Below are 55,571 nucleotides of genomic sequence, written 5' to 3'. Positions count from 1 at the left end.
TTTTCTCGACTGCTGAGGGCCGGCCCGCCCGTGCGAAACGCATGTGCTTCGCGGCGAGCCTGAGTAATGGCAGTTTGGAGTTCCTCGGTGAAGACCCAGCTGTTGCGGAACTCAACGAATTGCCAGTAGCCGAAGGCGCCGAGGCGGTTGACGCCCGGCACCCAGTAGTTGCGCATGGTGGCGGCTTTGTCCTTGGCATCCTCGCCGCGGAAGCCCTTGACCTCCACCACCAGATGCAGCGGTTCGCCGCCGTCGTCGCTCACCCGGTCGTCGCTCACCCGCAGGATGAAGTCGGGCACGTAGATTCGGTTCTGGTCGCCCGCGCGGTACGGCACCTCGAAACCCATGCCGGCGTTCTTGACATAGGCCAGCACGTCTGGATTGGCCTCGACCACCTGACAGAACTCGCGCTCCCATTCGCTGTCGCACACCGCCCAGTTGACGTGACAGCGATCGGCACGGGTGCGCCACTTGAGCTGTTTCGAGGTCACGAAATTGACGTCGCGGGTGGTGCCTGTCGGCGAGAACGAGTCGATCAGCGCAGTCACGTTGCCATCGCCGGACCGCTCGGCCTCGACAATGGCGGTGGTGATCCGCTCGCACGCTTGGTCCGCAAGCGTCAGATAGAGCAAGTGCCCACGCGACGTGCCCCCCTCGCACACAAAGTGCTCGTCGAGCCAGCGCTCGGTGATGCGTTTGAGCTGGCCGAACAGGTGCAGCCTGGGCTGGCCGTCGGCGTCGCGCCACTTCGTCTGCAGCAGATAGCGGGTGAGGTGATACACGACCGTGGAGCGGCGCGTGTTGCCGATGTCGGCGAGGTCGATGTCGGCACCTTCGCCGAGGATCCGCTCGTTGCGCGTGCGAGTCGGTCCGACCATCTCAGGCGTCAGCCGTAGCGTCGAATCCTCGGTGAAGTGCGCGTCCAGCCGGTCGTCGGGCAGTTCAGTCCGGTATCCGGCGACCCGAGGGAAGCGAATCTCCAGCGCGTCCCGTTCGGGGCTGACAGCATGCACGCGGACTGTCGGTTTGGGCGGCATGGGCTTCACGATGACGGGCTCGGCCGCGAAGCTGCCAGCGCCGACTTCAATTGGACCGGCAGTGCCGCCTCGGGATCGAGCTTCCAATGGCGCGTGGGTGCCTCGTAGGGCGAGTTGAGGATCGGCTGCTCGTAGAAGTCCGGCATGTCGCATCCACGCTACGCGCCGTGCCTGTGCGAAGGCGCGAACGATTCGGCTGCGAGCTGTGCGGGCCGGGTGTCGGTGGCGCGGCACGAGGATCCGTTGAATCCTCTGAGGAGCGGGGGGCGCCTGAACCCTCTCGCGGATGTGTGGTTCTCGGGCTGGGGCTATGCCGCTCGTCGCGGAGGCCGGTTGTGGGCAGCGAGCGCTCGGGTTGCGGCATTGACGCCGCACAGGCCGTGCGCGCCTGCACCCGGAGGGGTCGATGCCGAGCACAGGTAGGTGCCCGGAATGCCCGTGAAGTAGGGATCTCGAGCGATTCGGGGCCTGAACAGCAGCTGGAGGGGCGACGACGCACCGCTCAGGATGTCGCCGCCGATGTAGTTCGGGTTGTACACCGACATCTCGGTCGTGGACCGGACTGCCATGCCCACTATCTGGTCCTGAAACCCGGGCGCAAACCGCTCGATCTGGGCGATGATCGCCTCGGTGGCGTCGCCGGCGTAGCCGTGGGGAACGTGGGCGTAGGTCCACAGCGGATGAGTGTTCCCGACCGAGCGGCTTGGATCAGCGCGGTACTGCTGGCCGACCAGCACGAAGGGGCGGTCGGGCATGTGGCCGCGGTGCACGGCGAGCTCGTTGGCGAAGACCTCGGCCGAATCCCCACCAAGGTGCACCGTGCCGGCGTCGACCACGTCCGGTGCCCGCCACGGCACATCGCCCTCGATGGCGAAGTCGACCTTGAATGCTCCGGGGCCGTGGCGGTAGCGCCGGTACGCTCGCTCGACTCGATTCGGCAACCGCTCCCCCAAGATGTCGGCGGCTGCCGACGGCGACACGTCGAGCAGAAGCAAGTCAGCCGGTGGCAGCTCGGCCGCCGACCCAACCCGCACACCGGTCTCGATCCGCCCGCCGTGCGACGTCAAGTCTGCGGCCAGTGCATCGGCGATGGCTTGGGACCCGCCTTCGGCGACGACCCAGCCATGGGTGTGGCCGGCAGCAAGGATCATGAGGCCGACCGCACTCGTCATCGGATGGTCCAGACGCCAGAACGCATGTGCAGCAACTCCCGCCCACAGTGCTCGTGCCGCTTCGCCGCGCCACAGTCGGCCCACAACGGCTGCCGGGGTCATCGCCGCCATGCCGAACCGCGCTGTCAGCACCGGAGAGCGCGGCACCCCGAGCAAGGGCTGGCTGATGTCGGCGAATAGGCGGTCGAAGTCGGAGGTCAGCCAAGTGAAGAGCCGGTGCCAGCGAGCCCCGTCGCCGCTGCGTCGCCCCGCCCTCCGAGCGAAACTGGCACCGCTGCATCCTGGCGTGCGATGCGCCGCGTCGCCATCAAGACCAGCGGCCGTGTCGTCGATGGACTGGTACAGGACACCAGCCGAACCGTCGTCGAGGGGATGAGCACAATCGACGACCGGCGCGAGCCAACGCAACCCGAACCGGCCGAGGTCGAGTTCACGCAGAAACGGCGACGCCGCAGCAACCGGGTGGACGGCGGAACACTGGTCGTGCACCAGTCCCGGCACGGTCAACTCCGCACTCCTGGTGCCCCCGCCGATCTCGGTTGCCGCCTCGAGCACGGACACCTCGACGCCGGCCCTGGCCAGGTACACCGCAGCGGCGAGACCGTTGGGTCCGCTGCCGACGACGATGGCTGAGGTCACTGTGTCATCGGGTGCCTACCGCACCAGGCGCGGGCGCACCGCTCAAGCGTCCGCTTCGGATGTCGACCCGATGACACCAGCAAGTCTGCTGCGGCCGCTGCGAACACGGCGCACGCGTCAAGCTTCCGCTCGGGATGCCGACTGCGCAGCGGACTCGGCGGTGCCCCCAGCGCCCTGGCGCGGGATGAGCCAGGTCCCGTCGTGGGCGATGGACGGCACCTTGCGCGCATTGCCGGGATGGGGCACGCCTTGGGGCTCATAGCCCTCCTGGCGCCACGTCACCGTGTGGGGGATCGGACCGTCCGGCAGCCACGGCTGGGTGTTGTAGGCGTCGTCGTGACGGTAGAAGCCCTTCTCCACGGTGCCCAGTGCTGCGTCGATCACGCGGTACTGCACGATGTTGGTAAAGGCCGGCCGCGACTCGGTGAACACGGCGATGACGTCGCCGGGCTCGTACTCACAGCGCTCCTGCCAGGCGGCGATGAGCCGCTCGTCGAGGCAGTGTCCGTCCCCGAAGTTCCAACCCGTCAGCACGTTGCTGAGAAACTCGCCCTCCCGCTGGATCCGCTTGTCGAGATCGTCGACGTGGCACATCAAACCTGAGATGTGCATACGGCCCATGGGATGCATCATCCGGAACGCAACAGCCTTCTGGATGAAGATCTCAGAGATCTCGGGGCCGAACAGGGGCTCGAGCTGGTCGATCTGATTGTCCGCCGACTTCACGATCTTGTCGTTGATCCGGTCTTCGATCTCCTTGTTGCGCAAGGAGAACGTGGCCGCCGACCAGTTGCCCGCGTACTGCTTCATGCCCACAAGGAACGACACGTACTGGGGCCGCAGCGCACCGAGCACGATGGGGAACAGCGCAGCAACCAGCACCGTGACCAGTAACACCGGCTCCATGTCCCACACGGCGTAGCCGTCGCCCGCATGAAAATTCGCGAACAGGAACGCAACGCAGAAGATGAAGAACACGTTCCACTCGAGCGGAACCGCCAAGGGAAACGTCGAGATGATGAACGTGTGCAGCATCCAGATCGAGATGATCGCTATCCACGTCGCCCACCCCCACGGGGCGAACAGCAGCACCAGCGGCATGATCAGCTCGCAGGTGGTGCCGCCGATGTGTGCCAGCAGGTGCGTCGTTCTCGACGGTCTGATGTCGTTCGGGTAGTCCTTCACGGTCGCCTTGCGGAACCTGTCCCACACGACCCAGGGAGTGTTCTGCACCATGATCGACACCGTCGAGGAAAAGCCGTGCTGCATCTTGGAGAACCCGGCGCCCATCCAGATGATGACGATGAAGACCTTCGCCGCGATGACCATGTCGACGAAATTGGAGAAGAGCGAGAAGCACAGCAGTGTGGGCACGTACTGCTCAGCTCGCGACGACAGGAAGATGATCTTGTCGCGCAGGCCCATCAACAAGATCAGGCCGCAGTAGATCAGCACCGCCCACTGCGGCAAGATCCCGGCGCTGCCCTCGGGCAGCCCGTCGACGTGCTGAGGCGACAGCACCAGCAGGAGAATCAGGCTGGCCAGGATCAGCTTGTAGAGGCCGGTGTCCCAGGGTGTGCGCCGATTGCCCTTGGTGAGCGGCACGCGCTTGGGATACGGCGGGACGCGCAGGGTGTCGTTTTGCCACCAATAGAGGATTCCGCCGATGGGCGGATCGAAGTGGAACGCCAGCGGACCGCAGGTGGCCGCCAGTCCGGTGATCTCGAGCAGGATCGTCCAGATCATCAGCTTCTGATACAGGATCGGCTCGTCCCACCAGCCGGCGATGTTGTTGAACTCGAGGCCCGCAGTGAAGGCGCCGGCGACGATGAGCCCGAACAGTGCGTACAGGAAGATCTTCCACGCGTAGAACGTGCCGGTCTGCTTGGGCGTCCCGAAGCCGTGCTCGACCCAGTGGAGCTGGAGCAGCTTCATCCGTTCGAAGAACGGGATCTTCGCAAATTCGTCCAGATCCACGTCGGGCAGCTCTGCTGTTCGATACCCCATGGTGGTTACCTCTTTCGACGGACCATCGCCGCGTGTCGTCGTTGTCGTTCGCGTTCGAAATAGAAGTCGTCTTCGGCGGCGGTACGGGTCGAGGCAAGCTTGCCCGACAGCCGTTTCAGCTCGCGCTCGCGCACCCGCAGGCGTCTCCAAGCTTTCCTCTTGTTCTTGCGCCGCAATCGCTCGATGTGGTCTTCCTCGGTCTCAGACGTGCCCGCCAGGTACGTCTCTTCGATTTCGTCGAGGCGGCCGAGGGCATCGGCAGCCGGCAGTTCCAGCAGGATCTGGCCGCGGGCCATCAGGTACATCCGATCAGACACAGCCAGCGCCTTGCGGGCATGCTGCTCGACGATCAAGGCGCCGGTGCCCGTCGTGTCGGCGACCTTGCGGACCGCTCCCAGCAGCCGATCGACGATGATCGGCGCCAGCCCGAGCGACAGCTCGTCGGCAAGCAGAATCGACGGTTGACGGCTGAGCGCCCGTGCCAGCGCAAGCATCTGCTGCTCGCCGCCCGAGAGCATGCCGCCGCGCACCCCCAGTCGAGGCTCGAGCTCGGGGAACAGTTCCAGCGCTGCTTCCACCGAGCCGCCGCCCACTCGCAGATTGTCCCGAGCCGACAGCTTGGTGAACACCAAGCGCTCCTCAGTCACCAGCCCGATTCCCCCTCGCCGGATGCGCTGGTACATGGGCGTGAAGGTAGGCGTGTTGCCGAACATCACAATTCCGTCGACGGGTGTCAGCTCACCGGCGATGGTCAGCAGCGTGGTGGTCTTTCCGGCGCCATTCGGCCCAAGCAGGCAGACCACCTCGCCCTGGTGGACCTTCAGGTTCACTCCTTGGACGACCGCCCGGTTGAGGTACCCGCACTTGAGGCTTCGCGTTTGCAGCAGCGGCCTCATGCGCCACCTCGCGCAGCTTGCGTCGTTCGTGGCTCGTGTTCGCTGTCGTGCTCGTCGGCCTCGGTTCCCAAATATGCGGCCACGACGGCTGGGTCAAGACGAATTGCCTCAGGGCTCCCGACTGCGATCTTGTTGCCGAAGTCGAGCACCACCACCTCGTCGCACACCTCGTTGACGAAGTTCATATCGTGCTCGACAACCAGCACTGCCATGCCCCAGTCTTGGGCCAGGCGGCGAACCACCACGGCCAGCTCTTCGCTCTCGGCGGTGCTCAGGCCAGCGGCCGGCTCATCGAGCAACAGCACGCTCGGGTGCATCGCAACCGCCCGGGCAATCGCGAGCAGCCGGTGCTTTCCGTACGAGAGATCCTTCACGTCACGGTGCAAGTCGCCGTCGAGCTGGAACTCGATGATCGCCCGCACGACCTCAGGCGGGAACGGAGGGCTCGCCGGCGCTACCAGATCGCGAAAGTACGACCGCATGTCTTGAGGGTCCGCGGCAACGCTGATGTTCTCGAACACCGTCGCATCTTCGAACAGCTCGAGCGTCTGGAACGAACGAGCAATGCCGAGGCGGGCACGTTTGGAGGGCGACACACGCGAGATGTCCTCGCCGTCCAGCGCCACTCGACCCTCCGCCGGTGTGAAGCCGCACACGGCGTCAATCAGCGACGTCTTGCCGGCGCCGTTCGGGCCGATCAGCCCCGTGATTGTGCCCGGAGTGAGGTTGAAGCTGACATCGTTGACCGCTACGACGGCCCCGTAGCGCACCGTCATGTTCTCGATGCTCAGTACGCGAGCCGGAACCCTTGACTGTTCGCTCTCAGAGGCGCTCGGATCGGAGACGTCTTCCAGCTCGACGAAATATGAGCGGCCCCACTTGCGGGCTCGTTTCACCAGCCGGAAAATCTTCACCCACTCGGCGGCGACACCGTCCTTGTACCCGAGGACCATGAGCAAAATGGCGATGCCGCTGATGAGCTGGGTCCAGCGGCCCACCCCATCCCACGTCGATTCGAGCACTTCCTGGCTGAAGGCTGCGGTCGCCATGGTGGCGCCCACGAACGCACCGAGCAGATGTCCGACGCCGCCCACGATTGCCAGGCCCACAAACAGAATCGAGGTGAGGTTGGTGAACGACGTGTAGCTGATCGAAGTCAGCCGGAACGCCAGCACTATCCCGCCCAGCGCCGCAATTGCCGAGCTCAGCGAGAAGGCGAACAGCTTCGCCTTGGGCACGTCGATGCCGAGCGCCGTAGCGGCCCGCTCGTTGGTTCGAATGGCGAGCAGGCGCCGCCCGCTGCGCCCACGACGGACGTTCGACACCACCCACACCGCCAACAGCGCCATTGCCAGCACGAAGAGGCCGTATCGCTCCGGGTAACGAATGGAGCCGATGTCGAGGCCGAACAGGTCAGGACTGCCGACCTGAGTGCCTTGCACGCCGCCGGTGTATTCGCGGTTGCGGAACAGCATCAGCTCGATCGTGGTGCCGAGCCCCAAGGTGACAATTGCCAGGTTGATGCCGCGTGTTCGTGCGGCCGGCAAGGCGAAGATGAATCCCAGGGGCACCGAGGCCAGCACGCCGGCGACCAGCGCCAACAGGAACGGGATGTCGAACACCGCAACGAGGCGACCCGACACGTACGCGCCGAACCCCGCGATGGTGTACTGCGCCAACGACAGCTGGCCCGCGTAGCCAGTCAGCACCACGATGGACAGCAGGACGATCGAAACGCCCATGGTGACCGTCAGGGCGTCGATCCACTTGGCCTGCTTGGTGAGCATCAGGAACGCCACCGTGCCGATGCCGAAGATCGTCCAGTCCCACGACATGCGCCCGTTGCCGATCATCGGCAGCTCGCGCAAGAAGTAGTCCCGAAGCGGCAGCGACCGGCCCTTGAACACCAGCACAGCCACAATCACCAGGAAGGGCAGCGACTGCCCCAGCCCTTGCTGGTCTACGAAGCGGCCCACAAGTGTCTGACCGATGCCCAACGCCAGGCCAGCGGCGGTGGCGATGGGGAACGACCGGAAGTCGCCGACCAGCGCCGCGGCCAAGGCTGCGAGCACCAGCGATGTCATGGCCGTGACCTGCAACGTGATGATCGGCACCACCAAGATGCCCGCAACAGCAGCGATGGCCGAGCCCAGCGCCCAGTTCTGGATGGCGATCGTATTCGGCGACAAGCCGATGGCCGATGCGGCTCGCTCGCTCTCGGACACTGCCTCGGTGGCGAGGCCGAAGTGGCTCCGTCGATACATCGACCACAGCACCACGGCGAACACCCATGCCACCCCGAACAGAATCAGCCGGTCGACGGTGATCGCAACCTCGCCCCACAGCGTCACCCGGTTGGTCGGCAGCCAACTGTCCACCTGGCGGGCATTGGAGCCGTACCGAATGACGACGCCGGCCTGCACCAAGATGAGCACACCGAGGGTGGCGATGACGCGGATCAGCGAGCTGGCGCGCCGCAGCGGCCGCATGACCACCCAATGCGTCAGAGCGCCGAGCAGCGCTGACAGCGCGACGCCCGTCAACGCGGATGGCAGGAAGGGCCAGCCGGCCTTGTTCTGCAGCTCCCACTGCAGGAACACACCCGCAATCGCCGTGGCGCCGAGGGAAAAGTTCAGCACCCCGGTCCCGCGGTAGACGACGATCAGGCCCTGCGAGGCCAGGGCGTACAAGGCACCGACACCGAGACCCAAGAGGCCGAACCGAATGATCTCGTCCAATGATCCCCCCCGTCGCAGCAGCGCTCGGCCGATTCGCCCTAGTACCGGGGCGGTGGGCAATCACTCACCCGAACCACCCCAGCACGGGCGTCTGAACTCAGAAGTCGGTCAGCCGGCGTTGCCGGTGGCGAGATCGCCGACGTCTTCGAATTCGGTGGTCAGCGGCACAACCTTGCCGTCCTCGAGAACGCTGAACACGACGCTGCGGTTGAACAGGCGCTGGTAGCCCTCGAGGCCATCGGTCCATTCCTGGGTGAAGTCCAAGACCGGCACCATGCCGCCCAGATCGAGGTTGTCCGTGGTCGATGCGGCCTCGAAGAACGAGGTCGCGGTGATCTCGCCGTCGATGGTCTCGGCGATCTGAGCGAAGGCTGCGAACGCCGCCCACGTACCCATGCCGCCCAGGCTGTTGTAGTCGTGCTCGGTCGTGTCCCAGCCGCCTTCGTCGAGGGCCAGCCGGTACTCGTCCCACGGCGCGGTGGAGATGTCGGGGTACATGCCGCCGATGATGTCGCCGTCGGTCGACTCCTCGTTGCCGGCTGCGGAGATCTCGTTGAGGTTGCCCTGCGGGCCGTACTGGCGAGCGTCGGTGCCCGACTGGGTCCACGCGGTGTTCCACGTGATGTACGGCGTCTCCGAGACGATGCCGATTACGCAGTCGGCGTCGGTCGTCGCCTGGGCGACCTCTGAGGAGTAGTCCTGCGCAGTCGGCGGCAGGATGATGATGTCGCCGAAGCTCTGGCCGAGGGCTGCAATCGCGTTCTCCATCGGCGGCAGGAAGATCTGGGCGCCGTCGATGATCACGGCGTTGATCGCACGGCATCCGTCCTCGACAGCTCGCTTGATGATGCCCACCGCATACATCGGCTGGTTGCCGATGGGGAACGAGTGCGGGCTGGTCAACTCAGACGGCGTGATCGGGCAGCACGGGCCGAACCAGGTGATGTCGGACTCGGCGATCACCGGCACGATGCTCTCCGCGAAGAACGTGAACGAGCCGACGACGGCCACCATGTTCTCCTCGACGGCTTCGCGGGCGCATGCCGCGGCCACTGCGGGGTCGAACATCTCGTCGCAGACGGTGACCTCAAGCGGCCGGCCGCCGATGCCGCCTCGGGCGTTGATGTAGCTGGCGTACGCCTCGGCGGTGTTCGCAATGTTGTGGTACGTCGGGCCCGCTGCGTTGAGAGTGGTGACCGTCATGACCTTGATGGGCTCGCCGCTCGGGGCCGTATCCGCAGGCGCAGGTGCTTGCGTGGTCTCGGGAGCGGCCGCCTCGGTGGTTTCGGGGGCGGGTTCGGTCGCACTCGCTGTGTCGTCATCGTCGCTCCCACCGCATGCAGCAGCAGTCAGCGCGAAAACGGCGAGCAGAGCCGCCGCCGTCCGCCACGCTCGGCGCCTCGAACGGCGCAGCGCATCACCTTCACTGGTCGTCATGTCGTTCCCCTCCCTAGGGACGCGGCAGACCCGATGGCGTGCCAATGCGGCCGCCGCCTGCCAAGTGGGTCATTCAAGCACAGCCGCCGGCTGACTGCCGGTAGGTCAAGGGTGCGCCATTCGGGCCGTTCGGGCCATGGCTTCGCCCTGTGCTTCCCGCTCTCGCCCCGCGTTCGTGCGATTGAACTTGCGGGCCGCTCGGGCCCGGGGCTCGGCCGCTAGGCAATCGCGAACACGATGATCGAGACGATGAACACGATGGTCAATGCGAGAATCGCCATCGCCGCGAAGCCGTCGCGATTCGTCTTGTCCGGTGCTGATGACTCGGTCGGCTTGCGCATCCGCTGTCGGCTCATTCGAACTTGAGGGCGAGGTGTTCGGCCAGGACTTTAGAGGAAGCGCCAATCGGTGAACCCTTCCGTTGTCGCACCAGTCGCTTCCCGCTCTTGTTCGCTGTCGCTCACGGGCCGCTCGGGCCACGGCTTCACCTATCGGCTCAGCCTCTCAGGTCCAGAACCAGCCGAAGTCATCGAGGAGTCGCGACACCGTCACCAGCGCAGCCATCTGGCTGATTTGGGCGATCGCGCCCAAGGCGTCGCCGGTCAGCCCGCCGAATCGGCGGTAGGCGATCAGACTGACCACCGCGGCACCGCCGGTCGCCGCACCGACGGCGAACACGCCCACGGGTCCGAGCACAAACGCAACGACGTAGCTGACAAACAGCGACAGTGCGCATGGCACGCCCCGAAGATGGGCGGTGTAGGAGCGGCCGAGACCCGAGCCGGCGACAGCCGGCACCGAGACCATTGCCGCAACAGCGAACGCTCGGCCGACGCCATGGGCGAGCGCCATGGCGATCACGGCGTCTCGTGATGCCAGCGGCATTACGGCGAAGACCTGCACGAGGGTCCCCAGCACCAGCGCGAGCGTCCCGAAGGTTCCCAGGCGGGAGTCCTTCATGATCTCGCGGCGCTCGGTGGGTGTGGTGCCGCCGAGCGCGTCTGCGGTGTCGGCCAAGCCGTCCTCGTGAAACGCACCGGTGATGACTGACCCGGTGGCGACAGCCAGGATCGCCGCGAGCGGAGTCCCGAGCGGCTGCCAGACCGCCCAGAACACGCCTCCGCTGGCAGCGCCCACGATTGCTCCGACCAGCGGGAACCACCCGACGCTGCGCCCCAAGTCGCGCTCGGTAGTCGGGTGCGCGCCCCCGGGAAGCCGGGTCAGGAAGGCCCACGCATATCGCAAGCTCACGCCGTGACCCCTACGTTTCGCAAGCTCACGCCGTGACCCCTACGTTTCGCAAGCTCACGCCGTGACCCCTACGTTTCGCAAGCTCACGCCGTGACCCCTACGTTTCGCAAGCTCACGCCAAGTCCCACTCGGCGAAGGTGGCCACATCGGTTACGGCCGCCGCTGCGATCCGCACGAGGGGCACCGCGATGAGTGCGCCGGTCCCTTCTCCCAGCCGCAGGTCCAGATGCACGAGCGGCTCGAGCCCGAGCCGGCTCAGGAGTTCGCGATGGCCGGGCTCGGCGGAGCAATGCCCGGCGATGCAGTGGTCGAGACTGCCCGGCGCCGCCAATGCCAACGGCGCTACGGCAGCCGTTCCGATGAAACCGTCGAGGATGACCGGGATCGAGCGATGGCGCGCCGCCAACGCTGCGCCCGCCAGAGCTGCCAGTTCCCGACCTCCGAGTCGCCGCAACGCCTCCGCTGGCGATACTCGGCCGACGCGCTCCAGCGCATCTGCCACCACCGCCGTCTTGCGCTCAAGCGCTCCGCCGTGAACACCGGTACCAGGACCCGTCCACAGTGATGCCGCGGCCTGCGCCGCGCTCATTAGCGAATCGTGTGAACTTCGGGCCAGCGCAGATGTGGCGCAGCGGTCAGGTCCATGCGCATCGACGCCAGATGCGCCTTCGCCGAAGAGTGCTCCGCATATGGCCGCGGCCGCAGTGGTGTTGCCGATCCCCAACTCGCCGAGCACCAACAGGTCGGCTCCGTCACTCTCGACAGCGCTCTCAACCGCGTGCGCGCCCGCCTCGACCGCTGCGTCGAACTCGTCGGCGCTCATCGCATCGTGCGTGCGGATATTGCCGGTCGGGACTCCCACGCCAACGACGTGACATCGCACGACCGCCCCCACTTGGCGGGCAACAGCGGTCACCGTGGCGACTTCGCCTTCGATCGCTGACACCATCGCGGCAGTCACGCTGGCGGGGTATGCGCTCACGCCTTCGGCGGCGACTCCATGGTCAGCCGCGAAGACGAGCACAGCAGGCCGCTCGACGGCGGGCGCAGGCGTACGCTGCCAGCCGGCAAGCCACTCGGCAACCTGATCCAGACGCCCAAACGCACCGGCAGGGCGCAGAACCTGCGACGCGCGTTCATCCACGGCCTGTCGAGCAGCCTCATCGGGACCCGGCAAATCCTCGAGCATCCGTTCCAGCAGGCCGCCGGAGCGACTGATCTGCGGTGCAGGCGACCGAGCACCCTCAGCCTGCGGTGCCGACGAACGAGTGTCAGAGGCCATCGCTGGGGTCCTGCAGTTGCAGCAGGCGGCCCGCCACGACCAGATAGGCGCGGTTCGCCGACGCGAAGATGGCCTGATTCACCGATCCGAGCACATCCCTGTACGCCCTCCCGAGCGGATTGGCCGGAACGATCCCCGAGCCGACCTCGTTGGTGACCACGATGGCCGTGCCGCTGCGCTCACGCAAGCGCACGCCCAGATCGCCGACCTCATCCACCATCGAGCGGGCGATTCCGCCTTGACGACATCGGCGCCCCAATCAGCCGAGATCCCGCCACACGCTGGTCCAGCAATCCACACGCCCAATTCGACGACGCACCGCTAGCGCTTGGAGCGGCAACGTCCTGCGTGCCCGAGCGGCAACACGCAACGGCCGGGCACGCGCCGCATCTGCCGACCGCAATCTGGGTGGGCGCCCAGAGGTCGTGCCGTGACATCGGCGGCCTGCAGATGGCGGCTGACCGAGGCTGCCTCGGCTATCGCTTCCCGATCTCCGAGATGCCCGAAACTGACAGCGCCTGACGCATGGTCGTACTCGACGCACCCGGCGTCGACAAGGCTTGTCAGCATGGCCGACAGGCCGTCCGGGTCGGCTTCGATGGTCGCAAGTTCAGCGACGTGCAACGGTTCTGTGCTGTCGGCAAGCCGCTCCAGACAGCGCCGCTCTGCTGGCGTCAGGTCTTCCCAGAGAGGTCTGAACACGTCCTCATACATGATCCGATTCGCTGCGTCGATGGCTTCGTGGGCTGCCTCCACGCCGATCTCGCGTTGGGGGGCTTCCGCGACGAGCCATGCGATGTGCCCGATGTGCTGCATCTTGTAGGCGTTGCCGCCGCACGCCGTCGCCATGGCGTCAACGGACTCGTCGGTGACGGTCCCATCCGCTGCGGCGATCATGAGTCTGTAGAAGGCGGCTGCGTCTTCTTTGCTGATGCGCGGCAACGTCGGTTTGGCACATCTATTGAAGAACGAGAGCCTGCGGTCGGAGCGCATCACCCCGCGGAAGAACGGCAGCGCTGCGCCGGCGAAGCAAAGCGGCAGGTATTCGCGTTTGGCGACATGCTGGAGATCTGCGGCGAGCCTTCGTGCCTCGTCGCTGTCTGCTGCGTGCAGTTCATCCACGCTGAGCAGCATGGCGCTGTTGTTCGATGACGACGCTGTTGCGAGATGAGTGAGGATTCTGCGCAGGCTCCATTGCGGCTTGACTGGGATCGCAGCAGCCCATCCAAGCGAGGCGAATCCGAGGCTGAGCCGCGCTGATTTGGCCAGCTCCGTCTGCGGCTGCCGCAGGATGTCTGCTGCGCTGCCGCCGATCTCTCGGGCTATCTCAATCTGCTCTGCGATGCGTTCGGCGACACCGGCCGTGCTTGTGTCGACCGCTACGACAAGCATTCCCTGCGCAGCGGCGAGGTCTTCGATCTCGTTGAGCATGACGGTCTTGCCGGTCCCCCGCGGGCTCAGCAACAGTGCCGTGCGCAGCCTGTCCGTTGGGGTTCGCAGAGCCGTCTTCCACTCATCCCTCAGTGCCGTCCTGCCGACGAGATGCGTCGGGGACGTGCCGAAGTCAGGCGTGAATGGACTGCTCACGAGCCAAACATTAGCCAAGTTTGTGTGTTTGTGCATTTGTGCCGCACAGACACACAAACCTATGCATACCCAACGGCTCAAGCCACCGCCAAGGTGGGGCCGGTGCAGCGCACGCGTGGCTGGGCAATCAGCATTGCTGGGGCACCAATCAACAGCAGGTCAGCAACGGACCAGCAGCAATCCGGAGCGAGCCTTCGGCAGGAAGTAGGTGGTCTTGGGCGGCATCACGCCGCCGAAGTCGGCTACCTCGAACACTGAGCCGAGCGGTACCGGCGCCAGCATGATCGTGACGGGCGCCGGGGCCGCGCCGACGGTCGTGGGGCGAAAATTGATTCTTGGGTCGGAGGCGCTTGTGACCCCGAAGATCTCGCCGAGCACGAAGTCGTGTACGAACGCGGCATCGAGGAGCGTCGCCGGGTTGAGGATCGGCGGGGCATCCCCGGACGGCGCCGTGTCATGACGTCGCACCCGGAACCAATGACCGGCGACGCCCATGCCGATCCAGCCGGGTTCAGCCGGTCGAGCCGCAGCAGCGTCGGGCACCTCGGTGACGTCGCAACGCCCTCTCAACAGCTCCACGACGCGTCGGGGCATCATGTCGAGTTCGCTCAGCTCCCGGTCGAAGCTGCCGAGGTACAGCTCGTCGGTGGGCACGCACGCCACGAGCACATGCGAGAACCCAGCTTGCCTGGCGGCTGCGACGCGATGATGCCCGTCCACGATGTACAGCGGCCCGTCGAGGCCGACGCTGGCGCCATCGCCGCCCCCGACGACGGCCGGCCACAGCGTGACCCGAGCGCCGTCAGTGGTCTTGGTGTCGAGCAAGGGCCTGCTCGGGGTCGACGCCTCCGCAGCGGCAAGCGTGGCATCGATGACCTCGGAGACCATCGACAGCCGCGGCGCGGTGACCACGACGGGACTGGACATGCGGCCTACTTCGGTGAAATGCACAGCCAAGCCGTGGACCCGGCCGGGTTGGGTGTCCTCGTGCGGACGCAGCTCGATGGAGGACAGGCGCACGCCGCCGAGCAACGCGTGCTGAGCGTGACCGTCGGCTTCGACGCGCTGCACATACAGGCCCGGCGACCGGGTGGCGCCGAACGCGCCCAGGCCGATCAGCCGCTCGAGCGCCTCGGTGCTGCGGGCGGCATGGCGCAGGTGCTCGCTCGGGTGGCCGAAGCTCTCCGCCGGCAGTCCGGCCACGTGAGCGAATGAGTCGGGATTGTCGGCGAGGTGCTGAGCGTGCTCGTCGGGCGTCAGCGAGTCATACGGCGCGGGAATCACCGACGGCGCCCACTCGGGCGTCAACACACGAGCGCTGACGGGCTCGATCATCCGCTCTCCCTCCCGCCGCCTCATCCCCGTCGCCTGGTTTGTCGAGCCCGAGGTGAGGAGCTCTGGAGGCGGGGCGATGCAGCGGATCGAAGCTATCTCACGTCCAGCAGCAGTTTCGACGCAAGGCCGCACCGGCGTCGTATTCGGCAGCAGGGTTCCGAGGAGCCCGGCAGTGGGTGTACGGTCATTTTCGGAGGCGGCGATGCGCTCCGTTGGTTCTCTCTTCCGAAGGCCAGCACCGAAGCGAGTCGCATCTCGTGCCCGTCACGGGCGAGGCGCACGACCGGACATGCCCAGTCGAGTCCGGTCATCAACGCGCCCAAGAACCGAAAGGAACTCTCATGCTCACATCACGAAACCGGCGATGCCGTGCAGGCCCGCTGCGCCTCGCCGCCGTACTAGCGGTCTTGGCGGTCTCGGCAACGGCGCTCGCGCCGACCGCCGTCAGCGCTGCTGACACTGACGTCCCGTCAGTGGGCGGACAATCGACTGCCTTGCACGACGAACCATCCGTCGGCCCAGACGACCCAGGCTCAGTTGACGCGGCAGCGGCATCGACGTTGCAGCCGTGGTGACGTTCACCCTGCTCGACATGGGCGACAACGCGCTCCATATCGGCATCGACCCATCCCTCGCCAACACCGCAGAGCCAGGTGTCCTCGGCGGAACCGGCGACATAGGCCCAATCGGCGGCACCGGTGACGCCAACGCATCAGATATGCAACTCCGCGCCATGCAAGCACTGCTGACCGAGATGCTCAAAGGCAGCATCGCAGTGCCATACGAGATCGTCGATGGACGAGGCATCACCGACGACGCGATACTCGACGGCGGACGGGCGATGAGCAGTTGTACTTCAGGATTCGCGGCACGCCACCGTCGGAGTGGTGCCTACGGCATCGTCACCGCTGGCCACTGCCGCGACTCACAGTCACTCAACGGTGTGAATCTGCCATGGGTCTCTGGGTACAAGAACATCTCAGCCGACGCACAGTTCCATAAGGTTCCAGAAGGCTCCGGTCACGAACTGCGTTCCACCTTCGAATGCAACGTTCCCGCCCCGAGAGGAACTTGCAATGTGGCTTCGGAGAAGCCGCGTTACAGGATGGCGGGCAACTACGTGTGTCACACGGGCAAGGAAAGTGGCCTTTCCTGTGGAACCGTTACCAGCATTCACTACAAGCCGGCTCAAAGCAGCGACCCCGCCGCTAAGCCGCCATGCACAAGCTCAAGTGGCGTGGCGCTAACCTGCAACGCAGTTTTCGTGCGTGTACACGGTGCTTCGCTACAGTCGTGCAGCGGCGACAGCGGAGGCCCTTGGTACAACCGATCGATTGCATTCGGCATACACAAGGGCAGCAACGGCGGCACGGAATGCGATCGGCTTGGCGTCTACGCATACTTCTCTTCGGTCGGCGAGGTGGAAGAGTTCTTGGGGGTCGATTTCTTGCATCGCCAGACAGTGCGATTTATCGGCTGAGCGGCCGTACTGCTTTCAGATACGAGGTGCTGCAACAGTGCTGCGACGCTTGAAGAACGCTTTCGTTCTGACGCTGACAGTCGCTGCGTTCGTCGTTGCCGCTGCGTGCGCGACTGACGAGTCGTCGGAAGAGTCACCACCGACACACACGACGATTCCGTTCGCAGATTTCGTGGGTATGTACTCTTCATTGCACCTCGACAATATAGCTCTACTTCCGCCGGACAGGAGGCCCGGTCAACATGACATTCCCGACGATATCGTGCATGGCAAGATCGAAATAGACGGGCCTTGTCTGTACATTCAGCAACTTGAAACATGGGGGGATGGCGGATTCTACAGAGACAGTTCTGGAGCCATTCAGACCTATTTGCTCGCGCTACCATACAACACGACCCGGTACGATCCGCAGACACAATCGCTATGGGCGGGACAGTACGGTCCGATCGCCAACCGCGACACTGTAACAGCTTTCGGTGATCTTGAGTCGGACCTTCCGAAAGAGTTCTTTGCCGACCAATTCGAGACTTGTCCGCTGGCCAACGGCGGGAGGCTGAGTGGCACACTTGTTCCTGGTTTGGCAGAGGTGAAATGCAGAGGGGATGGGAAAGGAGTTGCCGGCATGTTGGTAGGTGCTGAAGATGGCCTGGCCTGTGTCTGAACAGATGCGGCTGACTGCGCCCTCAAGATGTCGTCAGCCGCCTGAATCAAGGCTGTGGCAATTTAGCGTCGCCGTTGTTCTGTCTGCCGCGATGCTGGTGACAATCTCAGCGTGCGTCGCCATAGGCAGGTCTCAGTCCGAACTCACTTCTGCATCGGCTGCCGAGCCGACCCTCTCGCGCAATCTCGCCAGAATGCACTATGTCGAACCCGACGGAACCTTCCAAGGAGACGGGTCCGGCGGTATGAACGATCTGCCGAACGTCAAGGGCACCGGGATACTCGCATTTGAGGGTGCGTGCGCATATGTTCACTCGCTTGCCCTCAAACAAGGTGAAGCTATGGTCCAGAGTGAACCTACGCGCAGCGCGAAGTCAGTTTCCGCCAGTCTCATCTTTTACTTCGGCGAAGACATGGATCGTACACTGGATGAAACCTCACAGCCAGTTTATCTCCTCAAACTCGGCTACAACCGCACCCGGTACGACCCGATCGCACGTGCGCTGTGGGTGAACCAAGTCGGTCCAATGGCCGAAGGCAGCCGTGTCGCGTTCGACGGGTTCTACGGAAAGACAGCCCATCCCGACATCAGCTGCCCGCTTGTCGCGTCAGGGAGAATCGGAACCGCCACACTGATTCCCGCGCCCTGACCCGCATGCCGCAAGACAACGCAATCAGCGGGAGTCTCGTCAGGGGATCACGCCTGCCTGCTTCAGCTGCTCGATGTCGTCCCAGTCGTAGCCGTGCTCCAGCAGGATCAGCTCGGTGTGCTGACCGAGTTCTGGCGGTGGTCCGCTCGGGGCCCACGCGCTCTCGGAGAAATCCACCGGTGTCGCGACCATCTCGATCGCGCCGCCGTCAGGCGTCGGCACCTCCACCCAGCAGCCCGCAGCGATCGCCTGCGGGTCTGACCGGAACTCCAAGGTGGACTGCACCGGAGACCACCAGACATTGCTCGCGTCGAAGATCTCGCCCCACTCGGCGCGCGTCCTGGTGGCCATGACTGCGTCCATGTCTGCGGTGAGGGCCCTCGCGTTCTCCAGGCGCAGCTCGATGTCGCCGTAGCGGGGATCGTCATGCCACTCGGGCCGATCCAGCGCGCTGACGACGCTGGGCCAATGCCGGTCGCCTTCGAGACCCAGCATCCAGAGCCACTCGCCGTCGGCGCATCGGTAGCAGTTGATGAGCGGGTTGGGCGGACTGCCACGCCCCCAGGCTTCGGTCTCAGCTCCCGTCATGGCGGTGACATTGTGGTCCCAGCCCAGCATGTAGGTCCCCAAGCGCATCAGCGACGACTCCACAAGCTGGCCTCGGCCGGTGCTGGTGCGATGGAACAGCGCTGCCGCAACCCCTCCGGCTGCCGCCAGGCCGGTCATGTGGTCTCCCATACCGCCGCGCTGGTAGGGCAGGTCGGCATCCCCGGGGGTCAGCGACCGGACGATCCCCGCCCGAGACCAGAATGCGCCGACGTCGTAGGTATGACGGTCTCGCTCGTCGCCTCGAAGCGACAGACCGGTGACGCTCGCGTAGATCAGGCGCGGGTAGCGCTCGGCGAGCGACGGGTAGTCGAGGCCCATGCGCTCGAGTCCGCCGGGTCGGATGTTCGACAGGAAGACATCGGCATCGGCCAGCATCCCATGCAGGGCGGCGAGCCCCTCCGGCTGCCGCAAGTCCAAGGCGATGCTGCGCTTGCCGCGGTTGTCGAGGTCGAACGGCGGGTTGCCGTCGCCCTGGTACAGCCAGTCCAGCGACCGGAAGGGGTCGCCGTCTGGCGTTTCCACCTTGACGACATCGGCACCCCAATCAGCCAAGATCCCGCCGCAGGCTGGTCCAGCGATCCACACGCCCAACTCGACGACGCGGATGCCCTCCATCGGCCCGGCCATCGCTGCTCCCCTGCTCACGAAGTGTTGGCTGTGCCATGCCGGCACAGAAGTGTTGGCTGCGCCCTGCCGGCGCAGTGGCGATGCGGCAGGGTACTCAGCGGTCAGCGAGACAGAGCTCGCGAGCGCGCTCGGGGTCGATGCGCTCAGCGGGAGCGAGGTCCCGACAGGCGGCCGCTTCTATCCACTCGGCAGGATCGGGGGGAACCGTCGGAGCGTCCGACGACAGCGTGACGCGGATGCCGCGGCGCAGCAGGCTCGCCAGCGGCCAGAGCCATGCCTGCTCGGTCGGCGAGAGCTGTTCTCGGTACTTCTGTGCGCGGCGGGTGACGAAGCTGGGCTGGGTTACCACCGTGATGCCGAGCCGGGCGATCCGATCGAGCTGCTCCGGCAGTGCCAGCGCGCAGTGTTCAATGCGATCGGGTTCAATGCGATCGGGCTCAATGCGGACGGGTGCGCTCGACGCCATCTCGGCCGGCAGAGGCGGATGTGCTTCCAGAGCATCCAGAGTCGCTTGCAGCGTGTCGATGTCCATGACGTGAACCGCGACCGGAAATCGATGAGCGCGCGCCGTGGCCACCAAGTCGGCAATCGCGCTGTCGTCGTCGTGCGGCGGCATGATCTTGGCGTGTCCGATGCGCACCCTCACCTCATCGGCTGCGGTTCCCGAGGGCGGGACCGCATCGCCGAAGACAAGGCCTTCGAGCGAATCGAGCTGGTCGGCGCCCACCATTGCGGTGACATCCACGGCGGGCTCCCCGGCGGATGCTTCGGCCAGCAGCTCAAGAGCAGTGAGGTCGTTCGTGTGGGTTGCGTCCGTGCAGGCGGAGATGCCTGCATCTGCCAGGCCGTGCAGCACCTCGGTGACACCCGCCACGATTTCGCCGCGATCGGGTCGGGGCACCGCAGCCAGCAGGTCGTGGCGCTCGACGAGCACATCGCCTGACGCCAGGCCCAACGCTCGGCCCGCGGCCGTGTTCACCACGGTCACATGTCCGGTGACGTGGTGCAGCACGGTCGGAACGCGCTCAGTGACCGTGTCCAGTTCCGCAACGGTCGGATGACGCCGCTCGGCAAGCAGCGCGTCGTCATAGCCCCACACCCGCAGCCACGACGACCGATGCCGAGCGGCAACGACCGCGTCGACCGCCCGCAGGATGGTGGCAAGCAGCTCGTCCACCGTGACGGCGTCCCGCACGTCAACCGACCCGCGCGCCGCCGCGCACGCCAGGAGATGCAGGTGATCGTCACAGTACCCCGATGCCATTTCAACGTAGATACCGCAACGCAGCCCGCCACCTCCACACAGCGCAGCCCGCGACAATCCGATATTCAACTCTTTTCAGTATATTTCAGTAAATGACTTGATATTTGTTGCGACTGACCTTACGGTGCGGTGCTATGTTCAAGGCGTGGACGCAGTGATCCTCACCCAAGTCGTCTCGGTGGCGGTGGCGGTGCTCGCGATCGTGTGGCACCAGCAGCGATCGACTGAGCGACTGCGGGCCGAGATGCGATCCGAGATCGGCGCACTGCGAACCGAAATGCAATCGGAGATCGGCGCACTGCGAACCGAAATGCGATCCGAGATCGGCGCACTGCGAACCGAAATGCGATCCGAGATCAGCGGCTTGCGAGCCTCTGTCGACGAGATTCGCGAACGGCTCGCCCGCATCGAGGGCTACTTGGGCATCGGGATCCCGGCCGAAGCGGCTGCTGGAGCAGCCGGCGCAGGACTCGTCGGCGGCAACCCCCGGACCTGAGACCGGCCTCAGCTACCCAGCTCGTCGAGCATGGGGATGAGGTCGCGGCGCAGCAGCTTGCCGGTGGATGTCCGCGGCAGCTCGTCCATCAAGTGCACGAACTCGGGACGCTTGAACGGTGCAAGGCGCTCGCGCGCATGGGCAACCAGATCGTCGCCCGATGTGCCGCTGCCGGGGCGCACGACGGCCGCTGCGGCCACGCGTTCTCCCCACTCCTCGCTGGGCAGACCCACCACTGCGGCTTCGAGCACCGAGGGGTGGTCGTACAGCACACCCTCGACCTCGTCGGGAAGCACGTTCTCGCCGCCCCGGATGATCATGTCGCCGGTGCGGCCGGCCAGGAACAGGTAGTCGTCATCGTCGAGGTAGCCGAGGTCGCCGGTGTGCACCCAGCCTTCGTCGTCGATGGTGACGCGGGTTTTCTCCTCGTTGCCCCAATAGCCGTCCATGGCGCGGAAGGTCTGCAGCTGCACCTCGCCGATCACACCGGGTGCCACGACTTCGCCGCTGTCGGCATCGACGACGCGGACCTGCACGTCCTCCAGCACCTGTCCGACCGATGACAGCCGGTGCAGCTTGCGCTCCTTCTCCTCGTCGGTTCCTTCGATGCGATGGTCGTCGGGATCGAGGACTGCGACGGTCGATGTCGTCTCGGTCTGTCCGTAGGCGCCGGCGAACGCCACGTTCGGCGGGAACATGTCGATGGCCCGGCGGATGACCGAGGGCGGCATCGGCGCCGCGCCGTAGGTGACTGCTTCGAGCCCGCTGAACGCTTCATGGTTGAAGTTGGGTGCTTCGAGCACCCGAGCGAGCATGGTGGGCACCAAGAAGGCGTGCGTCACCGCGTGCGCCTGCACGCAGTCGATCCACGACGACGCCTCGAACTGCGGCAGCAGCACGACCACTCGCCCGCTGTAGAGCGCATTCAGCATCGAGGTCAGCCCGGCGATGTGGTACAGCGGCGCTGCGACCGCCATGCGGCCCATGTCCTCGCCGGTGGCAGCGTCATTGGTGTTCATGACGTAGCCCGTGATGGCGCCGTTGGTCAGCTTGACGCCCTTGGGCATGGCCGTGGTGCCGCTCGTGTACAACAGCGAGCACAGCCCGTCAGGGTCGACATCCTCAGGCACGGGCAGCTCGAACGCCTCGTCGCGGGCAGCGGCATAGGAGGACGGGTCGTCGAGCACCAGGATGTGTTCGAGGTCGTCAGGCTTGTTGTCGGAGATCAGGTCGCTGTAGCGAGACTCGGTGAACAGCACGCTGATGCCGCTGTCGCTGAGCAGGTGGGCAGTTTCCTCCGCGCCGGCGCGGAAGTTCATCGGCACGACCGTGGCGCCGACGAACGCGCCGCCGAAGATGGCCTCGACGCACTCCACGCTGTTGGTGGCGAAGATGCCGACACGGTCGCCGACACCGACGCCGAGCATCGTCAGCATTCCGGCGGTGCGTGACACGTTGTCGAGCAGCTCCTGGTAGGTGACCTCGCGTGCGGTACCTCCGCCGGCCTCTGTCGAGGTGTCGATCAGGATGACCTGTTCACCGGCAATCGTCGCCGGCATGAAGAGCAGCATTCCGAGATTCACATCGACCCCCTGTGGCCCGTTCAAGCAGATGTAGCGGCAGATACTCGCAAATGTCACTGCCGCGCGCCAGATTGGCTACAGGCAGCAACACAGTTTGCCCATCGACGGGGCCATTGACTCGCCTGCCATCTCGCCCCGCTGCGGCTTCGCCTCTCGGCTCGGCCTCTTGCTCCGCCTCGCAAGCCATCCGGATAGCTGCAGCCGTTGCTGTATGCGCGCAGTCATCCAATTGACGCCTGGAGAGGACCCGTCATTCTGAACGCAGAACTGCAGACGACGGATCAAGTGCAGGCGTCGAGCATCTCTTCGAAGGCCTCGGGCCAGGACAGCTCGACGCCGTGCGAGGCACAGAGATCGGGCCAGTACTCAGACGACGGCTTGCGCTCGACTGCCAACACGGGCCGATTCGCCGCTGCACCCCAATCGACGAGATACGCGTAGCTGAGCACCTGCCCGAGGCCCAAGCGAAGCTGTCGGTCCTCGTTGGACTCGGTGAGGCTCTTGACCTCCGCGATCCACGCCGTGTCGGCCACTGTCCAGCCGATGTCGAAGAGAGGGTCGGAACCGCTGGGAGAGCGAGGCTCCCATCCCCGAGCCGAGACAGCATCTGCGAGTTGGTCTTGAACATCCTTGTGCGCATTCGTTCCTCGATCGATGCTGTCTGGGTCGACACTGAACACCCGAAGCGTCGTTTCTCCGCCACCGCTGCGCGGCGGGCGCATGTAGGGCTGGCCCTTCGGCGCCGCGGCACCGACCGCCTGAGGGACGAGGACTGGGCTCGCGAACCGTTCGGCTATCGCTTCCGCGACAAGTCGGCTCGGTGCGCAAATGACGGTTTCGATGTCGGAGCGCAAGCTCCGCTCTTGGCGCACTGTGACGTCAGCCGCAGCGGCCCCGGCAACGTTCTCAGGCCGCACCTGCAGGTTCTTTGAGTAAGCGAAGTCCACATGCAGGGAAGCGTCCCAGAAGACGAAGACATCCTGTTCTGGGACGTAACCGCAGAGCAGCACGAGTTCGACTTCGGATCGGTCGAAGTTCGCTCGTTGGCCCTTGGCGTGGCCGGCGAGAATGAGCTGAATTCGGTACTCCGTGCGATCGGGGCCTTGCGCGTCGGTCGCGTTGTAGATGTAAACGCGGACACGGCGAGGCAAGGGCGGGCGAAGCTCAACCACAAGTTCGTCAGCAGCATCGGTTGTGGCAGAGACCACAGCGCCTCTCCCGATTGCTGTGACGAAACGCTCGTGAAGCTCCGATTTGGAGAGCACGTCGGCCACCACTTCACCTCTCTTCTCAACGCCTACAGGTGGAACGAGTCCCCGACGCGTTCGAACCGTTCGTTGCACAACTGCTCGAAGGCGCGCAGCGAGAGCCCGGTTGGCCGTGCCCCTCCACCGATCACTGCGCCTACGGCGACGGAATACAGGTAGTCGAGGTGGCGCGCCCCAGAGGGCTTGCCGCCAAGGCTCTCAAGATGGGCGGTAACGGCGTCAAGCGCCACTTCACCAGCACCGTTCAGCCTTGGTGCGCTTCGCTTTGCGGTGTCGAAGGTCATGACCAGGTCGTAGAACGGCACAAGTTCGCCGCGTCGGGCCTTGTAGCCCTTCTGGCTGCGTTGGCCTTTGTCGAGTATGGACACTTCGGCTTGGTACAGGCCAGCGTCCTCAACGGCGTCGAGAAGGGCAGTCCACACCGCGTCGTCAGAGTTGTGAAAGACCACCGAGATACGGCCGCCGTCGGTGACGATCCTCTTCGCTTCGCGGAACGAATCGGTGAGCAGTTTCTGGTAGTCGGCGAGTGTCTTGCCCCCGTCGGCCGCGGTGCGTGATTTGTTCACGACGATTTCTTGGTTGTGATCGGTCGGATTCCCCAGCCACGATTCCCAGACGATGTTGCAATCGGCGTAGTGAATGTTGTTACCGAACGGCGGATCCGTGAACACGTAGTCAACCGAGCAGTCTGCAATCCAACGCAGATCGGTGGCAGACGACTGAGCCACATCGACCCCACTGTCAGGGAGCGCTTCGTAGAGGCGACACACCTGGCGAACTTGGTGACGAAAAACTTCGAAGACGTTGGGCTCCGAGACGATCTGCGGGATGAACAACGTGCCCGTCAGCGGGCGCTGGCCGCCCTTGGCGTTGTAGCGCCGCATGCGACTGGCGTGCCAGGCCGTGTTAGTGAATGCGAACTGCAGTGCTTGTCTCACTGCTGTGTCGGTGACGAGACCGATCTCGTGCCACAGCCGAGACAGTGCGACCTTCGGGCGATGAGCGAACATGTCCGCGACCGTGCGCACGTCGCGAAGGTGGAGCGCAGACCTGATGTACATCTCGCGGGACGGGTCGATCCGCACCTTCGGCACCCAGCGCTTGAGCCGGCGGCGTCCAATCGTGTCGATCCGCCGAAGTGCATCGGTAGTCGGATCGCCCTGAACCAGCGTTCCTCCCGATTCAGGAGCAAGCGTCAGCCATCGAGGAACTGAAGCGGACGGCCTACGGCGGGTTCGGTCAAAAGACTCTCCACAGACGTCGCACCCAACTTGACGCCGAAGTGGCCGGTCAGGCTCGGCGACATCCCAAAGGACGACCGTCGACATGCACGACGGGCACTCGTATGCCTCGGACCACACCAAGTGTCGCATCAGCCCGTGAATGACACTCCCATCGGTCTCTGCCGATGACCAGTACAGCTCGCGCTCACAATCGAGCATCCAGGCGACGTCGAGCCGCACAACGGCCTCATGGAGCAATGCCGGGGCCACACGGCGCGTGTGATTGCGGGCGAGGTGCACGGCACCCGGCGAGAGGTCGGAAAGCAGCGCTCGGCGACCAGCGAGCGCTGCCGCTACACCCGTCATGCCGGACCCGCAGAATGGATCAGCCACTACGCCATCAGGCAGCGTCGACGCCTCGATGAATGGAGAAATGATCTCCGGCGGAATCTTGGTGGGGTAGGTATGCGCCGTGTACCAAGGACCGCCCTTGGATCCGGCGACGTAGTCCGGCAGCGGGAGGCGAGCGGCCCGTGATTGCCTGCCTAAGCGGTCTTTGTCCGCGGACGCCACGAGTTGCCCCTCCTCTCGAACGTCTCGTCACACAGCGCTTCCACTGCGGCGAAGCTCCATCCCGCTGGAGACGCGCTACTTGCAATCAGATGACGCATCGCCTGGGAGTGCAGCCACGGAGTAGTGCAGCGCGACGGCGGCTGATGCGCCACATACGCCTCGAGCACTCGCTGAATGTCCGTTCGTCCGATCTCACGACGCGGGGGACGCATCCCAAGCTGCGACCCCGACGCAAGGTGCAGCACGAGGTCGAAATTTGCAACCTTCTCGCCTTTTTGGTGATGGCGGAGCCCCTTGAACGACGCTTGACCCTTGTCCATGACGACGGCCGCCTGAACGCTCAGCCCTGCAGAATCGACTGCGTTCTGGATCGCGGACCACACGGCGTCATCGGAGTTGTGGAACTGCAGCGATGCCCACGCACCTGGGCGCAGCACACGGCCGATCTCCTCCATGGCACGACTCACCGCCTTCTCGTAGCCATCCAGAGTCGTACGACCTAACTCGTCGGTCAGCCGCTTGTTGATCACCGTCTCAGCGGCGACGTCGGTCCGATCGCCGAGCCACGCCTCCCACAGAAACGACGAGTCGCCGTAGAAGATGTTGGAACCGAACGGAGGATCGGTGAACACGTAGTCCGCAGCGCCGTCGGCCAACCAGTCGAGACTCTCGGCGGAGCCCTGATGCACCTCGCAAGAACCGCAGGCCTGCCAAAGCTGCTCGTACATCTGCGTGATCGTCGAAAGCTTGCGGCGAAAGAGGCTGAACACGTTGAACTCGTAGTTCAGCGATGCCAAGTACATCGTGGAAGACAGCACGTTTGTCGGGCGCGACGGGTGCCACTGGTAGCGCCGTGACGCGCGATTGACGCTGGCGGTAAAGACAAACCGCAGGCCGACCCGAGTCGTCTCGTCGTCGACTTGTTCGATCGCGTCCCACAGTGCGGCCAACGCGTAGAGGTTTCGATTCGTGAAAAAGTCCGCGGAGGTGTCGATCCCTTGTGCATCGTGCTGGGCTCGCCACATTTCGCGCCAGCGCTCCCACGGTTCCACCGGGAACCAGAAGGGGATGCTGGATCGGTCGAGCGTGGTTATGTCTCTCGACGTGCGCGCCGGCTCCACAACGCGGGCTCGCTGACCGTCGACGCTGGTGTTCTGTTGCACAGGCCTAGAGCCAACCCAATCGAGGTCGCTCTTGTTGAAGGGCCCGTGACCCGCTGGGCAGGAGAGCGAGCGCGTCACCTGGCCAGCCCGGTGATCGACTGCCGCTTCCCAGAACAAGATGTCTCGCGCGCACGTCGCGCAGCGGAACACGTCCGACCAGACGGTGTACTCGATCCGTCCATCAGACACCCCGTACAGCTCCCGCTCCACCGGTGCGAGCCTGTTGAGCAATCGCGAAGCGGCTTTCGCGAAGCGGACAGGATCTACACGAGCGGTGTATCCGCGTGCAATGTGCACCGCAGCCGGAGACAAGTCCGAGACAACGGCATGCCGACCCGTGAGCATCGCAGCCACACCCGTCTGGCCCGATCCGCAGAACGGATCAACCACGACATCTCCCACGTCGGTGTAGTGCTCGATGAGCTGAACGATGCTCTCGACCGGCACCTTCGTGTGATACGAGTGCGCCCGGTAAAAGACGCTTCCTTTGCTGCCCCGGATGTCCGTGGTCATCGGAAACCGGGCCTGAGCGACGCTTCGTGCTGCGCCCCGCTGCGACCTGTCAACCATCGCCGGACACCTTCGTGTCGCTCAAGCGAGGCCCAGACACTCGGTCAAGCCTATGAGGCCTCGGGGGTTCGGTCGGGGATGCCGCTCGGTGCCGGAACATGATCCCGAGCTTGCCGAAGGGGTGTCACAGCAGCCGCGCTTCGACACGCGCAAGTCGAACGGTGCCCTTCTACGGCGAATCGGTTGTGTTTCGACGGTCGAGGGCCAGCAGCTGAATGGCGAGCACAGGGACAAGCAGTATCCCGAGGCGCAGAATGGTGACCAGGAGACAGACTCCAACGATCACGGAGCTGAACCGAAGAGCCACAGCGGCGGCTTTGGCCGACAGTACGGCAGGAAGCCCGATGATGACTCCGACAGCCCAAAACGCGGCTACTACCGGGCGTGGCGGATTGGGCGGCGTCGGCGCATCCGAGGTCGTAACCCCACCCCCACCGTCATTTCCCACGAGCGGAAACACCGCTTCCAAGTCGAGTTCCTCGCCACGGACGGCGAGCATGAAGACCGAGATCAGAATCCAGTAGACAAGTGCTGCCGACAGTAGCCAGCGCACTCCTATCGGTCTGGTGAGCCCACTCATCAAGGTCCCGACTGCATCACGTCTGGTGTCCGACACGGTAACGCTGCCCCGACTGCAAGCGAGGCCATTCCGTCCGACGCAAGGCACAAAAGGATGCTGCCTGACGGCCTTACGCTGCCCCCCATGAAGCGACTCGCATCGGCCTTGCTGAGCATGGGTCTGCTCGCGGCAGCCTGCAGCGGCACCGACGAGGCAACGCCTGAGTCCCCCGCCACCGCTTCGGCACCTGCCGCCACCGTCAGATTGCCCACGACGACCGATGCGCCGGCGCCCGCCACCACCGCCACCCCGACAACCGCCACTGCTGCGCCGCCCGCCACCACCGCTGCGCCGCCGACGACCGACGAGCCGCGGGCCGAGCCCGATGGCGAAGGTGCCAACGAATCGCTGGATCCGCTCAGTGCCGAGATCGGCGACTGGATGGACCGCACCGGCGCCCCGGGCGTCGTGATGGCCATCACGCGCGGTGGTGCCGAGCCGATGACCTTCGCCTGGGGACTGAGCGATATCGCCACCGGCGCGGCTATGACCGTCGATCATCATGTCCGCATCGGCTCGGTCACCAAGCCGGTCACCGCTGCAGTGGTCCTGCAGCTCGTCTCCGAAGGCGCAGTCGAACTCGACGCTCCGGTCGCGCAGTACTTGGGCGAAGACTGGGCGCCGGGCTACGAGCACGCTGCGGCGGTCACGGTGCGTGACCTGCTCGGGCATACCTCGGGCTTTGTCGAGTACGCGTTCGACGCGCAGTTCTACCGACTCGCAGCGCCCCGGCTGGACGAGCAGATCTCACCGCAAGAGATCTTGGAATTCGCAGCGGGGTACGGACCGGTGGCGGAGCTGGGGACTGAGCGCTACTACAACACGACCGGCTACGTCGCAGCGGGCCTGCTCATCGAAGCGGTCACCGGCAACACCGCAGCCGCCGAACTGCGGTCTCGTGTCTTTGGGCCGCTCGGCCTCGAACACGTCTACCTGACGCCCGACGAGTTCCCCCCCGAGCCGACGGCCAACGGATACGTCGGAGGGACGATTGGCTACCTGATGGGACCGCTGCTGGGTCTCACCAGCGACAACCAGATAACCCGCAACGACGCCATTTTCGTGGATATCGGCACCGTCCCTAGCGACTTCGCCCGTTCCGCCGGGTGGACCGGCGGCGGCATCGAGGCGCAGATCGGCGATGTGGCGCTGCTGATTCGCGGACTCTTCTCAACCGACATTCTCGATCAAGAACAGATCGCTCTCATGACGACGGGTCACCCCGATCCCGCCGACAGCTCCGGACTGGGCATCTCGACCGAGTCGGTCATGGGTCTGACGATCTACACCCACGGGGGCGGCGTGCCGGGCTTTCGCACCATTGCGGCCTACGCCCCCGCTCTTGATCTGGGCATCGCGCTCACGACCAATCTGCTGGGTCTTGAGGCCGGCGACGACGTGGACGACCTGCTGGAGCGTCTCGCCCCGATCTTGGCAGCCATGATCTGACGGGCACGGAGGCGAGCCGGCAGGCGAAGCCGTGGCCCGTGCGCCCAATCGCATCAAGATGGGGAACACGAGTGGGTGCCAGCAGGAGATTCCTCGAGAGGACTCACCTACCCTCGTGGCGCCCCATTGCAAGCAGGACACCGAGGAGGCAGCCGTGAGCCAGTTGTTGGCCGGGGTTCGAGTGCTCGAGCTGGCGACCGGCATCTCAGGTCCTTACCTCGGGAAGCTCTTCGCCGACCATGGTGCCGACGTCATCAAGGTGGAACCGTCCGGCGGGGACCCAGCCCGCCGCCACGGTCCGTGGGGCGACAGTGCGACGCCGCCGCAGGGTGCCGACAGCCTGGAACAGTCACCACTCTTCCTGCACCTGAACACCAACAAGCGCAGCGTCATCGCCGACATAGGCAGGCCCGCACCTGCCCCTCACAACAGAGCGCCCTCACCCAGCGCCGATGACATCGAACTCGTTCGAGCGATGATCGCGGCGTCCGACATCGTGGTCGAGGCCTTCCCAGCGGGTCACCTCGACTCGATCGGGCTCGGCTACGACGTGATGTGCACGCTGCGGCCTGGCATCGTGCTGACCTCGATCACACCGTTCGGCCAGGCCGGCCCCTACGCCGACGCCGGCTACCGGGGCAGCGACATCGTCACCTATGCGATGGGCGGCCCGATGTGGGGCACCGGCATCGACGAACGCGAGCCAGTGAAGCTCAGCGGGGATGTCACCTCCTACCAGGTCGGCAACCTGGCAGCGGTGCCGACGCTGGCCGCGCTCATGATGAGCCAGCGCCATGGCCGCCCGAGCCACATCGACGTGTCGGCATTCGAGGCGCAAGCCGGCACCATCGACCGGCGAGCGTCCTACCTGCTGTACGAGGCGTGGACCGGCACTGATGTCGGGCGGGACCCGCGCCAGCCCCAACGTGCGTCGCCCGTTGGCTTCTACCCCACCGCGGACGGATGGGCGCTGGTGTTCACCTTGCCATCGTGGGCCCCGCGGATGGTGCAAACGCTCACCGACGCAGGACTCGGCGGCGAACGAGGCGACGGCGATTCGCTGGCTGAACGGTTTGCCAGTCCGGCGTGGCTGGTCGATCCCGAACTGCCCGACATGGTGGAGACTGCCCTGTATGTGTGGCTGGCCGGCCATACCCAAAGCAGCGTCGGCGCCGCAGCACAGGTCAACAAATGGGGCGTCACCCCGCTGAACGCGCCGATCGACCTGCTCGACGATCCTCACTTTGAGGCCCGCGGCTTCTTCATTCCGATCGAACACCCCGTCGCCGGCACCGTCACCCAGCTCGATGCGCCGTTCCGCATTCATCGCGACGCTCCGAATGATGCTGCCGAACAAGTACCAGCGGCCCCGCGCGCTGCCCCACTGCTCGGCGAGCACGATGCCCAGGTGCGCGCTGGTCTCGCCCCAGTCGCCTCCGACAGCGCAGGTCAGGCCAACGGCGCCGAGAGCACTACACCGAACACCACCCCAGTTGTCCCCGAGAGCAATGACCGCCCGGCGACGAGCCAGTCGCCCCCCAGCGTCGCACTGGACGCTGCACCGGCACCTCGAGCACCCGCGGGCTTGCCCTTGGCGGGCATCCGTGTGCTGGACCTGACCGTGGTGTGGGCCGGGCCGGCCTGCACCATGTATCTCTCCGATCTCGGTGCCGAAGTGATCCGGGTGGACAACCCCTATGTGTTCCCGACCGCGACGCGGGGCCTCATGGTCCGGCCGTCACGGGAGATCGCTCCCGAACTGGGGCCGCTGTCGGGCTATCCGGATCACGATCCGGGGCGGCGCCCGTGGAACCGCCAGAACCTGTTCAGCGCCCACGCCCGCGGGAAGCTGAGCTGCACACTCGATCCCCGGACCGAACTCGGTCGCTCGACGCTGCACCGGCTCGTGCGGCAAACCGATGTCATCGTCGAGAACAACTCGCTGGGCGTGCTGCCGAAGCTGGGTCTCGACTGGGAAACCGTGCACGCCGTCAACCCGCGCACCATCGTGCTGCGAATGCCGCCCATGGGCCTCGAGGGCCCGTATTCGGACTGGGTGGGTTTCGGCGCCAACTTCGAGGCATTGTGCGGGCTGACCGGTTTGCGCGGCTACGCCGACGACAACCCCACCAGCCTCACGTCGGTGTTTCACATGGACCCTGCGAGCGCGGCCACCGCGGCATTTGCGCTGCTGGCGGTCCTGCGCCGCCGCGACGGCGTCGACGGCACCGGCGGCACCGGCGTCGGCGAGCTCATCGAGTTCTCGCAGTCCGAGAACGTGATGCAGCACATCGGGGAGTACTTCATCGATGCCGCGACCACCGGCACGCGCCACCAGCCGCTGGGCAATCGCTCGGTGGCTCGCGCCCCCCAAGGCTGCTATCGCTGTGCAATCGACCCCGCCCGCCCCGACCAGGACGACGAATGGGCGGTGATCGCCTGCGAGACCGACGCCGACTGGCGTGCCCTCGCGGATCTGGTTGACAGCGATCGCGCCGATGGCGCAACGGGGCTCGGCGACGACGCTCGTTTCGCGACGCTCGCCGGCCGTATGTCACACCATGACGAGATCGACTCGCGCATCAGCGCCTGGACCGAACAGCGCACATCGGCCGAGGTGTTCCACCGGTGCCAGCGGGCTGGGGTGCCCGCGGGGCCGGTGATGCGTGAGTCGCAACTGCGCACCGACCCCCAGATGGGCGACCGCTGCTGGTTCCGCCAGAACGGCTCGGTCGAGCAGGGCTGGTACAGCTTCCCCGGGCGCCAGTGGCGCTGGGACGGCCCCGAGATGCCGTGGCGCCCGATCGGCATCCTGGGCGACGCCAACGAGTACGTGTTCCGGCAGGTCCTGGACCTCGACGACGCCCAGTGGCAGGCGCTGTGCGACGAAGGCCACATCACCCGCGACTACCTGAACCCCGACGGCACCTCCATGTAGCCAGCGCACGGAGCAGTCACCCCGCGACGATGCTGCCGGACAGAGTCGACAGTCCCTGCCACCTTCTCGCCGCGGTCGCCCGGCACACCAACGCCGGGGCCGCACGGCCGACGATTTCGTTCGACGGCTCAGCCTCCTCATGCATGACACAGATAGATTGCCCGCATGGCAACAGACACGGGCACAGAAACCGAGATCGAGTTCTGGGTCGACCCCATCTGACCTTGGTGCTGGGTGACGGCCAGGTGGGTCGTCGATGACGTCGCTTCCGAGCGCAACCTGAAGGTCAAGTGGCAGCCGATCAGCCTGCTGTTCAAGAACGAGCCGCCGACAGACAGCCGTACTACGACGCGGTCGTGGGCACGCACGGTCAGCTGCGGGTCATGGAGTCGATCCGAGCCGCCGAGGGCGACGACGCCGTGTTCGGCGTGTACTGGGATTTTGCGAGCCGCATTCACCACGACGGCGACCGCGATTTCGACATTGCGAAGGCCCTCGAAGAACTCGGCATCGATCCCGAACACGCCAAGGCAGCCACGGACGAGAAGTGGGATGCCGAGATCCGCACGCGCATGGACGAGGGCTTGGAGCTCGTCGGCACTGACGTCGGCACGCCGATCATCGCCCTGGACCGCAGCGACGGCGAGCGAGTGGGCATCTTCGGTCCGGTGATCACCCGAGCCCCCAAGGGCGAAGATGCCCTCAAGCTGTGGGACGGGATGACCGCCATGATGGACATCGACGGTTTCTGGGAGCTGAAGAAGACCCGCACCGAGCGGCCCGAGTTCGGCGATCGCCCGGTGACCGTCCCACCGGTGAGCTGACCGACCCACAGGGGGACTTACCGAGCGATGAGCGGCACGATCCTCGACGATCTGAAGATCATCGACACCGACAGCCACTGGTCCGAGCCTTACGACCTGTGGACCTCGCGAGCGCCTGCGAAGTATCGCGAACGTGTCCCTCGGATGACCGAACGCGACGGCAAGCGCCGCTGGTGGTTCGACGATTCGATCCCGATCGGGCTGCCCATTGCGTCCTCGGTCGTCGATCCCGACGGCCAGAAGGTCACCGGCACGGTGTTCTTCGATTTCGACAACGAGATGGTGCACCGCGCCAGCTATGACGCGCAGGCTCGGGTCGAGATGCTCGACGAGCTCGGCATCGAAGCGCAGATCATGTACCCCAACGTCGCCGGCTTCGGAAATCAGAACTTCCTGAAGTCGCCCGACGACGCGCTGCGGCTCATCTCCGTCGAGATCTACAACGACGCGCTCGCCGAGTTTCAGGAGGCCACGAACCAGCGGGTGTTCGGCATGGCGCTGCTGCCCTGGTGGAATCTCGACGCTGCGGTGCGTGAGATCGAGCGCTGCCACGCCAATGGCCTGCGCGGCATCGTGACGTGCTCGAATCCCGAGGAAGCCGGGCTGCCCGACATGGCGATGCCCCACTGGGACCCGGTCTGGCAGGTCTGCTCAGACCTTGCGATGCCGGTCAACTTCCACATCGGCTCGTCGAAGGGCAATCTCGACTACTACGGCAAGGCGCCGTGGCCGTCATTCGGGCCTGAACGACGGCTGGCGGTGGGCTCGGCAAATCTGTTTATGGGCAACGCCCGAGTCGTGGGCAACATGATTTACTCCGGCGTGCCCGAGCGCTTCCCGGACGCAAAGTTCGTCTCTGTCGAGAGCGGCGTCGGCTGGCTGCCGTTCTTCCTCGAAGTGCTCGATCACCAGATGCACGAGACGGCCCCCAACGAATTGGCCGACCTCTCGATGCTCCCCTCCGACTACTTCCGCCGGCAGTTCTACGGCTGCTTCTGGTTCGAGCGGTCCACCGTGAAGCCGACCGTGGACTACGTCGGCGCGCAGTCGCTGATGTTCGAAACCGACTTCCCGCACCCCACCTGCCTGTACCCCCGCGACGACCACGACTTGGCCAGAGCCCTCGAAGGCATCCCCACCGCCGACGTCGAGCGAATCATGTCCCTCAACGCCGCCGAGCTCTACCGCATCGACATCTGACCCGCGTTCGCGCCTGTCAACCTCCTGGTCGGCACCGCTTCCCAGAAGCCGAGGCCAGATGGGCTGACGTCACCCCGAGATTGGACGCGTGGGTGCGCGCGGGATGGGCCACAGGCCGCGACCTGCGGATCTGGATCCGAAGGATCGTTGGCTACGGTGCCCGTGGTGCCGAATGAAAACGACCGGCTGCCCGACGGCGACCTGATGCTCAAGATGGACACGGCCTGCAGGAGCACCCGCGACCTCGTGGCTAGAAACCCGGTGGAACCTGACCTCTGGGATGGCTACGTCGTCGCGCAGGCGTGGCCGTTTGTCACTGCCCTGTACAGCGGCGTGGAGCAGGCGCTCAAGATGCTATTGATGGCCACCGATCCGCAACCCACGGTTAGTGAAGTGAAGAAGTACGGCCACAATCTGAGTCGGCTCTACTGCGCATTGTCGCCGGAGGACGCAGCGCACATTGAACTGCACTTTCGCGAGCACCGGAGCTTGTTCGAGTTCCTGCAGCAGCACGACGAGTGCGCTACGGCGGAGAGGTTCATCACCCATATCAATGGCGCTGGGAAGGCGAAGGGACACGAATGGTGGAGATACACGCTGCTCGACCCCGACTTGAAGCCGCCCTTCACGGAGCCTTGGACCATGTGTGAGGTGTGGCAGGCGGTCTGCTGCTGCCTCTGGACCCGGCGATCTGGCCGAGGTCGCCCCTGCGAGCGACTGAGCCAACGTCTGTTGTTGCCGCTGAGGGACATCGCGAACGGTGCCACCGCCTCCTACGGGGATTTCTCGTCCGATCTCGACATCTGGATGTCGCACATCGATGGTGACAATCTTGCCGCTTGGGTGGACCTCCTAGTCAAGTCAAGTCGTGGCTCGATGGATCAGGTGCATGCACCGGAAGCTCTCCGTGGCGACCTCGACAAGATGGCACAGCGAGCCATCGAACGCCTGTCGGGCCGAATGGCTTTGCCGGCCGAGCTGCTGCTTCTGCTGCCTGCAAGTCAACGAGATCAGGTTCAAGCACACCGCCAATTTGCTAACCCGGACGAGCAGATGCTCCTGCGGCGAGTCCAGCACACCGACCGCAAGCTCACCTGGGAGCCGCGCACCGGAGAATTCCGTTGGGCGGGGGTATCTTCGACCGGCTATTCGGAAGCGGAACTGTCTGGACCTGCGGAGTGAGTCCTGCTATGCGATCGAGGCGTCGATTTGCGGTAGCGGTGCTGTCGCTGAGCTTGCTGGCAGCCTGCTCGGAGGATGCAGCGGCTCCGCGGCTTGCCGATGAGTCCTCTTCCGGTAGCAGCTCCGATTTCGTAGCCGCAGGTGCCGACGACGCACCGCGGCTCGCCGATGGGTCCTCGTCGGGTGGCGGCTTCGTTTCGGTTGCAGCGGGGGCAGGCCATTGGTGCGGGCAGCGTCTTGATGGCTCGATTCGCTGTTGGGGGCACAACTCCGCCGGGCAAGCGTCGCCGCCGGGTGGCGAGTTCGCTGCAGTCGAAGCGGGTAACGGTTCCACCTGCGGGCTGCGCGTCGACGGAGCTGTCGAATGCTGGGGCCGTGACCCGATCGTGGCGAGGCTGACGTCGCCACCCAGCGACCGGTTCGGATCACTTGGTCTCGGGGTCCGTCACGCGTGCGGGCTGCGTGTCAACGGCACAGCGCGCTGTTGGGGCTACAACTCCGCCGGGCAAGCGTCGCCGCCGGGTGGCCTGTTCGCCGCGGTCACGGCTGGAGGATTTCACTCGTGCGGGCTGCGTGTCGGCGGTCAAGTCGAGTGCTGGGGCAATGACTGGCATGGACGGGCGTCGCCACCGAGTGGCGAGTTCGCTGCAGTCGACGCGGGAGGTGATCACACCTGCGGGCTGCGCATCAGCGGCGCCATTGAGTGCTGGGGTTCCGACGAACTCGGATTGACGTCTCCGCCCAGCGGCGAGTTCGCTGCAGTCGACGCGGGTAGTGATCACGCCTGCGGACTGCGCAATGACGGCACACTCCAGTGTTGGGGAGACAATGCGGCTGGAGAGGCATCTCCACCCGGCGGAGAATTTGTTTCCGTCTCGGCCGGGTCCGGGCTTTCGTGCGGGCTGCGCCCTGGTGGTGAGATTGAGTGCTGGGGCGACAATCGCGGCGGCTCGGCGTCGCCGGCCAGTCGCGACAAGTTCACTTCGATTGATGCCGGGTCGTCTCACTCGTGCGGGCTACGCGCCGATGGTGCCGTCGTGTGCTGGGGTAGTGACGACTACGGGCAGGCGTCGCCGCCGGGCGGCCAGTTTGCCGCGGTCGCGACTGGACATAATCAGTCGTGTGGGCTGCACACCGACGGCACGCTGCAGTGTTGGGGAGACGACGAAGACTGGCAAGCGCCCGGTGGCGAGTTCGCATCTGTCTCGCTTGGTCTCACTTATTCGTGTGGACTGCGCGTCAGCGGTGCTATTGAGTGCTGGGGCCGCAACGACCACGGGCAAGTGTCGTCGCGCGGGGTGTTCGCGGCAGTCGCCGCGGGCCCATTTGGTCACTTCTGCGGGCTGGGTACTGACGGCGCACCCCAGTGTGGGGGCAACAACGTTCACGGGCAAGCATCGCCGCCGGACGGCGTGTTCGCATCTGTCTCGCTTGGACATAAGAATTCGTGTGGGCTACGCACTGGCGGCACCATCGAGTGCTGGGGTAGTGACGACCACGGGCAAGCGTCGCCGCCGGACGGCACGTTTGCCGCAATCGCGCTCGGGTCCGTACATGCCTGCGCGCTGCGAGATGACGGCGCAATCCGGTGCTGGGGTAGTGACGACTACGGGCAAGCGTCGCCGCCGGACGGCGAATTCACGGCCGTTGCTGCTGGCAGCGGTCATTCGTGCGGCATACGCCTTGAGGGCACGGTCCAGTGCTGGGGCTCGGACCGGAGTGGACAGGCATCGCCACCCAGCGACGAGCCGAGCCCCACCAACTGGGCCAAGCCAGACCCACCGCCAACGACCCACTAACCGAGTTCCATTCCCGTCGCCGTTTGGGACTGTCAGGATGCCCTTCTGGCGAGCGCGTCAACCTCCCACACCTCAACCCAACCGGCTAATGCGGAATCTGGGTCAAGCGGTCAGGCTAGATCTCTCAAGTAATCGAGTAGATGACGATGCCGACCTATGCCGTCTACTTCGAGCCTGTGTCCATGCATAACGGCATTGCGCTCCGCGGACATAATCTTGAGTTCTTGGACAACAATCTCTCGGTCTTGATGCGGCACGACTTTACTCCAGTTTTCTGCGTTTTTTAGCGCCTGGATACACTGACCTATGCCCCAATGGCTCACGGTGCTAACAGAATCAATGGCTCCGCTGACTAGGTCCAATTCACTTTCATCTCGAAGCTGTCCAGCGAGCGTCCGAAGATGGATTTCAATTTCATTGAAAATAAGGAACGGTTCTAAGCGACTCGCGAGAAACTTGCTGAGGTCATAGACGGTCACGATTCCGTCAATTTGGCCTTGATCATATAGTAACACCGCTTCAGCTTCCATTATCTTAGGAATTGCCGCAAAGAGTTCATCATCTCTTTCAACAACTGGCAAGTCGACAAGCGCCTCAACTAGCTCAGGCTCATTCTTCTTTCTAAGCCGGGCATCCGCGATGCTCTGCCAAGTGATCACACCCTGCAGCTTACACATGAGCGGTTTGTCGCTATCGAACACCGGTATCTGACTGTACTTGTGGATCTGCATCAGTGTTACTGCGGATTCAATAGATTTGTGCGCTGGTATCCATACCAGTTCTCCATCAAGAAATAAACCCGGAATCGAGGCTATGGACAAGGGATAATTAGGCGAATGATTTTCGTCTGTGGTCATGTGTTTGATCCTCCGACAGTCGAGGGATTTGAGAGGCCGCTGTGACATTGAGTTCATGCGTCAAAATGGATGCGACAGCGGCCATTCATTCCGGTTATCAGGAAAGGCGATGATGAGCTTTAGATGACAGCCGCCAGCATGATGGTTAATGTTTCTAATTCAAGGGTATCTGCCCCACCGAATAGTTGCCTGTGACTCGTTGCTGGCTTGACGTTCGTTGCATACATCGAGTCAGAGTAGCTACCCCACGGAGTAGTGGGCTTCCCCGGGGCCCGTTCGTACCGATCACTCGCGCAGGCGAGCTACCTGCAGGGCGGGCCGCCCAGTCGCGCACGGCGCTCGTCTATAGGTGCCTCGATGTCGTCGTCGGCGTGTCAACGGCACGGCTAGCCAACAGGGCAAGCGCCGCAACGAGGCCGACGAGGCGACACTCTGACGGCACCCGTCACACAGACGACGGCAGCGACCGTACCACTGTGACCTTGGGCGCCGCACTCGGCTCGTACCGATACACCGCCGTAGGGTGCGCACTCAAGGACCCTGACTCGTTGGGAGGAAACATGGCACCGAATGGAATCATGAGATGGGAGGCCAGCCTGATACGCCGGGAGACGATCAATGGCCGCGAGCACATCTCGAACGACAGTGCGGAGGTCAGCAGCAACTCCCCGAAGGGAGCGCTCCAGTCAGCGCTGTATGAAGTGTGGCCAGATCTCAAGATGGCTGGCCCGCCGGTGTTTGATTCCGACACGGTTACGACGTCGGCGTTAGTCATCACTAGGAGAAGCCGAGACGTCGTCGGATGGCTCAGGGTGAAACCGCTGTGAGCGACGAACGGCACGAATGGCGATTGGGGCCGTTGACATCCAATAGGCGTGACCAGCATGCGATAAACTATCGGCGGTGCTCGCTGAAGTCGGCCCATCTCAAGTGAATTCCACATGAATGACGCCACAATGGGAAGGTGTATTCGCTTACCTTGGGGAGAATGGGCAATACGACTCGCCGCTAAGTTCCAGGTTGGTAGCCAGCTGAATGTCCAAGCACATCTCGGTGCACATAGAACACGAGAATTCCAATGTCGCGTCGTGATGGCGAGTCGTGAGCATTCATTGGCTGAGATCTGCCGACCTGAAGGTTGGTACTTCGATTCGGCCGATGGGACTCGGGCAATCTGCTGGAGCCAATCATTACAGGCGGTTTGGAGCGGCAAGATAACAGGTGTCAACGTATTGACGGCCCAGGGTGATCTGTTCGTTCATCGAACACGGGTGAACGCAACGGTGAGCGTACTCCACTACGCGCCATTAGCTAATGGAGACATTCGTCTCGTCGTCGCGCAGATAATTGATCGTGGGCCTCCAATTGTTCGTCCCAAGTTTGGAGAAATGATATCTGATTTCGCGCGGGTGCGAATGCCAGTTGTGGGCGTTGACGAGGTATCGGCAGTTGCGGCTCATTTGGAATCTGGGAACTTCGGATTTCTGCCGACGCGGTCTGGCATCGCATCAAATGAACTCCGGAAGGGCGCTTCAGGCGCGCCATCCGAGCCGCTCGATGACGGCTATGACGAGCTGGAGCTATCGGAGTACTGGCGCGCGCAGGGAGAATTACGACGCGAGAAGGCGGATTGGTCTGCCGACTGGTTTCGTTACGTCAGCGACGACGATTTCGAGGATGGTATTGACGATGATCATTGGTATGTAAGTGACTACGGCTATAGCGATGGCGTCGATAGTGGCTATTGGTGATGTCCCGGGACATCGGATCTTGCTCAGATGCGACTTTAGTTGATTGGCACGCGGCCCCCCACCTTGTTGGCGTGTCGTTGAGCCCGCGACGGAGCGAAGCCGAACCGCAGATAGCCGTTCTCGGGGAGTGTCTGAGGTTCCCTGGTCAGCCGGGGACGACGGCGAGTCCTTCGCGTTCGGCTGCTTCGGTGAGGCGTTGGTCCAGGCTCACGAACTGCAACGGGGCACCGAGTTGGTCTTGAACATGCAATGCGGCGCCGAGTTGGGCGGCGTCGGCAGCGCGAAGCCGATGCCGTGCCAGCACCGACGTCGCACGCGACCGCACGGCCAGCACCTCGACCACTTCGTGCCATGTCGCGCTGAATGCGTCCAAGCGGCTCATGACGGCGCGGCGCTGCTCCCGCGAGAGATCGCCCTCACGCGCTCGCCGCTCGGTGGCGCTTGCGATCTCGACACGCGTCCATGCCCACGTCGCGATGACACTGTCCTCGCCCAGCCACGACCGCACCACCTCAGACGTCGCCTCGGAAACCACGAGCGGCGCCAGCGCCGAGGTGTCCCAATACCTCACACACGATCCTCTCTCTCGGCGGCCAACGCTTCGGTGAGGCCGGCCGGGACCTGCAAGGGAGGCTCGTCGAGCACGTCCGCGGCATCTCCGTGTCCGGCCCGAAGCACACCCGAGGTGATCAAACGGCTCAGGTGCTTGTCCTCGGGCTCAGCGGGCGGCACGAGCCTTGCGACAGGCGTGCCGCGATCAGTCACCTGTATCTCGCCGCCTCGTCGCACTTCGCGCAGATAGCGCGACAGATTCGCCTTCAACTCGGAAACGGACACGGCGCCAGCACTCATATGACCACACTTGTCAGCGCAATAAGACCTGAAGGGTCAGCAACGGCTCTCAGGAGACGCATGCCGCGTGGCGGGACAGCGGGAGCGCAACCGGCCGTGAGTGTTATGCGAGCGCGTGATCTGTCGGCGCAGCGGGTATGGCGTCCATGCCGTCGCGAACATCAACAACCCGCAATCCTGAAACCGCGCTCACGTCTCGAATTGCCTGCTGGATGGCGTCCCAGCGAGTCGGGGCTTCGCGGTCAAACTCGACGGTGCGGTGGCCGATGCTGGCATCGGTGCAACCCGCCTCGTAGAGCGTTGCGAGATTGTCGTCGTCGAGCAGGTCAAGCCCGTCGGTGACCAGCACGAAGTGGTGGACGGGATTGCGTTCCGTCGAAGGTTGCTGAGTCATGGCTCCTCGCCGATTCTCTGGCACCGCCGGATGCGCCCTCGCACCTTACGCGCCTCGTTCCCACCGCTTCGAGGCGTGCCAGACACCGACGCGGCGCAATCCAAGTGCGCACGCTGCTCGGAGTACGGGCAGAACGCCTCGCTCAACGCCGCAGAGCTGTATCGCATCGACGTCTGAGCGACGCGGCCGCCCAGGTCAGCCAGGATCAGGCTGTGACGGTGCCGACCGTGGTTTCCGGCGAGACGACAACCTCGGGGTCAACGCCGAGCAGTTCTCCGGCTTCCTGAATCAATGCTTCAAGTTCAGCGAGCGTGGCGGCGTTGGCGAAATAAGCGGATTCACCGATGTCGCCTTCGGCTAGCCAATCTCCGCTTCCGTCGTCGTCTCGGGTGATCACGACCTGCGCCATGCCATGCCCTCCGTTGGGAAATTCAGAGTAACGCCTCGATCTCGTCCTCGGTCAGCCCCACCCTCTCGACCAGCATCGCCCGCAGGTGCTTGGGCTTCACCGTCCTGCCCTTGTGCATCGAGAGGGTGATCGTTTGTCTTCCTTCTGCCCGCAACAAGATATGCGAGCCTCTCTGGCGGACTTTCTGATAGCCGACCTGTCGGAGCAGTCGAAGCACACGGTCGGGCTTCAGGGCAGGAAACCTCGAGACCGGAAGTGCCATTCGTCTAGTGATACAGCTTTAGATTAGTGTCAGTCTATTTTATTTTATTTTATTCCCTTCACACGCAACCGGTGCATGAAGACTCGGTCTCTCGACATCGGCCTTGTTTGCATCGAGAGCTGCAACGTCGCCTGGGGTCGAGGGCAGCGGTCAGCGGGCCGACGACGGTTGACGCTGCTGGGCTAGAACAGCACGATGAAATTCGGGATCTTCTACGAGTTGTCGGTGCCGCGGCCGTTCAGCCGGGTCAACGAGTGGCTGACGTACCACAACGCGCTCGAGCAGTGCCGGGCGGCCGACGAGCTGGGGTTCGACCACGTGTGGGCGGTGGAGCATCACTTCTTGGAGGAATACTCGCACTGTCCCGCTCCCGAGGTGTTCCTGACGGCGGTTGCTGCGCAGACCCAGCGCATCCGGGTGGGTCACGGCGCGGTGGTGTGCGTGCCCGAGATGAACAATCCGATCCGGGTGGCCGAGCGGGCCGCAGCGCTCGACATCATCTCGGGCGGTCGCCTGGAGCTGGGCACCGCTCGGTCGAGCACGTGGACCGAGCTCGGCGGGTTCTGCGCGGACCCCGACGACACCAAGAAGACGTGGGACGAGTTCGTTCGGGTGATCCCCCAGATGTGGACGCAAGACGACTTCGGCTGGGAGGGTGCCCGCTTCGAGATGCCGGCGCGCAATGTCATCCCCAAGCCGTTCCAGGAGCCGCATCCGCCGATGTGGGTGACGGTCACCACGCCCGGCACCGAGCTGGACGCTGCCGAGCGGGGACTGGGCTGCTTGGGCGTGAGCGCTGCGCCGTTCGCCGAGCAGGAACGGCGCACTGCCGAGTATCACCGCCGGATTGCCGATTGCGATCCGGTCGGCAGCTTCGTGAACGACCAGGTTCACACGCTCAACTTCTTGTACTGCCACGAGGACTACCGCCAGGCAGCGGCGCTGGGCCTGCCGATGGTGGGCGCGTTTTCCATGTCGAACGCGCACCTGTATTTCACCCGTGAGGCGTACCCGACACGGGCGTATCAGACGCTCGGCAACGCGGGCGCAGCGTTGCGCAGCCGCGGCACCCCCAATGGCAACGCGGCGGCCGATGATCCGAGCGTGGCCAAAGGCCTGCCCGAAGGCGTCGGCATCGGCGATCCCGACCATCTCGTGCGGACGATCCGCAAGTGGGAGGACGTCGGGGTCGGCGGCATCAATTTCCTGCTCAACGCCATGGAGATGATCCCCCAGGAGCAGGTCCTCGACAGCCTGCGGCTGTTCGCCACCGAGGTGATCCCGCAGTTCCAGACTCCGGCCGAGCGGGCAGCCCGAGTGGAGGCGCCGACCACCGTGCCCGATGTCGGCTCAACTGGCGCGGCCGAGCCGTCGACAGCAGCAGCGGGGGCGAGCCGATGATCTCGGGGACTGCTTCAGTCGACGAGCTGGCCGCGGATGCGCCGCAGATCTCCGCATTCAGCTCCGAGCCGGTCCGGCTCGCCGGGGTGACCAGCCTGTCGTTGGTCGCTGAGTTGCGGCGCCCGGCGCGTGAAGCCGTGCTGCCGCCGGGGCTGCACCCCATCGTGCCGCCAGCCATGTCGCTGGAGGCATGGGACGTGTCCGAGAGCCCGTGGGGGGCGTTCAGCGCAGCGTTCGTCCGCATCGTGTGTCGCAGCGGTGCACGCGCCCGGACGTTCTGCGTGGGCGCAGCTGCATCCACCGACGATGCTGTCGCCGGCTTGCGGTCACAGCTGGGCTTTCCTGCGCGGCCAGCCGAGGTCGCGATGCGCCGCCACTACAACGGTGTCGATCTGGCTGTCGCCCCGGCCGGCGAGGCCCACAGCGCCACAGCCGCTCGCAACGGTGCGGGGCCGATGCTTGTGCTGAGTGCGCTCGACCCTGATCCGCTGTCAGTCGGCGACCTCCAACACGTCGGCTCGATGAACCTGGCGCACACGCCCTTGGGGCTCCGGCTCGTGCAGGTCGAGACCCATCACGATCCGTCGCGGGTCGAGCGGCTCGCCGCCCGAATCGACGCGTTCGACGCCGGCGCTTGGGGGCAGCCGCTGCTTGATCCCTATTGGGTCGTGAGCTGCTCGGTGTCGCTGGAGGAACTCAAGATTCCGGCCATCCGCTTCGTCTGCGATCCTGGGTTGCCCGCCGCTGAGGGCACCGAGCGGGTGCAGTAGGTTCCGCTGCCATGAGCGAATCTGCCCCTGAGACGACTGGCGGCGCTGCGGAGGCTGGCCCACAGCTGCGGGCGGTGGGCGTGACGATCGACTGCGCCGACCCCGAGCGCATCGCCGACTTCTGGCAGGCAGCGCTCGGCTTCGCACGACGAGTCGGCGACGGCCGCCCGTACATCACGCTGTCCGATGGGGGCGGGAGCAGTCGCATGCTCAACCACCTGACCATCCAGCGAGTGCCCGAGGCCAAGACAGCAAAGCTGCGGGCGCATCTGGACCTGTTCACCGGTGACATGGACAGCGAAGTTGCCCGCCTGGTGGCATTGGGCGCGAGCGTGCTGGTGCCGGCCGCGGAGGAGACCGCCGGGCACTTGGGATTCCGGGCGACCGTCATGGCTGACCCGGAGGGTTCCGAGTTCTGCGTCGTCTCCCGCTGACGACCAGACCCACGTTGACGCGAAGAAGGTCGCCAAGGTGCCCCAAGCCTGCTGCTGGCGGGTCCACGGCCGCGCGCCGCCCAGGCTCATAACTACATGCACATATAAACAGCAACCAAGTATGCATTTGCATATCACCGTGGGCGACCACAGCCGGATCGCTAATGTCGAGGCGCACGACAACGAGCGGGCTGTTACCGCCGCCGAATAGGAGAAGCGCAGCGCGCCCGATCCCACCGCGTGCATGCGTGGGCGACGCAGTCGACACCGGGACCGCGACGCCGCACAATTGGACTGGAGATCCCGCTCACATCGCGGCCAGCAACTCTGGATATTTGTATCGGCGAACGGTTATCGTGCCGTCGACAAACGTGTCGCTGTCAATCTGGCGACGAGCCCCGGCAGTGAGTCCAATTGGCTCTTCTTCCGGCGGCATCGGGTCATTGGATATGTCGTCAGCCTCGGCCCATAATTCCACGAGCATACCAGCAGGATTGGCGCGAAACGCGTCAAGACACAAATACAGCGCCCGTCTGAGCATATTGTAGGAGCCAGGCGAGGGTGGACAGAGCAGAAGCGAGTTATTGGTGTCACTCGCGGGAAGGCCCATAGTCGGAGTTTCGATGAATTGCTCTTCCGAATGACCATCTTCACCGGCCCACAGCGCCACAAATCCCTCAGTCGGCCCTGGCAATGATGCAATCGCCCGAATATGGGCCGAGAGATGTTCGTGAGGGTACCCGTCGTCCTCAAGGATACGCCTTGTGAAGAAGCGGCGGAACGCGCAGACTAGTCTACACACTGCAACGGTACCAGTGCCACGGAGTCTCTCGATGGGGCCACAGAGTTAGCGTCCTGCCGTCATTAAAGGTAATCTCCACCTTATTTCGGGCGCGAAACGCTGACGTAGAAGTGCCGTCACAGAGTACATATGGTGTCGCATTCATGGATTCCCATGAATAATATGCGGTATCTTCCCTTTCGTCCAAAACTTTGTCAGGTCGCCAACCGCATCCCAGACGCGACACGGCCACGGGCGCGGCGGATGCGACCAGCCGGTCGAGTTCGCGTCGGAGTTCGGCGCCGAGGCGGGCGACGCGATGGCTCGGGCTGCGCAGTGCTGGGTAGGCGGACTGGGCGGGACCGGCGAACCGGTTCGTGTCGGGCCGCAGTCGGGCGCACACCGCAGCCTTTCCCTCGAGGGTCCGGCGGCCGTCGATCTACGGGCGCATCTGGACCTGTTCACCGGTGACATGGGCACCGAGGTTGCGCGCCTTGTGGCATTGGGCGCGAGCATGCTTGTGCCGCTGCGGAGGAGACCGCCGGGCACTTGGGCTTACGGGCAACCGTCATGGCTGACCCTGAAGGCTCGGAGTTCTGCGTAGTCTCGCGCTGAGAGCGCTGCACCGATCTCGCGCTCCGTGACCCCGCGCAGCCCCTTTGCTCAGGCGAATGTGACCCGCTCGCGGAGCCACCCTGCGAGGGAGTCCTCGTCGATGTCGCCGGCTGCCACGGCGAGCATTGTGTGCTCTGCGTCGTCTACATCTGGTGGATCGGGATCCCAGCGTCCGCCATTGAGATCGATGAACATGACGAGTGCTGCCCAAGCTGCTCGCTTGTTGCCATCTGGCAGCGGATGGTTGCGCGCCAAGCGCCAGCAGAGCACCGCTGCCTTGTCCATCAAGTCCGAGTAGAAGTCCGTCCCGCCAAAGCTCGCTTGCGGGGCGTGCAGCGCCGAATCCGCCAATTCGACACGAGCAATCGGACAGCTCTTCAGCCCGAATTCCGGTGACCTGCTCGGCAAGCCAGAAGTACTCAGCGATGCTCAGATACCGGGTCACCGCGCGAGCCGCTCAAGCAGCTCGCGATCTCTCTCAAGCAGACGTTTGGCCGTGGACGTGAAGTCGTCGTCTGCGCGTACCCGCCCGATCTCGGCGCGCAACGAGTCGACAATGAGCTGATTCATGCTCGAACCCTGGACCCGGGCGACAACCTCAGCCTCCTGCGCCAGATCGTCCGGCAGCCGGACCGTCGTCTGTCTTGTCATGAGATCATAATATCGCGATACCACTCATGAGCACCCGCACGCGCCCGGAAGCGGGCATCCACGCAGGCTGTCTCGCGAGCTCGGCGGCGTGACGCTGAGAGCAGTCAAGAGCGCTGCTGTCGACACTGCGCTCGTTCGTGAGTGCCACAGGCGGCGACCTCCACCTGATCGCCACCTACCCCGACGCAGAACCCGTGCGGCGGATGTCTTTCATCATCAGGAGCAGATGCAGGGGGTCGGTCGGGGACGGCTCGAACCCCGGGATCAGATGCAGGCAGAACGCTCGGGCGTCGTCGGATTCGGCGTGCACCAGCAGGCCCCGGCAGCCTCACACAGCCAGTCTGCCTGTGTTGACAACAGTTGTTAACATGCCGTCGCCAAAGCAATCCCGACATCGAGCGCACCATGTCGCTCAACGCCGTAGAACTCCACCGCATCAGAGCCTTGGCAATAGGCTTCGCTCGTGTCTTGGTGGGAGCGTCACCGCAGGCAGTTCGGCGGTGAGTGGGACTCGAAGATTGAAGCTTTCGCCGCCGAGTGCGACGGAGTGCAAGAGGCGTGTAGGCCGCTACGCGCTTTGGTGTCTTTGCAACGACCGTGACCCTTCGGTGCCCAACGAGACCCTCATGGGCATGTGCCTCGATGGCACCCCGAAACTCGAAGCAGACGAGTTGATGGCTGACTGCACCAAGGAGAGCGTGCAACGGTACGTGAGCAATTGGCAGGGATGGCTACAGCGATAGCCAACAGACACAAGCGGTGCAGGCGCACTCACGCACCCATCCGCCATCGCAGGCACACCCGCAGCACGCGCACACAACCTCCGGGCGTGACATCGCCGGCAGCGCTGGAGCGCAATGGCAGGAACCTCGGCGATCCTGAGTGCCATGCGATGATTCAGGAAGGACACTGTGAACGACATCGATCGACTGCAACGGCATCCCGTGGACACGGCGGGCCTCGATGATGTGCCGCCAGACGCATGGGCACGGGACCTCTCGCTGGGGCCGGTGCTCGAACGAATCCGAACCCACCCCGAAGCCCGAGCGCGCTACGAGACGCTACGAGACCAGATCGACCAGCACCAGGCCACGCTGGCGCAGGTGCGCAAGGCCCGCACCCTGACACAGCAGCACATCGCTGAGCAGCTGCACATGGATCAATCGGAGGTCTCCCGACTGGAACACCGCAGCAACATGCTCCTGTCGACACTGCGTTCGTTCGTCCGAGCCACAGGCGGCGACCTCCACTTAATCGCCACCTACCCCGACGCAGAACCCGTCCATCTCCTCGTCGGCAACGAGCCGGCCGAGCCAGCCGCTCCGACATCAGCCACCAGCTGATCGGTCGGGAGAGCAACACCCATCACACCGGCCGCTGTCATCGGACGCAGGGTGGCGCGTGCCGCGTGACGAGGCACGCTCGTGCAGACATCGACGCGGCGGCGCTGCCCCAGCCGAAGAGTTTGTGGCACGAGAACATGATTTGTGGCATGAGGTTGTGCATTATGCAACTAGATTGTGTATGTGAACCGAGAGTTCGATCTCACGCTGCCGCCTGCCGCATCGATGAGCCTGTTCACGCCAGGGTTCGGCCGAGCGCCCCATGTCTTCGTAGGGCGCGATCGAGCTGTCTCCGAGATCGTCGACGGCCTGCGGAGCGGCCCGAGCGACGACCGCTACATCTCGCTGCTGCTGGGAAGCCGCGGCTCGGGCAAGACCGTCACCCTGGCCCTCATCGCCGACAGCGCCCGCAGCTCGGGCTGGCTCGTCGTGAGCGTCGACGCGAGCACTGCACGCATCGCCGACCGCATCAGGTCAGAGATCGATGCGATCAGCGAGGAGGCCGAGACTGTCGCCGATCTGCGCGACCGCACGACAACCGTCTCGAAGGCGACGCGGCTGGGCTTCGGGAGCTTGAGCATGCGCCGCGAGACCGTCCGCCGGATCGACACCCGATGGGACACACGCCGGCTGCTGACCCATCTCGGCCGTCACGCCGCCGCCGCAGGCACCGGTGTGCTGATCGCGGCCGACGAACTTCACAGCGCCGAACGCGACGACATCCGCAGGCTCGCAGCCGACCTGCAGCACGTCACCATGACCGGCAGGCTGCCGGTGGCGTTCCTCGGCGCCGGACTGCTCGACGTCAAGAACACGATCTTGGCCGACAAGCGGATCACCTTCTTCCATCGCGTCCCGCGGCACGGCATGGAACCGCTTCGACGCAGCGAAATCGAGACGTTCCTTCGAACCACGATCGCCGACGCCGGCGGATACGTCACCAATGACGCGGCCGAGACGCTGCTCACCGCGGCCTCTGGCCTTCCGTACCAGATGCAGCTTCTCGGAGCGAATGCCTGGCGGCTGGCCGACGCGCCCGCCCGCACCATCGAAACCCATCACGCGCACGCCGCCGTCGAACTCACCCGCGAGACCATGGACGAACGAGTGCATCAGCCAGCCTGGGCCTCGCTGAGCGAAGCAGAACGAAGAATGCTGCTCAGCATCTCACGCCAAGGCGGGAGCGCATCGGCTCGCGCCATCGCCGCCGACCTCGGCCGGCTGCCGAACAGCCTTCACGACCTGCGCATCCGACTGCTGAACCTCGAACTCGTCAGCATCGACGACGACGGCAGCTACCGGTTCGGCCACAACGCCGACAGCGACTTCATTGCCGGAGTGCGGCAAGCCACCGACGAAGCGAATGCGCCGCACGGCCCCGAGTCCGCTGAACCATTCCGCGTGCCGCCCTCGCACATCGCGAAACGCCGACCACTGAATCCCCGATGCAACGAATGGATGCCCCGAGCGCAGGCCCGCTGCATCCTGCGCCTCGGCCACCCCGGACGCCACAAGTCCAAGTGACCGCCGCCCCGTTCGGCGACACTCAGACACGAGTCGCGCGCGATCCTGACTCGTGGCGGTGACCAGTCGCAAGTGCGATATGTTGAATACAGATAGTCATTCGCTGTCGCGATCGGAGGTGCCCGACATGCCGACGTCCATCCGGCTTGAACCTCAGGTCGAGCAACGGCTCGACCGCCTGGCGTCGCTCACCGGACGAACGAAGGCTTTCTACCTTCGGGAGATCATTGATCGTGGCCTAGAAGACATCGAGGACTACTACTTGGCGGCAGACGTGCTCGAACGTCTTCGCAAGGGCCAAGAGCGGACTCATGCGGCCGATGCCGTAAGGAAGTCACTTGGCCTGGACGGTTGAGTACACCGACACGGCCAAGGGTCAGCTGCGCAAGCTCGACACGACTGCGGCGCGTCGGATCATGGACTACATGGACGGACGTGTCGGATCTGGAGACCCGCGACATGCCGGCCGCATGCTCACCGGGCACCTGGGCAAGCTGTGGCGCTACCGCGTGGGCGACTACCGGGTCATATGCGACCTCCAGGACGAATCTCTGCGAGTGCTGGTAGTGACGGTGGCCAAGCGAGACAAGGCCTACCGATAGCCCCGCAACTTGAAGTAGACCCTGTTGGGTGCCGAGGTCGCATCGGCATTCGACGTCGCCGGGCACCGCATCAAGCTCTGACGCAGATCAGCGCGCTGCTGTCGACGCTGCGCTCGTTCGTGAGTGCCGCAGGCGGCAACCTCCACTTGATCGCCACCTATCCCGACGCGGAACCCGTGCGGCGGATGTCTTGCATCGTCAGGAGCAGATGCAGGGGGTCAGTCGGGGAGGGCTCGAACTCAGGGATCAGATGCAGGCAGAAGGCTCGGGCGTCGTCGGATTCGGCGTGCACCAGCAGGCCCCTGCAGCCGACAGTCCGTCCCGCAGCCGACGCTCGCCTCATGACGTCTGCCAGGAGTCCTGCCCCCAGTCCCTGCCCCTCGTGGCTGGTCGACACGCCGAGGCGCGCGAGCAAGGCGACCGGCTGCGGATACTTGCCGGCACCGGCGCGCAGCCGGTCGGGAGCGTCGCTGGGGGAAATGCTCGCCATGCACCAGGCGTAGTAAGCGACCACCTCGGCGCTGTCGACGGGCGTGACCACGAACACCCGTGTCGTGCCGGTCGCATGGGCCTGACGGCCGAAACGTCGAAGCCACCGCGTCTGCGCAGCGGATCGGCAGTCGAAGCCCGAAACGTCGTCCGCAGATTCCAGCAGGCGAGGCGACCGGTACCGGGCCGTCACTCTTCGACGAACGGCGACGGGCGCGACATGAGCGACCGCAGGCCGGCGAGCTCGCGGGCGGGCCGCCGGTTCAGCTCGTCCCACGCACGACGACCGTCGTCATCGAGCGCGAACTCAGTCCGGTCCGCCAGCGCGTCATGTGCCGCGATGCGCAGGCTGCTCAACACGAAATCGCTCAGCAGCACACCCGTGGCGGCCACTGCGTCGTCGATGAGCCGACGCTCGTCAGGCGTCAAGCGCACCTCAAGGCGTGCGCTGCGCACCCGATTCGCTGTGTCTGCCATAACGCCTGCTCCCGTCCCGCCCCACCGTGCTCGACAGTGTACGGCCATCACCCGGCCACACTGAGCACGACGGGGCCGCCACTGATCAAGCCCGTGGCTTGATTCCCGTGGCATCGCCGAAGAAGCGTTCAGCGAGGCTGGCCGGCGGCAATGCGGCGCGCCGGTCCTCCGCGGCGACGCTCGTCAGCGACAATTTCGACAGCTACTCTGCATTCGCTTGACGGATTTCTGCCTGAGAGTGCAGCGCTTGGCAAGGAGAGTGGCGTGCTCATTAACGTTGAGGTCTCCAACCACCGTTCCATCCTCGAGCCGGTTGAACTCTCGATGATCGCTATTGACACGGATCGGTCCGGGGCGCGCTGGCACGAGCGGCTCGGCAGGCACGTCTTGACGACTGCAGGGATCTACGGCGCCAACGCATCCGGGAAGTCGAACGTTTTGTCTGCCATTGCGTGGCTCGTCAACTCAATCGAGCGTGTTTGGTGGGAGTGGGGCCCGGGCGTGCCGCGGGATGCGCACCGATACGGGCAAGGCCCCGATTTGCCCTCAGAGTTCCGTATCGATGTGCTGGTCCAAGGTGTTCGCTACCAGTACCACCTGGCCGTTGGCGACGACCAGGTGGAGTTCGAGGCCTTGTACAGCTTTCCTGAACGACGTCGCCGCCGCATCTTCGAACGCGAGGGCATCGCGACGACGTTTCGGCGTGGCACCGAGCGTGTGCGCGGCATCCGCGAACTGCTGACACCGACCACGCTCGTGCTCTCGGCTGGCTGGAGGCTGGGTTCCGCTGACATCCGCATCGCCTGCAATGCGATTCGCAGCATCAATGCGGGGACTCTGGCGGCTGATGTCAAGGGTCGCCAACATGCCTTGTTGGGATACTCCGCGACAGACCTCTTCGGCGACGACTACGAGCTCGGAGTCCAAGCCGACCAACGGGAGGCAATGTGGCCGTCTGAGGCGGGCCAGCCGGATCGTGAGCCGCCGCAACGTGATCCAAACCTCCAGGCGACCGCATTGCACCTGATGCAACTGGCGGACCCATCCATCTGCGGAGCGACATGGCATCAGTCATGGCACGACACAGCTGAGGGTGCCAGCGGACGCCAGTTGCGCTTTCGGCATCGCTCAGGCGACAGCACCGCCGAGTTCAGTCTCGGGGAAGAATCGCAGGGCACGCAGCGCTGGTTCGAGAGTCTCGGTGCCGTTCTGTGGCAGCTGCGCTTCGGCGGAACCCTCCTCATCGACGAACTGGACGCCAGCCTGCACCCGCGGATCACCAAGCGGGTACTGGACGCCTTCCGAGACCCGGTGACGAACCCGTTGGGCGCGCAGCTCGTTTTCACCACGCACGACACGTCGCTGCTCGGCACGCTCAACCGCGACGAGGTCTGGCTGACCGACAAGGACGCCACCGGGGCAACCACGTTGTATGCGCTCGCGGACTTTGAGGGTGAACGGGTCCGCAAGTCGCTCAGTCTCGAGCGTGCCTACCTTCAGGGTCGCTTCGGCGCTGTGCCGAGCGCCGACCAGGCAGCGCTCTATCGGATGCTCGACGTGCCAGAGATCGACGATGAACCCGAGGGCACGCCCGCAGACGAGCGCATGGCCTCGTGACAGCGCAGCCCCTCAGGTCCGCAGGACGAACCGGCGGTCTCGATCGCCCCAAGCGCACGACACGACGGCCGAAATCATCGGTACTCGTCATGACCGAAGGCCGCCGCACCGAGCCCGACTACCTCGCCGCGATCGCCGAACTGCCGCATGTGCGTCAGCGCTTTGACATTGAGATCGACCCGTCCCTGAGCGGGCGAACACCCATCAAGATCGTCACCGGTGCCGCACGAGCACCGAGGCGAAACCAGCGCGGCGGCGAGGGCTTCGACTCCGTCTGGTGCGTCTTCGACGTAGAGCAACCGCGACCTCACCCCTCGCTCATGCCCGCGGTGAGCCTTGCCAGAGACAGCGACGTCGATGTGGCCATCTCGAATCCGTGCTTCGAGGCGTGGCTCATCTTCCACTGGCAGCGAATGTCCCAGCCCATGACCACCGCCCAAGCCGTCAATGAGCGACATCTGCTCGACGGGGCACACGGCAAGCAGGTGGACAGCAGCCTCTACCTGCCAAGGCGCCAAGATGCAGCAGACCATGCTCGTCGCCTCTCCGAGCGTCACAGCACCAACGGACGCGTCCTTCCCAACGACAACCCCTCCTCCGGCATGTTCACGCTGCTGGATGCTCTGAACGCCTGAGGAGTCCAGCAGCCACACGGGGACGTGGCGCCATTCCGGACGGGACCCTGTTCGTGGGGAATGACCTCGACCGTCATCGCCAGCGCGTCGGTCGCCAACCGCCGCGCCAGGCGCGCCGTGACGCTGCCCTCGAACGCCCAATTGTCCATGGAACCGCCTGGTCACCCGGAGACGACGGCGAGTCCTTCGCGTTCGGCTGCTTCGGTGAGGCTGGTCGGGATCTGCAAGGGAGGCTCGTCGAGCACGTCCGCTGCATCTCCGTGTCCCGCCCGAAGCACATCCGAGGTGATCAAACGGCTCAGGTGCTCGTCCTCGGGCTCAGCGCCCATCTCGCGCTCCGTGACCCCGCGCAGCCCCATTGCTCAGGCGAATGTGACCCGCTCGCGGAGCCACCCTGCGAGGGAGTCCTCGTCGATGTCGCCGGCTGCCACGGCGAGCATTGTCTGTTCTGCGTCGTCTACATCTGGTGGATCGGGATCCCAGCGTCCACCATTGAGATCGATGAACATGACGAGTGCAGCCCAAGCTGCTCGCTTGTTGCCATCTGGCAGCGGATGGTTGCGCGCCAAGCGCCAGCAGAGCACCGCTGCCTTGTCCATCAAGTCCGAGTAGAAGTCCGTCCCGCCAAAGCTCGCTTGCGGGGCGTGCAGCGCCGAATCCGCCAATTCGACACGAGCAATCGGACAGCTCTTCAGCCCGAATTCCGGTGACCTGCTCGGCAAGCCAGAAGTACTCAGCGATGCTCAGATACCGGGTCACCGCGCGAGCCGCTCAAGCAGCTCGCGATCTCTCTCAAGCAGACGTTTGGCCGTGGACGTGAAGTCGTCGTCTGCGCGTACCCGCCCGATCTCGGCGCGCAACGAGTCGACAATGAGCTGATTCATGCTCGAACCCTGGACCCGGGCGACAACCTCAGCCTCCTGCGCCAGATCGTCCGGCAGCCGGACCGTCGTCTGTCTTGTCATGAGATCATAATATCGCGATACCACTCATGAGCACCCGCACGCGCCCGGAAGCGGGCATCCACGCAGGCTGTCTCGCGAGCTCGGCGGCGTGACGCTGAGAGCAGTCAAGAGCGCTGCTGTCGACACTGCGCTCGTTCGTGAGTGCCACAGGCGGCGACCTCCACCTGATCGCCACCTACCCCGACGCAGAACCCGTCCATCTCCTCGTCGGCAACGAACCCGCCGACCAGGCTGCAACCCACAAAAAACAGCCTCTACCAAACAGTGAAGATATGAGCAGGGAGCGGGCCGTCGGCGTCTTGGGGGTCGACCCGTTGCAAGAGTTCCCCGACCCGCGGCCCTCGACCGCGTGACGCTCGTAGCCCAGATGCTCGCTCATCTCGACCTCCAGGCCGATCCGGGGGCACCTGGCGCACCAGCCCGGTCAACAAGCCGCCGTCGCCGGCCGGCTCCACGCCGTCCGCGCGTGCCTGGGCCACCAACAGCTCAGCCCAGTCGGCCATCGCCGTCTCGCCGACGGCCTCGCTCGCCGGCACAGCCCCCATATTCTGATCAGCCGCAGACATGATCCTTCCCGGCCCACAGCCCGAAGCTGCGGACCCTCAGACCACGCCGCTTACACAGAAATTCCTGACAGGCCCCAACCGAACGGGCTCCGGTCTGGGGGTGCACACACTGCACGGCAACCATTGCATGGATCGCGCAGGATTCACAGGCCGCCGCTGTGGGTGCGAGACTGCTGCAGCACGCTGAGGCTGAGCCGATAGACGAAGCCGCGGCCCGAGCGGCCAGTGAGCGAAGCGAACAAGAGCGGAAAGCAACGGGCGACCAAACGAGAAGGCTCACTCCTGCGCGCATCCTCTAGGGTCGGCGCCGATGAATGACAACCGCAGATCCTTCGGCGGCCGAAGTCGCGCCGCGAGTCCGGATCTCTCTCGTCAAGCCCCGGACCGCAACCTCGCGCTCGAGCTGGTCCGCACCACCGAAGCAGCAGCCATGGCAGCCTCGCGCTGGATGGGCCGAGGCTCCAAGGACGGCGCTGACGGCGCTGCCGTGGATGCGATGCGAGTAGTGCTTTCCACGGTGCCCATGGATGGCATCGTCGTCATCGGCGAGGGCGAGAAAGACGAGGCGCCGATGCTGTTCAACGGCGAGTTCATCGGGGACGGCACCGGGGCTCTGAC

At 64.8% G+C, this 55,571-nt stretch carries 57 protein-coding genes and 2 pseudogenes (2 of these 59 running past the window's edge); 23 read left to right on the top strand and 36 right to left on the bottom strand.

Going from position 1 to position 55,571, the window contains the following annotated elements:
- The 14 genes and pseudogenes from ACOGJB_RS16945 to ACOGJB_RS16880 form a co-directional block, all read right to left on the bottom strand.
- Positions 1-1,037, bottom strand: partial view of a nucleotidyltransferase domain-containing protein gene (locus ACOGJB_RS16945; protein ID WP_419838258.1) — the 5' portion only. It extends 277 nt beyond the left edge of the window; 1,037 of the gene's 1,314 nt are visible here — the first part of the coding sequence; it begins with the start codon at positions 1,035-1,037; its stop codon lies off the left edge, out of view.
- Between the two features lie 5 nt (positions 1,038-1,042).
- On the bottom strand, positions 1,043-1,183 hold the full coding sequence (locus tag ACOGJB_RS16940; RefSeq protein WP_419838257.1) for a hypothetical protein: 141 nt from the start codon (positions 1,181-1,183) through the stop codon (positions 1,043-1,045).
- A 162-nt stretch (positions 1,184-1,345) separates the two neighbouring features.
- The gene (locus ACOGJB_RS16935) at positions 1,346-2,848 is read right to left on the bottom strand and encodes a phytoene desaturase family protein (protein ID WP_419838256.1); all 1,503 of its coding nucleotides are present in this window, start codon (positions 2,846-2,848) and stop codon (positions 1,346-1,348) included.
- A gap of 117 nt (positions 2,849-2,965) precedes the next feature.
- Positions 2,966-4,855, bottom strand: a complete 1,890-nt coding sequence (locus ACOGJB_RS16930) for a DUF3556 domain-containing protein (RefSeq protein ID WP_419838255.1) — start codon at positions 4,853-4,855, stop codon at positions 2,966-2,968.
- Between the two features lie 5 nt (positions 4,856-4,860).
- On the bottom strand, positions 4,861-5,751 hold the full coding sequence (locus ACOGJB_RS16925) for an ABC transporter ATP-binding protein (RefSeq protein WP_419838254.1): 891 nt from the start codon (positions 5,749-5,751) through the stop codon (positions 4,861-4,863).
- Positions 5,748-8,489 (bottom strand): ABC transporter permease subunit, encoded by a 2,742-nt coding sequence (locus ACOGJB_RS16920; RefSeq protein WP_419838253.1) that lies wholly within the window; start codon positions 8,487-8,489, stop codon positions 5,748-5,750. Before ACOGJB_RS16920 ends, ACOGJB_RS16925 begins: the two co-directional genes overlap by 4 nt.
- A gap of 108 nt (positions 8,490-8,597) precedes the next feature.
- Positions 8,598-9,926 (bottom strand): ABC transporter substrate-binding protein, encoded by a 1,329-nt coding sequence (locus ACOGJB_RS16915; RefSeq protein WP_419838252.1) that lies wholly within the window; start codon positions 9,924-9,926, stop codon positions 8,598-8,600.
- A 218-nt stretch (positions 9,927-10,144) separates the two neighbouring features.
- A complete protein-coding gene (locus ACOGJB_RS16910) occupies positions 10,145-10,282 on the bottom strand; it encodes a hypothetical protein (RefSeq protein ID WP_419838251.1) in 138 nt (45 codons plus the stop codon).
- Positions 10,283-10,430: 148 nt separating this feature from the next.
- Complete coding sequence (gene cobS, locus ACOGJB_RS16905) at positions 10,431-11,177, bottom strand: adenosylcobinamide-GDP ribazoletransferase (RefSeq protein ID WP_419838250.1); 747 nt, start codon at positions 11,175-11,177, stop codon at positions 10,431-10,433.
- Positions 11,178-11,289: 112 nt separating this feature from the next.
- Positions 11,290-12,459, bottom strand: coding sequence for a nicotinate-nucleotide--dimethylbenzimidazole phosphoribosyltransferase (locus ACOGJB_RS16900; protein WP_419838249.1), 1,170 nt, complete (start codon positions 12,457-12,459; stop codon positions 11,290-11,292).
- Positions 12,449-12,679 (bottom strand): bifunctional adenosylcobinamide kinase/adenosylcobinamide-phosphate guanylyltransferase, encoded by a 231-nt coding sequence (locus ACOGJB_RS16895; protein ID WP_419838248.1) that lies wholly within the window; start codon positions 12,677-12,679, stop codon positions 12,449-12,451. The genes ACOGJB_RS16900 and ACOGJB_RS16895 overlap by 11 nt, the downstream gene beginning before the upstream one ends.
- Before the next feature lie 5 nt (positions 12,680-12,684).
- Positions 12,685-12,765: pseudogene (locus ACOGJB_RS16890) on the bottom strand (hypothetical protein); the annotation flags it as partial.
- 15 nt (positions 12,766-12,780) lie between these two features.
- Complete coding sequence (locus ACOGJB_RS16885) at positions 12,781-14,046, bottom strand: ATP-binding protein (RefSeq protein ID WP_419838247.1); 1,266 nt, start codon at positions 14,044-14,046, stop codon at positions 12,781-12,783.
- Between the two features lie 159 nt (positions 14,047-14,205).
- Complete coding sequence (locus ACOGJB_RS16880) at positions 14,206-15,381, bottom strand: DUF1015 family protein (protein WP_419838246.1); 1,176 nt, start codon at positions 15,379-15,381, stop codon at positions 14,206-14,208.
- 592 nt (positions 15,382-15,973) lie between these two features.
- On the opposite strand from ACOGJB_RS16880, the gene ACOGJB_RS16875 reads away from it, so the two are divergent.
- From ACOGJB_RS16875 to ACOGJB_RS16865, 3 genes are read left to right on the top strand one after another with little or no spacing between them, the layout of a single operon-like run.
- Positions 15,974-16,861, top strand: a complete 888-nt coding sequence (locus ACOGJB_RS16875) for a trypsin-like serine protease (protein WP_419838245.1) — start codon at positions 15,974-15,976, stop codon at positions 16,859-16,861.
- A 37-nt stretch (positions 16,862-16,898) separates the two neighbouring features.
- Positions 16,899-17,522, top strand: a complete 624-nt coding sequence (locus ACOGJB_RS16870) for a hypothetical protein (RefSeq protein ID WP_419838244.1) — start codon at positions 16,899-16,901, stop codon at positions 17,520-17,522.
- Entirely contained in the window at positions 17,515-18,171 is a 657-nt protein-coding gene (locus ACOGJB_RS16865) for a hypothetical protein (protein ID WP_419838243.1), read from the top strand. Before ACOGJB_RS16870 ends, ACOGJB_RS16865 begins: the two co-directional genes overlap by 8 nt.
- 39 nt (positions 18,172-18,210) lie before the next feature.
- On the opposite strand, the gene ACOGJB_RS16860 is transcribed toward ACOGJB_RS16865, so the two are convergent.
- Together ACOGJB_RS16860 and ACOGJB_RS16855 are read right to left on the bottom strand one after the other, a co-directional pair.
- A complete protein-coding gene (locus ACOGJB_RS16860) occupies positions 18,211-19,407 on the bottom strand; it encodes a CaiB/BaiF CoA transferase family protein (RefSeq protein ID WP_419840762.1) in 1,197 nt (398 codons plus the stop codon).
- 94 nt (positions 19,408-19,501) lie between these two features.
- Entirely contained in the window at positions 19,502-20,671 is a 1,170-nt protein-coding gene (locus ACOGJB_RS16855; protein WP_419838242.1) for an amidohydrolase family protein, read from the bottom strand.
- A 145-nt stretch (positions 20,672-20,816) separates the two neighbouring features.
- On the opposite strand from ACOGJB_RS16855, the gene ACOGJB_RS16850 reads away from it, so the two are divergent.
- Positions 20,817-21,167, top strand: a complete 351-nt coding sequence (locus ACOGJB_RS16850) for a hypothetical protein (protein WP_419838241.1) — start codon at positions 20,817-20,819, stop codon at positions 21,165-21,167.
- A gap of 8 nt (positions 21,168-21,175) precedes the next feature.
- Here ACOGJB_RS16850 and ACOGJB_RS16845 read toward each other — a convergent pair whose 3' ends face one another.
- From ACOGJB_RS16845 to ACOGJB_RS16830, 4 genes are all read right to left on the bottom strand, one after another.
- The gene (locus ACOGJB_RS16845; RefSeq protein ID WP_419838240.1) at positions 21,176-22,750 is read right to left on the bottom strand and encodes a class I adenylate-forming enzyme family protein; all 1,575 of its coding nucleotides are present in this window, start codon (positions 22,748-22,750) and stop codon (positions 21,176-21,178) included.
- A 281-nt stretch (positions 22,751-23,031) separates the two neighbouring features.
- A complete protein-coding gene (locus ACOGJB_RS16840; RefSeq protein ID WP_419838239.1) occupies positions 23,032-24,024 on the bottom strand; it encodes a hypothetical protein in 993 nt (330 codons plus the stop codon).
- A gap of 23 nt (positions 24,025-24,047) precedes the next feature.
- Entirely contained in the window at positions 24,048-25,814 is a 1,767-nt protein-coding gene (locus tag ACOGJB_RS16835; protein ID WP_419838238.1) for a DNA methyltransferase, read from the bottom strand.
- A complete protein-coding gene (locus ACOGJB_RS16830) occupies positions 25,787-27,547 on the bottom strand; it encodes a DNA methyltransferase (protein WP_419838237.1) in 1,761 nt (586 codons plus the stop codon). The genes ACOGJB_RS16835 and ACOGJB_RS16830 overlap by 28 nt, the downstream gene beginning before the upstream one ends.
- A gap of 88 nt (positions 27,548-27,635) precedes the next feature.
- On the opposite strand from ACOGJB_RS16830, the gene ACOGJB_RS16825 reads away from it, so the two are divergent.
- The 7 genes from ACOGJB_RS16825 to ACOGJB_RS16795 all read left to right on the top strand — a co-directional run bounded on the left by ACOGJB_RS16825 (position 27,636) and on the right by ACOGJB_RS16795 (position 37,558).
- Positions 27,636-28,091: a hypothetical protein gene (locus tag ACOGJB_RS16825; RefSeq protein ID WP_419838236.1), complete on the top strand. Its 456-nt coding sequence runs from the start codon at positions 27,636-27,638 to the stop codon at positions 28,089-28,091.
- 159 nt (positions 28,092-28,250) lie between these two features.
- Positions 28,251-29,615, top strand: coding sequence for a serine hydrolase domain-containing protein (locus tag ACOGJB_RS16820; RefSeq protein ID WP_419838235.1), 1,365 nt, complete (start codon positions 28,251-28,253; stop codon positions 29,613-29,615).
- Between the two features lie 154 nt (positions 29,616-29,769).
- Positions 29,770-32,553 carry a CaiB/BaiF CoA transferase family protein gene (locus ACOGJB_RS16815; protein ID WP_419838234.1) on the top strand — a complete coding sequence of 928 codons (2,784 nt, stop codon included), beginning with the start codon at positions 29,770-29,772 and terminating at the stop codon, positions 32,551-32,553.
- A 290-nt stretch (positions 32,554-32,843) separates the two neighbouring features.
- Positions 32,844-33,377, top strand: coding sequence for a disulfide bond formation protein DsbA (locus ACOGJB_RS16810; RefSeq protein WP_419838233.1), 534 nt, complete (start codon positions 32,844-32,846; stop codon positions 33,375-33,377).
- Positions 33,378-33,404: 27 nt separating this feature from the next.
- Positions 33,405-34,577, top strand: a complete 1,173-nt coding sequence (locus tag ACOGJB_RS16805) for an amidohydrolase family protein (protein ID WP_419838232.1) — start codon at positions 33,405-33,407, stop codon at positions 34,575-34,577.
- A 156-nt stretch (positions 34,578-34,733) separates the two neighbouring features.
- Entirely contained in the window at positions 34,734-35,759 is a 1,026-nt protein-coding gene (locus ACOGJB_RS16800) for a hypothetical protein (RefSeq protein WP_419838231.1), read from the top strand.
- Between the two features lie 8 nt (positions 35,760-35,767).
- Positions 35,768-37,558 carry an RCC1 domain-containing protein gene (locus ACOGJB_RS16795; RefSeq protein WP_419838230.1) on the top strand — a complete coding sequence of 597 codons (1,791 nt, stop codon included), beginning with the start codon at positions 35,768-35,770 and terminating at the stop codon, positions 37,556-37,558.
- A gap of 110 nt (positions 37,559-37,668) precedes the next feature.
- Here ACOGJB_RS16795 and ACOGJB_RS16790 read toward each other — a convergent pair whose 3' ends face one another.
- The gene (locus tag ACOGJB_RS16790) at positions 37,669-38,415 is read right to left on the bottom strand and encodes a CBS domain-containing protein (RefSeq protein ID WP_419838229.1); all 747 of its coding nucleotides are present in this window, start codon (positions 38,413-38,415) and stop codon (positions 37,669-37,671) included.
- A 1,088-nt stretch (positions 38,416-39,503) separates the two neighbouring features.
- On the opposite strand from ACOGJB_RS16790, the gene ACOGJB_RS16785 reads away from it, so the two are divergent.
- Positions 39,504-40,166 (top strand): hypothetical protein, encoded by a 663-nt coding sequence (locus tag ACOGJB_RS16785; RefSeq protein ID WP_419838228.1) that lies wholly within the window; start codon positions 39,504-39,506, stop codon positions 40,164-40,166.
- A 145-nt stretch (positions 40,167-40,311) separates the two neighbouring features.
- Here ACOGJB_RS16785 and ACOGJB_RS16780 read toward each other — a convergent pair whose 3' ends face one another.
- From ACOGJB_RS16780 to ACOGJB_RS16760, 5 genes are all read right to left on the bottom strand, one after another.
- Complete coding sequence (locus ACOGJB_RS16780; protein ID WP_419838227.1) at positions 40,312-40,737, bottom strand: type II toxin-antitoxin system VapC family toxin; 426 nt, start codon at positions 40,735-40,737, stop codon at positions 40,312-40,314.
- Positions 40,734-41,018 carry a type II toxin-antitoxin system Phd/YefM family antitoxin gene (locus tag ACOGJB_RS16775; RefSeq protein WP_419838226.1) on the bottom strand — a complete coding sequence of 95 codons (285 nt, stop codon included), beginning with the start codon at positions 41,016-41,018 and terminating at the stop codon, positions 40,734-40,736. The genes ACOGJB_RS16780 and ACOGJB_RS16775 overlap by 4 nt, the downstream gene beginning before the upstream one ends.
- Before the next feature lie 103 nt (positions 41,019-41,121).
- Positions 41,122-41,412, bottom strand: coding sequence for a hypothetical protein (locus tag ACOGJB_RS16770; protein WP_419838225.1), 291 nt, complete (start codon positions 41,410-41,412; stop codon positions 41,122-41,124).
- A 205-nt stretch (positions 41,413-41,617) separates the two neighbouring features.
- Entirely contained in the window at positions 41,618-41,821 is a 204-nt protein-coding gene (locus ACOGJB_RS16765) for a hypothetical protein (protein ID WP_419838224.1), read from the bottom strand.
- Positions 41,822-41,843: 22 nt separating this feature from the next.
- Positions 41,844-42,083, bottom strand: coding sequence for a type II toxin-antitoxin system HicA family toxin (locus ACOGJB_RS16760; protein WP_419838223.1), 240 nt, complete (start codon positions 42,081-42,083; stop codon positions 41,844-41,846).
- A 195-nt stretch (positions 42,084-42,278) separates the two neighbouring features.
- Between ACOGJB_RS16760 and ACOGJB_RS16755 the strand changes: the two genes are divergently transcribed.
- The 3 genes from ACOGJB_RS16755 to ACOGJB_RS16745 are packed head-to-tail and all read left to right on the top strand — an operon-like array spanning position 42,279 to position 44,688.
- The gene (locus tag ACOGJB_RS16755; protein ID WP_419838222.1) at positions 42,279-43,484 is read left to right on the top strand and encodes an LLM class flavin-dependent oxidoreductase; all 1,206 of its coding nucleotides are present in this window, start codon (positions 42,279-42,281) and stop codon (positions 43,482-43,484) included.
- Positions 43,481-44,254, top strand: coding sequence for an acetoacetate decarboxylase family protein (locus tag ACOGJB_RS16750; RefSeq protein WP_419838221.1), 774 nt, complete (start codon positions 43,481-43,483; stop codon positions 44,252-44,254). The genes ACOGJB_RS16755 and ACOGJB_RS16750 overlap by 4 nt, the downstream gene beginning before the upstream one ends.
- Before the next feature lie 11 nt (positions 44,255-44,265).
- Complete coding sequence (locus ACOGJB_RS16745) at positions 44,266-44,688, top strand: VOC family protein (protein ID WP_419838220.1); 423 nt, start codon at positions 44,266-44,268, stop codon at positions 44,686-44,688.
- Between the two features lie 307 nt (positions 44,689-44,995).
- Here ACOGJB_RS16745 and ACOGJB_RS16740 read toward each other — a convergent pair whose 3' ends face one another.
- Complete coding sequence (locus tag ACOGJB_RS16740; protein ID WP_419838219.1) at positions 44,996-45,358, bottom strand: hypothetical protein; 363 nt, start codon at positions 45,356-45,358, stop codon at positions 44,996-44,998.
- A 430-nt stretch (positions 45,359-45,788) separates the two neighbouring features.
- Between ACOGJB_RS16740 and ACOGJB_RS16735 the strand changes: the two genes are divergently transcribed.
- Positions 45,789-46,073, top strand: a complete 285-nt coding sequence (locus ACOGJB_RS16735) for a VOC family protein (protein WP_419838218.1) — start codon at positions 45,789-45,791, stop codon at positions 46,071-46,073.
- 59 nt (positions 46,074-46,132) lie between these two features.
- On the opposite strand, the gene ACOGJB_RS16730 is transcribed toward ACOGJB_RS16735, so the two are convergent.
- The 3 genes and pseudogenes from ACOGJB_RS16730 to ACOGJB_RS16720 all read right to left on the bottom strand — a co-directional run.
- Positions 46,133-46,435 carry a type II toxin-antitoxin system death-on-curing family toxin gene (locus ACOGJB_RS16730; RefSeq protein ID WP_419838217.1) on the bottom strand — a complete coding sequence of 101 codons (303 nt, stop codon included), beginning with the start codon at positions 46,433-46,435 and terminating at the stop codon, positions 46,133-46,135.
- 90 nt (positions 46,436-46,525) lie between these two features.
- Positions 46,526-46,735 carry a hypothetical protein gene (locus tag ACOGJB_RS16725; protein ID WP_419551964.1) on the bottom strand — a complete coding sequence of 70 codons (210 nt, stop codon included), beginning with the start codon at positions 46,733-46,735 and terminating at the stop codon, positions 46,526-46,528.
- 175 nt (positions 46,736-46,910) lie between these two features.
- Positions 46,911-47,063: pseudogene (locus ACOGJB_RS16720) on the bottom strand (N-acetyltransferase); the annotation flags it as partial.
- Positions 47,064-47,646: 583 nt separating this feature from the next.
- On the opposite strand from ACOGJB_RS16720, the gene ACOGJB_RS16715 reads away from it, so the two are divergent.
- The 4 genes from ACOGJB_RS16715 to ACOGJB_RS16700 all read left to right on the top strand — a co-directional run bounded on the left by ACOGJB_RS16715 (position 47,647) and on the right by ACOGJB_RS16700 (position 50,204).
- Complete coding sequence (locus tag ACOGJB_RS16715) at positions 47,647-48,078, top strand: XRE family transcriptional regulator (RefSeq protein WP_419838216.1); 432 nt, start codon at positions 47,647-47,649, stop codon at positions 48,076-48,078.
- 183 nt (positions 48,079-48,261) lie between these two features.
- Positions 48,262-49,602 (top strand): ATP-binding protein, encoded by a 1,341-nt coding sequence (locus tag ACOGJB_RS16710; RefSeq protein ID WP_419838215.1) that lies wholly within the window; start codon positions 48,262-48,264, stop codon positions 49,600-49,602.
- Positions 49,603-49,729: 127 nt separating this feature from the next.
- The gene (locus ACOGJB_RS16705) at positions 49,730-49,957 is read left to right on the top strand and encodes a CopG family transcriptional regulator (protein WP_419838214.1); all 228 of its coding nucleotides are present in this window, start codon (positions 49,730-49,732) and stop codon (positions 49,955-49,957) included.
- Positions 49,941-50,204: a type II toxin-antitoxin system RelE family toxin gene (locus ACOGJB_RS16700; RefSeq protein ID WP_419838213.1), complete on the top strand. Its 264-nt coding sequence runs from the start codon at positions 49,941-49,943 to the stop codon at positions 50,202-50,204. The genes ACOGJB_RS16705 and ACOGJB_RS16700 overlap by 17 nt, the downstream gene beginning before the upstream one ends.
- Before the next feature lie 157 nt (positions 50,205-50,361).
- On the opposite strand, the gene ACOGJB_RS16695 is transcribed toward ACOGJB_RS16700, so the two are convergent.
- Positions 50,362-50,886, bottom strand: coding sequence for an N-acetyltransferase (locus ACOGJB_RS16695; RefSeq protein ID WP_419838212.1), 525 nt, complete (start codon positions 50,884-50,886; stop codon positions 50,362-50,364).
- Positions 50,883-51,170: a DUF1778 domain-containing protein gene (locus tag ACOGJB_RS16690; RefSeq protein ID WP_419838211.1), complete on the bottom strand. Its 288-nt coding sequence runs from the start codon at positions 51,168-51,170 to the stop codon at positions 50,883-50,885. The genes ACOGJB_RS16695 and ACOGJB_RS16690 overlap by 4 nt, the downstream gene beginning before the upstream one ends.
- Positions 51,171-51,434: 264 nt before the next feature.
- Between ACOGJB_RS16690 and ACOGJB_RS16685 the strand changes: the two genes are divergently transcribed.
- The gene (locus tag ACOGJB_RS16685) at positions 51,435-52,787 is read left to right on the top strand and encodes an AAA family ATPase (protein WP_419838210.1); all 1,353 of its coding nucleotides are present in this window, start codon (positions 51,435-51,437) and stop codon (positions 52,785-52,787) included.
- A gap of 89 nt (positions 52,788-52,876) precedes the next feature.
- A complete protein-coding gene (locus ACOGJB_RS16680) occupies positions 52,877-53,422 on the top strand; it encodes an RloB family protein (RefSeq protein ID WP_419838209.1) in 546 nt (181 codons plus the stop codon).
- A gap of 161 nt (positions 53,423-53,583) precedes the next feature.
- Here the strand turns inward: ACOGJB_RS16680 and ACOGJB_RS16675 are convergent, their stop codons facing one another.
- From ACOGJB_RS16675 to ACOGJB_RS16660, 4 genes are all read right to left on the bottom strand, one after another.
- Positions 53,584-53,751, bottom strand: a complete 168-nt coding sequence (locus ACOGJB_RS16675; protein ID WP_419838208.1) for a hypothetical protein — start codon at positions 53,749-53,751, stop codon at positions 53,584-53,586.
- A 33-nt stretch (positions 53,752-53,784) separates the two neighbouring features.
- Entirely contained in the window at positions 53,785-54,087 is a 303-nt protein-coding gene (locus tag ACOGJB_RS16670) for a type II toxin-antitoxin system death-on-curing family toxin (RefSeq protein WP_419838207.1), read from the bottom strand.
- A 90-nt stretch (positions 54,088-54,177) separates the two neighbouring features.
- Positions 54,178-54,387 (bottom strand): hypothetical protein, encoded by a 210-nt coding sequence (locus ACOGJB_RS16665; protein ID WP_419551964.1) that lies wholly within the window; start codon positions 54,385-54,387, stop codon positions 54,178-54,180.
- 254 nt (positions 54,388-54,641) lie between these two features.
- The gene (locus tag ACOGJB_RS16660) at positions 54,642-54,953 is read right to left on the bottom strand and encodes a hypothetical protein (protein ID WP_419838206.1); all 312 of its coding nucleotides are present in this window, start codon (positions 54,951-54,953) and stop codon (positions 54,642-54,644) included.
- A gap of 310 nt (positions 54,954-55,263) precedes the next feature.
- Here ACOGJB_RS16660 and glpX point away from each other — a divergent pair, with 310 nt between their 5' ends.
- A protein-coding gene (gene glpX / locus ACOGJB_RS16655; RefSeq protein ID WP_419838205.1) for a class II fructose-bisphosphatase crosses the window boundary here: on the top strand, positions 55,264-55,571 show its 5' portion. It continues 733 nt past the right edge of the window; 308 of the gene's 1,041 nt are visible here — the first part of the coding sequence; its start codon is at positions 55,264-55,266; its stop codon lies beyond the right edge, outside the window.

The sequence above is a fragment of the Candidatus Poriferisodalis sp. genome, assembly GCF_965208895.1.
In the GTDB taxonomy this organism is placed as follows: domain Bacteria; phylum Actinomycetota; class Acidimicrobiia; order Acidimicrobiales; family Poriferisodalaceae; genus Poriferisodalis.
This window is presented reverse-complemented; position numbering and strand designations above follow the sequence as displayed.

Excerpts from the sequence above, each read along its gene's own strand:
- ACOGJB_RS16940 (WP_419838257.1), bottom strand. The coding sequence starts at position 1,183 with ATGCCGGACTTCTACGAGCAGCCGATCCTCAACTCGCCCTACGAGGCA.
- ACOGJB_RS16930 (WP_419838255.1), bottom strand. The coding sequence starts at position 4,855 with ATGGGGTATCGAACAGCAGAGCTGCCCGACGTGGATCTGGACGAATTT.
- ACOGJB_RS16925 (WP_419838254.1), bottom strand. The coding sequence starts at position 5,751 with ATGAGGCCGCTGCTGCAAACGCGAAGCCTCAAGTGCGGGTACCTCAAC.
- ACOGJB_RS16915 (WP_419838252.1), bottom strand. The coding sequence starts at position 9,926 with ATGACGACCAGTGAAGGTGATGCGCTGCGCCGTTCGAGGCGCCGAGCG.
- ACOGJB_RS16910 (WP_419838251.1), bottom strand. The coding sequence starts at position 10,282 with ATGAGCCGACAGCGGATGCGCAAGCCGACCGAGTCATCAGCACCGGAC.
- ACOGJB_RS16900 (WP_419838249.1), bottom strand. The coding sequence starts at position 12,459 with ATGGCCTCTGACACTCGTTCGTCGGCACCGCAGGCTGAGGGTGCTCGG.
- ACOGJB_RS16895 (WP_419838248.1), bottom strand. The coding sequence starts at position 12,679 with ATGGTGGATGAGGTCGGCGATCTGGGCGTGCGCTTGCGTGAGCGCAGC.
- ACOGJB_RS16880 (WP_419838246.1), bottom strand. The coding sequence starts at position 15,381 with ATGATCGAGCCCGTCAGCGCTCGTGTGTTGACGCCCGAGTGGGCGCCG.
- ACOGJB_RS16875 (WP_419838245.1), top strand. The coding sequence starts at position 15,974 with ATGGGCGACAACGCGCTCCATATCGGCATCGACCCATCCCTCGCCAAC.
- ACOGJB_RS16860 (WP_419840762.1), bottom strand. The coding sequence starts at position 19,407 with ATGGCCGGGCCGATGGAGGGCATCCGCGTCGTCGAGTTGGGCGTGTGG.
- ACOGJB_RS16855 (WP_419838242.1), bottom strand. The coding sequence starts at position 20,671 with ATGGCATCGGGGTACTGTGACGATCACCTGCATCTCCTGGCGTGCGCG.
- ACOGJB_RS16830 (WP_419838237.1), bottom strand. The coding sequence starts at position 27,547 with ATGGTTGACAGGTCGCAGCGGGGCGCAGCACGAAGCGTCGCTCAGGCC.
- ACOGJB_RS16820 (WP_419838235.1), top strand. The coding sequence starts at position 28,251 with ATGAAGCGACTCGCATCGGCCTTGCTGAGCATGGGTCTGCTCGCGGCA.
- ACOGJB_RS16805 (WP_419838232.1), top strand. The coding sequence starts at position 33,405 with ATGAGCGGCACGATCCTCGACGATCTGAAGATCATCGACACCGACAGC.
- ACOGJB_RS16795 (WP_419838230.1), top strand. The coding sequence starts at position 35,768 with ATGCGATCGAGGCGTCGATTTGCGGTAGCGGTGCTGTCGCTGAGCTTG.
- ACOGJB_RS16790 (WP_419838229.1), bottom strand. The coding sequence starts at position 38,415 with ATGACCACAGACGAAAATCATTCGCCTAATTATCCCTTGTCCATAGCC.
- ACOGJB_RS16775 (WP_419838226.1), bottom strand. The coding sequence starts at position 41,018 with ATGAGTGCTGGCGCCGTGTCCGTTTCCGAGTTGAAGGCGAATCTGTCG.
- ACOGJB_RS16770 (WP_419838225.1), bottom strand. The coding sequence starts at position 41,412 with ATGACTCAGCAACCTTCGACGGAACGCAATCCCGTCCACCACTTCGTG.
- ACOGJB_RS16765 (WP_419838224.1), bottom strand. The coding sequence starts at position 41,821 with ATGGCGCAGGTCGTGATCACCCGAGACGACGACGGAAGCGGAGATTGG.
- ACOGJB_RS16760 (WP_419838223.1), bottom strand. The coding sequence starts at position 42,083 with ATGGCACTTCCGGTCTCGAGGTTTCCTGCCCTGAAGCCCGACCGTGTG.
- ACOGJB_RS16755 (WP_419838222.1), top strand. The coding sequence starts at position 42,279 with ATGAAATTCGGGATCTTCTACGAGTTGTCGGTGCCGCGGCCGTTCAGC.
- ACOGJB_RS16750 (WP_419838221.1), top strand. The coding sequence starts at position 43,481 with ATGATCTCGGGGACTGCTTCAGTCGACGAGCTGGCCGCGGATGCGCCG.
- ACOGJB_RS16745 (WP_419838220.1), top strand. The coding sequence starts at position 44,266 with ATGAGCGAATCTGCCCCTGAGACGACTGGCGGCGCTGCGGAGGCTGGC.
- ACOGJB_RS16735 (WP_419838218.1), top strand. The coding sequence starts at position 45,789 with ATGGCTCGGGCTGCGCAGTGCTGGGTAGGCGGACTGGGCGGGACCGGC.
- ACOGJB_RS16725 (WP_419551964.1), bottom strand. The coding sequence starts at position 46,735 with ATGACAAGACAGACGACGGTCCGGCTGCCGGACGATCTGGCGCAGGAG.
- ACOGJB_RS16705 (WP_419838214.1), top strand. The coding sequence starts at position 49,730 with ATGCCGACGTCCATCCGGCTTGAACCTCAGGTCGAGCAACGGCTCGAC.
- ACOGJB_RS16690 (WP_419838211.1), bottom strand. The coding sequence starts at position 51,170 with ATGGCAGACACAGCGAATCGGGTGCGCAGCGCACGCCTTGAGGTGCGC.
- ACOGJB_RS16680 (WP_419838209.1), top strand. The coding sequence starts at position 52,877 with ATGACCGAAGGCCGCCGCACCGAGCCCGACTACCTCGCCGCGATCGCC.
- ACOGJB_RS16675 (WP_419838208.1), bottom strand. The coding sequence starts at position 53,751 with ATGGGCGCTGAGCCCGAGGACGAGCACCTGAGCCGTTTGATCACCTCG.
- ACOGJB_RS16665 (WP_419551964.1), bottom strand. The coding sequence starts at position 54,387 with ATGACAAGACAGACGACGGTCCGGCTGCCGGACGATCTGGCGCAGGAG.
- ACOGJB_RS16660 (WP_419838206.1), bottom strand. The coding sequence starts at position 54,953 with ATGTCTGCGGCTGATCAGAATATGGGGGCTGTGCCGGCGAGCGAGGCC.